General features: G+C 71.5%; 50 protein-coding genes (1 of these 50 only partly in view). 23 read left to right on the top strand and 27 right to left on the bottom strand.

Going from position 1 to position 55,990, the window contains the following annotated elements; translation table 11 throughout:
* Together U8525_RS04790 and U8525_RS04795 are read left to right on the top strand one after the other, a co-directional pair.
* Nucleotides 1-971 carry the final stretch of a sulfatase-like hydrolase/transferase gene (locus U8525_RS04790; protein ID WP_374261693.1) on the top strand. It extends 1,216 nt beyond the left edge of the window, so the window shows 971 of its 2,187 coding nt (coding positions 1,217-2,187); the start codon falls outside the window, past its left edge; the stop codon is at nucleotides 969-971.
* A complete protein-coding gene (locus tag U8525_RS04795) occupies nucleotides 961-1,329 on the top strand; it encodes a PaaI family thioesterase (RefSeq protein ID WP_374261695.1) in 369 nt (122 codons plus the stop codon). The genes U8525_RS04790 and U8525_RS04795 overlap by 11 nt, the downstream gene beginning before the upstream one ends.
* 81 nt (nucleotides 1,330-1,410) lie before the next feature.
* On the opposite strand, the gene U8525_RS04800 is transcribed toward U8525_RS04795, so the two are convergent.
* Nucleotides 1,411-1,974: an NADH-quinone oxidoreductase subunit B gene (locus tag U8525_RS04800; RefSeq protein ID WP_014398097.1), complete on the bottom strand. Its 564-nt coding sequence runs from the start codon at nucleotides 1,972-1,974 to the stop codon at nucleotides 1,411-1,413.
* Between the two features lie 9 nt (nucleotides 1,975-1,983).
* The gene (locus U8525_RS04805) at nucleotides 1,984-2,352 is read right to left on the bottom strand and encodes an NADH-quinone oxidoreductase subunit A (protein ID WP_374261697.1); all 369 of its coding nucleotides are present in this window, start codon (nucleotides 2,350-2,352) and stop codon (nucleotides 1,984-1,986) included.
* Nucleotides 2,353-2,610: 258 nt separating this feature from the next.
* Here U8525_RS04805 and U8525_RS04810 point away from each other — a divergent pair, with 258 nt between their 5' ends.
* The gene (locus U8525_RS04810) at nucleotides 2,611-4,161 is read left to right on the top strand and encodes a methyl-accepting chemotaxis protein (RefSeq protein WP_374261699.1); all 1,551 of its coding nucleotides are present in this window, start codon (nucleotides 2,611-2,613) and stop codon (nucleotides 4,159-4,161) included.
* 12 nt (nucleotides 4,162-4,173) lie between these two features.
* Here U8525_RS04810 and U8525_RS04815 read toward each other — a convergent pair whose 3' ends face one another.
* Nucleotides 4,174-5,004 (bottom strand): PHP domain-containing protein, encoded by an 831-nt coding sequence (locus U8525_RS04815; protein ID WP_374261701.1) that lies wholly within the window; start codon nucleotides 5,002-5,004, stop codon nucleotides 4,174-4,176.
* 195 nt (nucleotides 5,005-5,199) lie between these two features.
* Between U8525_RS04815 and U8525_RS04820 the strand changes: the two genes are divergently transcribed.
* The 3 genes from U8525_RS04820 to U8525_RS04830 all read left to right on the top strand — a co-directional run bounded on the left by U8525_RS04820 (nucleotide 5,200) and on the right by U8525_RS04830 (nucleotide 7,554).
* Nucleotides 5,200-6,423 (top strand): deoxyhypusine synthase family protein, encoded by a 1,224-nt coding sequence (locus U8525_RS04820; protein WP_374261703.1) that lies wholly within the window; start codon nucleotides 5,200-5,202, stop codon nucleotides 6,421-6,423.
* A 51-nt stretch (nucleotides 6,424-6,474) separates the two neighbouring features.
* Nucleotides 6,475-6,903, top strand: coding sequence for an OsmC family protein (locus tag U8525_RS04825; RefSeq protein WP_374261705.1), 429 nt, complete (start codon nucleotides 6,475-6,477; stop codon nucleotides 6,901-6,903).
* A 123-nt stretch (nucleotides 6,904-7,026) separates the two neighbouring features.
* Complete coding sequence (locus U8525_RS04830; RefSeq protein ID WP_374261707.1) at nucleotides 7,027-7,554, top strand: hypothetical protein; 528 nt, start codon at nucleotides 7,027-7,029, stop codon at nucleotides 7,552-7,554.
* A gap of 15 nt (nucleotides 7,555-7,569) precedes the next feature.
* On the opposite strand, the gene speA is transcribed toward U8525_RS04830, so the two are convergent.
* Nucleotides 7,570-9,576 carry a biosynthetic arginine decarboxylase gene (gene speA / locus U8525_RS04835; protein WP_374261709.1) on the bottom strand — a complete coding sequence of 669 codons (2,007 nt, stop codon included), beginning with the start codon at nucleotides 9,574-9,576 and terminating at the stop codon, nucleotides 7,570-7,572.
* A gap of 236 nt (nucleotides 9,577-9,812) precedes the next feature.
* On the opposite strand from speA, the gene clpX reads away from it, so the two are divergent.
* The gene (gene clpX, locus U8525_RS04840; RefSeq protein ID WP_374261711.1) at nucleotides 9,813-10,889 is read left to right on the top strand and encodes an ATP-dependent Clp protease ATP-binding subunit ClpX; all 1,077 of its coding nucleotides are present in this window, start codon (nucleotides 9,813-9,815) and stop codon (nucleotides 10,887-10,889) included.
* Here clpX and U8525_RS04845 read toward each other — a convergent pair.
* From U8525_RS04845 to dnaK, 3 genes are all read right to left on the bottom strand, one after another.
* Entirely contained in the window at nucleotides 10,879-11,643 is a 765-nt protein-coding gene (locus U8525_RS04845; RefSeq protein WP_374261713.1) for a CvpA family protein, read from the bottom strand. The two genes, clpX and U8525_RS04845, sit on opposite strands and share 11 nt — an antisense overlap.
* A gap of 21 nt (nucleotides 11,644-11,664) precedes the next feature.
* Entirely contained in the window at nucleotides 11,665-12,852 is a 1,188-nt protein-coding gene (locus tag U8525_RS04850) for a DnaJ domain-containing protein (RefSeq protein ID WP_374261715.1), read from the bottom strand.
* 1,077 nt (nucleotides 12,853-13,929) lie between these two features.
* Entirely contained in the window at nucleotides 13,930-15,534 is a 1,605-nt protein-coding gene (gene dnaK, locus U8525_RS04855) for a molecular chaperone DnaK (protein WP_374261717.1), read from the bottom strand.
* A 214-nt stretch (nucleotides 15,535-15,748) separates the two neighbouring features.
* Here dnaK and U8525_RS04860 point away from each other — a divergent pair, with 214 nt between their 5' ends.
* On the top strand, nucleotides 15,749-16,582 hold the full coding sequence (locus tag U8525_RS04860) for a class II glutamine amidotransferase (RefSeq protein ID WP_374261719.1): 834 nt from the start codon (nucleotides 15,749-15,751) through the stop codon (nucleotides 16,580-16,582).
* 7 nt (nucleotides 16,583-16,589) lie between these two features.
* Here the strand turns inward: U8525_RS04860 and mrtX are convergent, their stop codons facing one another.
* The 3 genes from mrtX to polX are packed head-to-tail and all read right to left on the bottom strand — an operon-like array spanning nucleotide 16,590 to nucleotide 19,703.
* The gene (gene mrtX / locus U8525_RS04865) at nucleotides 16,590-17,315 is read right to left on the bottom strand and encodes a myxosortase MrtX (RefSeq protein WP_374261721.1); all 726 of its coding nucleotides are present in this window, start codon (nucleotides 17,313-17,315) and stop codon (nucleotides 16,590-16,592) included.
* On the bottom strand, nucleotides 17,312-17,923 hold the full coding sequence (locus U8525_RS04870; protein ID WP_374261723.1) for a serine protease: 612 nt from the start codon (nucleotides 17,921-17,923) through the stop codon (nucleotides 17,312-17,314). The genes mrtX and U8525_RS04870 overlap by 4 nt, the downstream gene beginning before the upstream one ends.
* A gap of 19 nt (nucleotides 17,924-17,942) precedes the next feature.
* On the bottom strand, nucleotides 17,943-19,703 hold the full coding sequence (gene polX, locus U8525_RS04875) for a DNA polymerase/3'-5' exonuclease PolX (RefSeq protein WP_374261725.1): 1,761 nt from the start codon (nucleotides 19,701-19,703) through the stop codon (nucleotides 17,943-17,945).
* A 66-nt stretch (nucleotides 19,704-19,769) separates the two neighbouring features.
* On the opposite strand from polX, the gene U8525_RS04880 reads away from it, so the two are divergent.
* From U8525_RS04880 to U8525_RS04900, 5 genes are all read left to right on the top strand, one after another.
* Entirely contained in the window at nucleotides 19,770-20,084 is a 315-nt protein-coding gene (locus U8525_RS04880; protein WP_223742329.1) for a Rieske 2Fe-2S domain-containing protein, read from the top strand.
* 262 nt (nucleotides 20,085-20,346) lie between these two features.
* A complete protein-coding gene (locus tag U8525_RS04885) occupies nucleotides 20,347-20,814 on the top strand; it encodes a molybdenum cofactor biosynthesis protein B (protein WP_374262286.1) in 468 nt (155 codons plus the stop codon).
* Nucleotides 20,815-20,925: 111 nt separating this feature from the next.
* Entirely contained in the window at nucleotides 20,926-21,801 is an 876-nt protein-coding gene (locus U8525_RS04890) for a TIGR02757 family protein (protein WP_374262288.1), read from the top strand.
* Between the two features lie 139 nt (nucleotides 21,802-21,940).
* On the top strand, nucleotides 21,941-23,830 hold the full coding sequence (locus U8525_RS04895) for an ATP-binding protein (RefSeq protein ID WP_374262291.1): 1,890 nt from the start codon (nucleotides 21,941-21,943) through the stop codon (nucleotides 23,828-23,830).
* Nucleotides 23,827-24,981 carry a hypothetical protein gene (locus U8525_RS04900; protein WP_374261728.1) on the top strand — a complete coding sequence of 385 codons (1,155 nt, stop codon included), beginning with the start codon at nucleotides 23,827-23,829 and terminating at the stop codon, nucleotides 24,979-24,981. The genes U8525_RS04895 and U8525_RS04900 overlap by 4 nt, the downstream gene beginning before the upstream one ends.
* Before the next feature lie 333 nt (nucleotides 24,982-25,314).
* On the opposite strand, the gene U8525_RS04905 is transcribed toward U8525_RS04900, so the two are convergent.
* The 7 genes from U8525_RS04905 to U8525_RS04935 form a co-directional block, all read right to left on the bottom strand.
* Complete coding sequence (locus U8525_RS04905) at nucleotides 25,315-25,905, bottom strand: hypothetical protein (protein ID WP_374261730.1); 591 nt, start codon at nucleotides 25,903-25,905, stop codon at nucleotides 25,315-25,317.
* 54 nt (nucleotides 25,906-25,959) lie between these two features.
* Entirely contained in the window at nucleotides 25,960-26,808 is an 849-nt protein-coding gene (locus U8525_RS04910; protein WP_374261732.1) for a hypothetical protein, read from the bottom strand.
* A gap of 269 nt (nucleotides 26,809-27,077) precedes the next feature.
* Entirely contained in the window at nucleotides 27,078-27,626 is a 549-nt protein-coding gene (locus U8525_RS04915; protein WP_374261734.1) for a PQQ-binding-like beta-propeller repeat protein, read from the bottom strand.
* 117 nt (nucleotides 27,627-27,743) lie between these two features.
* The gene (locus U8525_RS04920; protein WP_374261736.1) at nucleotides 27,744-28,400 is read right to left on the bottom strand and encodes a metallophosphatase domain-containing protein; all 657 of its coding nucleotides are present in this window, start codon (nucleotides 28,398-28,400) and stop codon (nucleotides 27,744-27,746) included.
* A gap of 330 nt (nucleotides 28,401-28,730) precedes the next feature.
* Nucleotides 28,731-29,489, bottom strand: coding sequence for a TonB family protein (locus U8525_RS04925; protein WP_374261738.1), 759 nt, complete (start codon nucleotides 29,487-29,489; stop codon nucleotides 28,731-28,733).
* 118 nt (nucleotides 29,490-29,607) lie between these two features.
* Nucleotides 29,608-30,336: a response regulator transcription factor gene (locus U8525_RS04930; protein WP_374261740.1), complete on the bottom strand. Its 729-nt coding sequence runs from the start codon at nucleotides 30,334-30,336 to the stop codon at nucleotides 29,608-29,610.
* The gene (locus tag U8525_RS04935; protein ID WP_374261742.1) at nucleotides 30,333-32,162 is read right to left on the bottom strand and encodes a sensor histidine kinase; all 1,830 of its coding nucleotides are present in this window, start codon (nucleotides 32,160-32,162) and stop codon (nucleotides 30,333-30,335) included. The genes U8525_RS04930 and U8525_RS04935 overlap by 4 nt, the downstream gene beginning before the upstream one ends.
* 116 nt (nucleotides 32,163-32,278) lie before the next feature.
* On the opposite strand from U8525_RS04935, the gene U8525_RS04940 reads away from it, so the two are divergent.
* Nucleotides 32,279-33,541, top strand: coding sequence for a hypothetical protein (locus U8525_RS04940; protein WP_374261744.1), 1,263 nt, complete (start codon nucleotides 32,279-32,281; stop codon nucleotides 33,539-33,541).
* Between the two features lie 25 nt (nucleotides 33,542-33,566).
* Here U8525_RS04940 and U8525_RS04945 read toward each other — a convergent pair whose 3' ends face one another.
* Nucleotides 33,567-34,595, bottom strand: coding sequence for a lipoate--protein ligase (locus U8525_RS04945; RefSeq protein WP_374261746.1), 1,029 nt, complete (start codon nucleotides 34,593-34,595; stop codon nucleotides 33,567-33,569).
* Nucleotides 34,596-34,756: 161 nt separating this feature from the next.
* Here U8525_RS04945 and U8525_RS04950 point away from each other — a divergent pair, with 161 nt between their 5' ends.
* The 3 genes from U8525_RS04950 to U8525_RS04960 all read left to right on the top strand — a co-directional run bounded on the left by U8525_RS04950 (nucleotide 34,757) and on the right by U8525_RS04960 (nucleotide 38,126).
* Nucleotides 34,757-35,509 (top strand): pyridoxal-phosphate dependent enzyme, encoded by a 753-nt coding sequence (locus U8525_RS04950; protein WP_374261748.1) that lies wholly within the window; start codon nucleotides 34,757-34,759, stop codon nucleotides 35,507-35,509.
* 605 nt (nucleotides 35,510-36,114) lie between these two features.
* Entirely contained in the window at nucleotides 36,115-37,044 is a 930-nt protein-coding gene (locus U8525_RS04955) for a lipase family alpha/beta hydrolase (RefSeq protein ID WP_374261750.1), read from the top strand.
* Between the two features lie 23 nt (nucleotides 37,045-37,067).
* Nucleotides 37,068-38,126 carry a lipase secretion chaperone gene (locus U8525_RS04960; protein ID WP_374261752.1) on the top strand — a complete coding sequence of 353 codons (1,059 nt, stop codon included), beginning with the start codon at nucleotides 37,068-37,070 and terminating at the stop codon, nucleotides 38,124-38,126.
* Nucleotides 38,127-38,133: 7 nt separating this feature from the next.
* Here the strand turns inward: U8525_RS04960 and nadE are convergent, their stop codons facing one another.
* From nadE to U8525_RS05000, 8 genes are all read right to left on the bottom strand, one after another.
* Nucleotides 38,134-39,129: an NAD(+) synthase gene (nadE, locus tag U8525_RS04965; RefSeq protein WP_374262294.1), complete on the bottom strand. Its 996-nt coding sequence runs from the start codon at nucleotides 39,127-39,129 to the stop codon at nucleotides 38,134-38,136.
* Nucleotides 39,130-39,131: 2 nt separating this feature from the next.
* On the bottom strand, nucleotides 39,132-40,757 hold the full coding sequence (locus tag U8525_RS04970; RefSeq protein ID WP_374261754.1) for a class I adenylate-forming enzyme family protein: 1,626 nt from the start codon (nucleotides 40,755-40,757) through the stop codon (nucleotides 39,132-39,134).
* The gene (asnB, locus tag U8525_RS04975; RefSeq protein ID WP_374261756.1) at nucleotides 40,754-42,724 is read right to left on the bottom strand and encodes an asparagine synthase (glutamine-hydrolyzing); all 1,971 of its coding nucleotides are present in this window, start codon (nucleotides 42,722-42,724) and stop codon (nucleotides 40,754-40,756) included. Before asnB ends, U8525_RS04970 begins: the two co-directional genes overlap by 4 nt.
* A gap of 7 nt (nucleotides 42,725-42,731) precedes the next feature.
* Nucleotides 42,732-42,980: an acyl carrier protein gene (locus U8525_RS04980; protein ID WP_374261758.1), complete on the bottom strand. Its 249-nt coding sequence runs from the start codon at nucleotides 42,978-42,980 to the stop codon at nucleotides 42,732-42,734.
* 105 nt (nucleotides 42,981-43,085) lie between these two features.
* Complete coding sequence (locus tag U8525_RS04985) at nucleotides 43,086-43,682, bottom strand: acyltransferase (RefSeq protein ID WP_374261760.1); 597 nt, start codon at nucleotides 43,680-43,682, stop codon at nucleotides 43,086-43,088.
* Nucleotides 43,679-44,221, bottom strand: a complete 543-nt coding sequence (locus tag U8525_RS04990) for a DapH/DapD/GlmU-related protein (RefSeq protein ID WP_374261762.1) — start codon at nucleotides 44,219-44,221, stop codon at nucleotides 43,679-43,681. The genes U8525_RS04985 and U8525_RS04990 overlap by 4 nt, the downstream gene beginning before the upstream one ends.
* A gap of 3 nt (nucleotides 44,222-44,224) precedes the next feature.
* Nucleotides 44,225-45,094 (bottom strand): hypothetical protein, encoded by an 870-nt coding sequence (locus tag U8525_RS04995; RefSeq protein WP_374261764.1) that lies wholly within the window; start codon nucleotides 45,092-45,094, stop codon nucleotides 44,225-44,227.
* A gap of 135 nt (nucleotides 45,095-45,229) precedes the next feature.
* Entirely contained in the window at nucleotides 45,230-46,720 is a 1,491-nt protein-coding gene (locus tag U8525_RS05000) for a cyclic nucleotide-binding domain-containing protein (protein ID WP_374261766.1), read from the bottom strand.
* Nucleotides 46,721-46,803: 83 nt separating this feature from the next.
* Between U8525_RS05000 and holB the strand changes: the two genes are divergently transcribed.
* The 5 genes from holB (at nucleotide 46,804) to U8525_RS05025 (ending at nucleotide 52,909) form a co-directional block, all read left to right on the top strand.
* Nucleotides 46,804-47,838: a DNA polymerase III subunit delta' gene (gene holB / locus U8525_RS05005; RefSeq protein ID WP_374261768.1), complete on the top strand. Its 1,035-nt coding sequence runs from the start codon at nucleotides 46,804-46,806 to the stop codon at nucleotides 47,836-47,838.
* A gap of 8 nt (nucleotides 47,839-47,846) precedes the next feature.
* Nucleotides 47,847-49,151 (top strand): DNA polymerase III subunit delta, encoded by a 1,305-nt coding sequence (gene holA, locus U8525_RS05010; protein ID WP_374262296.1) that lies wholly within the window; start codon nucleotides 47,847-47,849, stop codon nucleotides 49,149-49,151.
* 24 nt (nucleotides 49,152-49,175) lie between these two features.
* A complete protein-coding gene (locus tag U8525_RS05015) occupies nucleotides 49,176-49,625 on the top strand; it encodes a hypothetical protein (RefSeq protein WP_374261770.1) in 450 nt (149 codons plus the stop codon).
* Nucleotides 49,626-49,961: 336 nt separating this feature from the next.
* On the top strand, nucleotides 49,962-51,860 hold the full coding sequence (locus tag U8525_RS05020) for a M4 family metallopeptidase (RefSeq protein WP_374261772.1): 1,899 nt from the start codon (nucleotides 49,962-49,964) through the stop codon (nucleotides 51,858-51,860).
* Nucleotides 51,861-52,018: 158 nt separating this feature from the next.
* Nucleotides 52,019-52,909, top strand: a complete 891-nt coding sequence (locus U8525_RS05025) for a patatin-like phospholipase family protein (protein ID WP_374261774.1) — start codon at nucleotides 52,019-52,021, stop codon at nucleotides 52,907-52,909.
* 17 nt (nucleotides 52,910-52,926) lie between these two features.
* Here U8525_RS05025 and U8525_RS05030 read toward each other — a convergent pair whose 3' ends face one another.
* Entirely contained in the window at nucleotides 52,927-53,721 is a 795-nt protein-coding gene (locus U8525_RS05030; protein ID WP_374261775.1) for an NRDE family protein, read from the bottom strand.
* A 110-nt stretch (nucleotides 53,722-53,831) separates the two neighbouring features.
* On the opposite strand from U8525_RS05030, the gene metG reads away from it, so the two are divergent.
* Nucleotides 53,832-55,958: a methionine--tRNA ligase gene (gene metG / locus U8525_RS05035; RefSeq protein WP_374261778.1), complete on the top strand. Its 2,127-nt coding sequence runs from the start codon at nucleotides 53,832-53,834 to the stop codon at nucleotides 55,956-55,958.
* Nucleotides 55,959-55,990 lie beyond the last annotated feature (32 nt).

The following is a 55,990-nucleotide window of genomic DNA, read 5'->3' on the forward strand; positions in this document are numbered from 1 at the left end:
CGCACTTCCCGGGCGACCCGGTGTACCCGTTCTACCGCCGCTACGTGTCCGCCTCGGAGCCGCTGGAGCGCCGGCTGCGCATGCACTTCGCCCCGGTGACGCCGGGGGCGAAGGGGGCGTGGAACCGCGAGGGCGCGGAGGGGCTCTACGACGAGCTGCTCGCGCAGGCGGACGCGCAGGTGGGGACGCTGCTGGACGCGCTCCGGGCCTCCGGGCGCTATGACGACGCGCTCATCGTGCTGATGTCCGACCACGGCGAGAGCTTCCACGCGGACCGGCCGGACCTGGCGGGCGCGACGTCCGTGCACGGCGCCCGGCTGGGGGACGAGGAGAACCGCATCCTGCTCGCGGTGAAGCTGCCCGGCAGCCGGGGCGTGAGCCCCACCCGGGTGGACGCGCTGGCGCGGCTGGTGGACGTGGGCCCCACGCTGCTGGAGCTGTCCGGGCTGGGCTCGCTGCCGGAGGCGGACGGGACGTCGCTCGGGGCGCTGCTGCGCGGCGAGGCGCGTCCGCTCGCGCCGCTGTACGCGGAGACGGGCTACACGCACGTGAGCCCGGAGGTGTTCGACCCGGGCCACTGGCCCGGCGCGCCGCGCACCTTCGACGCGTACCGCCTGCGCCCGGACGGCGTGGTGGAGATGGGCGAGGAGGCAGGCGAGGCCGTGCTGCGCGAGAAGGACACCGGCGCCTTCGACGGCCAGCGCTGGGTGGTGGACCGGCCGCAGGCGGATGGCAGCGTGCACCGCACCTGCCTGGGCGACTGTGCGGGGCCGGACGCGCGGGCGCTCGCGGACTGGCTGGACGACACGCGGGAGCGCGCGCCAGAGTCCGCCTCACGTAGAGTGGCCGGCCATGTCGACGACCGAAACGACTCGAGGCCTCCAGGAAACGTACGCCCCCCACAACGCCTGCTTCGGGTGTGGCCCGGCCAACCCGAAGGGGCTGCGCATCCGCAGCCGCGTGGAGGGTGACCTCGTCGTCGCGGACTGGACGCCCGAGGAGCACCACCAGGCGTTCCCGGGCGTGCTCAACGGCGGCATCATCGGCGCGCTGCTGGACTGCCACTGCAACTGGACGGCGGCCTACCACCTGATGAAGGCGCAGGGCGCGGCCACCCCGCCGTGCACCGTCACCGCCGACTACGCCATCGCGCTCAAGCGCCCCACGCCCATGGGCCCGGTGCACCTGTCCGCGAAGCCCGTGTCGATTGAAGGCGACCGCGTCGTCGTGGAGGGCACCCTCACCGCGGAGAACGGCAAGGTGACGGCCACCTGCCGAGGCACCTTCGTCGCGGTGAAGGAGGGCCACCCCGCGTACCACCGCTGGTAGGCCCCTGGAACGCCTCGGGCCCCGTCACCGGCCTCTTCAAGAGGCGGCGCGGGGCCCGTGCGGTGAAGCGGAGGTGGGGGACTACTTGCCGGCGGCGAGCATGCGGGCGTGGTGCTCCGCGGTCTCGTTGGGCTGGCCGGGGTCGCGCAGCCGGTGCACCTGGTTGCCGATCTTGTCCTGGAGCAGCATCAGGCCGTCCAGCACCTGCTCCGGGCGCGGCGGGCAGCCGGGGATGTAGACGTCCACCGGGATGATGCGGTCGATGCCCTGGAGCACCGCGTAGTTGTCGTAGAAGCCGCCCGAGGACGCGCACACGCCGAAGGACACGACCCACTTGGGCTCGGTCATCTGCTCGTAGACGCGCTTGAGGATGGGGGCCTGCTTCAGGTTGATGGTGCCCACCACCATCAGCAAGTCCGCCTGGCGCGGCGAGAAGCGGGGGAACTCCGCGCCGAAGCGGGAGATGTCGTGCCGGCTGGCGGCCACGGACATGTACTCCATGCCGCAGCACGCGGTGGCGTACGGATAGGTGAAGAGCGAGTACTTGCGGGCCCAGCCCAGGCCCTTGGACACCAGCTTCTGGAAGAAGCCCATGGCTTCATCCCGGCGGGTGGTCATGATGGGAGCGATGTCGGTGTCAGCCATGGCGTTGCCTCAGCTCTCCCAGTCGAGAGCGCCCTTCTTCCAGACGTAGATAAGGCCCACGATCAGGGTCGCCGCGAAGACCAGCATCTCCACGTAGCCGAACCAGCCGAGCGCCTGGAAGTTCACCGCCCAGGGGTACAGGAACACCGCCTCCACGTCGAACACGATGAAGAGCAGCGCGATGACGTAGAACTTCACGGCGAAGCGCTGGCGAGCGGGACCGCTCGACTCGGAGCCTGCTTCGAAGGGGGCCGACTTGGTGCTGCTCGGGCGCTTGGGGCCCAGCCGGGTGGTGACCTGGGGGATGATCATCCCCATGACACCGGCCAGCAGGAGCACCACCGCCAGCGGCAGGTACGGGGCGAGGGGTGTACTCATCGGGCGCGGACCCTAACGACACCGCTGGCGTCGTGTCAAAGGGAAACACCCCCGCGCCGGGAGCGCCAACCCCTTGAGATGACGGCTGAAATGCCGGGCCCTTGCCATGCCCCGGCCGCCGCCCGGACGCCTGCTCCCGGCCTCCCGGTGGATCCGCCGGCGACGCTCCGCGCCCGGGCCGGTTTGACGCTGTGGGGAGCCCACGCCTAGCGTCAGCGGGCTGTCCTTCTTGCGCTCATCGCCTGGGGAGTCGTCGACATGTGGGGCCGGCTGACCTTGCGGATGCAGGTGGGGATCGCGGTGCTGGTCCCCTGCGTCGCGGTGGTGTTCTTCACCGGGATGTACTTCCCCGCCCGGCAGAAGGCCGCGGGCCTGGAGGTCCTGGCCGGCAGGGCGGTGACGCTGGGCACGCTGGTGGTGCGCCACCCCTGGCTCGCGCTGCCGGACGCCGCGCCGGACGCCCGCGCGCGGCGCGACGACGTCTTCTCCCAGGTGGAGTCCGGCGGCTTCACGCTGACGTTCCAGGAGCTGACGCGGCGCTCGGACGGCGCGGTGCTGGCCGTGCGCGGCCAGGTGCCGGAAGGGCTGGCGAGGCCGTCCCAGCCCGCCGAGGGCCGGTGCACGGTGACGCGGCATCCGGACCTGGTGGTGGTGCGCTGCGAGAGCGACGGCCGCGAGTACCTCGCGGGCTTCGGCACCCAGGAGGTGACGGCGGCGCTGGCGGCGACGGAGGGCTACTCGCTGATGGGCTACCTGGGCGCCGCGGTGCTGGGCCTGGGGCTCGCCGTCATCATCAGCCGGGCCATCGCGGACCCCGTGTCCCGCGTCACGCAGGTGGCGCGCGAGGTGGCCCGGGGCGACGTGTTCCGGGGCGAGCTGGACGTGTCCGCCGCCGGCGAGGTGCGGCAGATGGCCACCTCCTTCAACGAGATGCTGGGCACGCTGCGCGCCACGGTGATGGAGCTCGTCACGCGCACGGAGCAGCTGTCCAGCGCGTCGCGCGGGCTGATGGGCGCCTCCGCGGATCAGGAGCACGTCATCAGCCAGCAGGCCGCGTACGCGCAGCAGATCGCCGCCACGTTCGAGGAGCTGTCCCGCACCGCCGAGCAGATCTCCTCGTCCACGGAGGTGGTGGAGTCCAGCGCGCGGCGCACCCATGACGCCGTCGCGGAGGCGATGGCGGTGGTGGCGCAGGTGGTGGGCGGCATCAACGACATCCGCACGGAGTCCAAGGGCGTGGCGGACGCCATCGTGGGGCTGAACAAGGACCTGCAGCAGGTCTCGAAGATCGCCCAGGTCATCAACCAGGTGGCCGAGCGCAGCGACCTGCTGGCGCTCAACGCGGCGCTGGAGGGCACCAAGGCGGGCGACGTGGGCCGGGGCTTCTCGCTGGTGGCCGCGGAGATGCGCAAGCTGGCGGAGAACGTGTCCGTGTCCGCGCGCGACATCGCCCGCATCGTGGAGAAGGTGCAGGACTCCGGCGAGGAGGCCGCGTCCAAGGCCCGCGTGGGCATGGCCACCAGCGACCGGGGCGTGGAGGTGGCGGAGCAGGCCTCCGCCGTCTTCCTGCGCATCGTGGAGCTGGCGCGCGGCACCAGCGAGGCGGCGCGGCAGATCACCATCGCCACCCGCCAGCAGCGTCAGTCCAGCGAGCAGGCGGTGCAGGGGGCTCGCAACGTGGCGGACCTGGTGAAGCAGGGCGTGGACGCCACCGGCCGCACCACCCGCATCGCCCAGGACCTCCAGGCCGTGGCCGAAGGGCTCACCGCGGTGACCAGCCGCTTCAAGGCCCAGCAGCCCCGGTCCTGAAGCCCCTGACGCTCACGACGCGCTGCGCGACGCCGCGCGGGCGCGCAGCTTCTGGAACAGCTCCGGGGGCATGGCCGCCACGCCCAGGCGGTGGTCCGGCGCGACCGCCTCGCCGTGGAAGTCGCTGCCGAAGGTGGGCACCAGGTCGAACTCCGCCGCCAGGGCCAGGTACTTCTGCCGCACGGCGGGGTTGTGCTCCACGCCGAGCACCTCCAGGCCCGCGAGCCCGGCCTTCGCCAGCGCCTGGATCTCCGGGCGCTCCATCTTGGAGGAGCCGGGGTGGGCGAGCGTGGCCGTGCCGCCCGCGTTCCGGATGAGCCGGATGGCCTCCGCGCCGTCCAGCTTGAAGCGCTCCACCCACGCCGCGCGGCCCGTGCCCAGGAAGCGGTCGAACGCGGCCTTCACGTCCAGGCACCAGCCCTGCTCCACCAGCACCCGCGCCAGGTGCGGCCGCCCCAGCTGGGCGTCCCCGGCCACCTTGCGCACCTGCTCCATGCGCACCGGGAAGCCCAGCTCGCGCAGGCGGGCCACCATGGCCTCCATGCGCCGGGTGCGCTCGTCCTTCAGCCGGTCCGCGAAGCGCGCCAGCTCCGGGTCCTCCGGGCGCAGGAAGTGGCCCAGGATGTGGGCCTCCTTGCCGTACACGAAGGCGGACAGCTCGATGCCCGGCACCAGCTCGACGCCATGCGCGGCGGCGGCCGCCTTCGCCTCGTGCAGGCCCGCCACCGTGTCGTGGTCCGTCACGGCCAGGACGGTGACGCCCGCGGCGGCGGCGCGCGCCACCAGCTCCGCGGGCGGGTACTGGCCGTCACTGGCGGTGGTATGCGAATGCAGGTCGATCACGGCTTGAAGACCCTCCGGAGTGCGGCGAGGCGGGCACTCTTACGCCATGTCCCCATGGGAAGGGGCCGGAAGAGCGGGCCCTGTGTGAATCCGCACGGCGGGCGTTTTGTTCCTGTCCGGTGGCGCCTCCCGGGGAGGGGCGGGGACGAAGGCGGGCCTCCCCTTGGCCGGCGGGCGGTGTTAGATCGCCGCGCCATGGCCAAGACCCCGACCCCGAAGAAGTCCTCCCTTCGCGCCGCCTACGCGAACGCGCGCAAGGCGGATCCGCGCCCCATCACCGGCAAGGAGAAGCCGGCCGAGCTGCTCGCGCACGCGTTCAGCGCCTACGTGGGCCGGCAGGAGCGCACCGCGTTCGAGCTGATGCAGCAGTCCGTGCAGCAGGACGCGTCCATCTTCCTCACGCTGTCGGGCGCCATGACGCCCGCGGGCCTGCACCAGTCCTGCCTCATCCCGCTGGTGGAGAAGGGCATCATCTCCGCCATCACCACCACGGGCGCCAACCTCTACCACGACGCCCACCGCATCATCGGCCACGGCATCCGCGAGGTGAACCCCAACGCGGGCGACCTCCAGTACCGCCTGGCGCGCATCATCCGCATCTACGACCTGGGCTTCTGGGAGGAGGCGCTGCTCGACACCGACCGCCTCTTCTCCGCCATCCTCCGGCAGCCGGAGTTCCAGCGGAAGATGACCACCCCGGAGTTCCACTACCTGCTGGGCAAGGCCATCCACGGCATCGAGAAGCAGCTGGGCGTGAAGCAGCCGTCGCTCCTGTCCACCTGCTACAAGCACGGCGTGCCCATCTGGGTGGGCGCGGTGCAGGACGGCTCCATCTTCCTCAACATCGTGAAGCTGAAGCGCCTGCTCGGCGACGCGTTCAAGTTCGAGCTCGACATCAACGACGACGTCTATTCCATGGCCGCCATGCAGCACTACTGTCGCCACCACGGCAGCGGGAAGCTGGCCATCTGGATTCTGGGCGGCGGCGTGCCCAAGAACTACACGCTCCAGGGCGAGCCGCTGCTCGACCAGATCCTGAACGTCCCCACGTCGGGCTTCGACATCGACGTGCAGTTCTGCGTGGACCCGGTGGACAACGGCGCGCTGTCCAGCTGCCCGGCCGGTGAGGGCCACACCTGGGGCAAGGTGTCCGTGGAGGCGGTGGAGACGGGCTCCATGTACGTGCACTGCGACGTGACGGCGGTGTTCCCCTGGCTCACGCACGCGCTGTTCAGCGAGCCCAGGAACAAGCGCAAGCCCATGCGCCTGATGGACAAGCTGGACGACGCGGTGAAGTTCCTGGACGCGGACGTCAAGAAGCGCAGCAAGTCCCTGATGAAGACGCTGGACTGGAGCGTCGAGGACGCCGAGCCCTCGTCCGAGGCGGACGCGAAGTCCCACGACAGCTTCGTCCGGTAGCCGAGCAGCCCTTCCCTCCACCCAAGGCCCCAAGTCCCAAAGGAGACGGTGATGAGTCAGCAGCCCGCGACCGGTGTGGTGATGTCCCTGGTGAGCGCCCCCCAGCTGAAGACGCAGGTCACGCACGGCCCGTCCGGCGCGACGCTGCCCACGGAGGCGCCGAAGGACAACGGCGGCACCGGCGGCAGCTTCTCCCCCACGGACCTGGTGGCCACGGCGCTGATGTCCTGCGCCGTGACGACCATGCACCTGGTGGCGAACAAGGAGGGCTTTACCCTGGGCGAGGTGCGCGCGTCGGTGGAGAAGCGGATGACCCCGCCGCCGCGTAAGATTGGCGAGCTGGTGCTGTCCATCCTGATGCCGGCCGGCCTCACGAGGGACAAGCGCGCCATGTTGGAGAAGATCGCCCACGAGTGCCCCGTGGCGCGCAGCCTCCACCCGGACGTGAAGGTGACCACGTCGTTCGGCTACCCGGACTGAGGCGGCCGTGAAGGGGCTCGGCGGGTCGTCCGCCCTCCGAGCCCCCGTTGACCTCGTGCGGCGAGCGTACCGCGTGCCCACCCTCCTGAAGTTCCCGGGGTGCCTCGGGGGAGGGAGCGCGGCATGAATCTGAAGCGACTGGGCATCTACCTGAACGACCACCTGCTGGGCTCCACCGTGGGCCTGGAGCTCGCGAAGCGGACGGAGCGCGAGAACCGCAGCAACCCGGTGGGCCGGTTCCTGGCCACGTTGATCCCCCTCCTGGAGCAGGACCGCGCCACGCTGCTCACGGTGATGGACGCCCTGGAGGTCCGGGTGGATCCGCTCAAGGTGGGCGGCGCGTGGCTGACGGAGAAGCTGTCGCGGCTGAAGCTCAACGGCTCCTGGCTGCGCTACTCCCCGCTGAGCCGGCTGGTGGAGCTGGAGGGCCTGTGCGTGGGCTCCCATGGACGCGTGTCCCTGTGGAGGAGCCTGGCGCGGCTGTCCGCGAAGGAGCCGCGCCTGGCGCGCTTCGACTTCGCGTCCCTCGCCGAGCGCGCCGAGGGGCAGCTGGAGATGCTCCAGACGCTCCGGCTGCGCTCGACGGACGCCGCGTTCGGCGACGCGTCCGTCGAGACCGGCGAGCAGGCCCCGGTCCCGACGGAGGCGTGAGCCGTCAGGGCCTTCTCAGGTCCCCGAGGGCGCGACCGGGTTGCGCGCCCCGTTCTCCGGCCCGGGCAGGAGGCGCAGCTGGCTGGCGGAGGTGAACGTCGCGTCCACCTCCCGCTCCAGGTACGTGTAGCCGGACAGGCCGTCCTCGTAGACGCGCAGCAGGTTGCGCGACTCGTCCAGGGTGATGCGCCCCTGGCGCAGCGCCAGCTCCGTGAACTTGCGCAGCTTCGCGACGAGGTCGTCCTTGTTGTAGCTCACGTAGTTGAGCACTTCCGTCACCGTGTCCCCGGCGACGACGTGGTCGATGAGGTAGCCGCCGCCCGGCGCCAGCGACACCTGCACCGTGTGCGTGTCCCCGAAGAGGTTGTGCAGATCGCCCAGGATCTCCTGGTACGCGCCCACCAGGAAGATGCCCAGGTAGTAGTCGTCGCTGTTGAGCGCGTGCAGCTCCAGCGCGTCCTTCACCTCGCGCTTGTCGATGAAGTGCTCGATCTTCCCGTCCGAGTCGCAGGTGATGTCCGCCAGCGTCGCGCGCCGGGTCGGCTTCTCCGCCAGGCGGTGGATGGGCATCATCGGGAAGAGCTGATCAATGGCCCACGAGTCCGGCAGCGACTGGAACACGGAGAAGTTGCAGAAGTACGTGTCCGACAGCTGCTTCTCCAGGACCTCCAGCTCCTCCGGAATCTCCCCGGCCTCGCGCGCCACGCGCAAAATCTTGTGGCAGATGGCCCAGTAGAGGTTCTCCGCCGCCACGCGCTGCTCCAGGGACAGGTGGCCCAGGGAGAACAGCTGGAGGCTCTCCTCCTTGGCGTCCTGCGCGTCGTGGAAGGCCTCGATGACGTTCTTGTTCGTCACCTCCCGGAAGGTGGACCAGAGGTTGCGCACCACCGAGGGCGCCTTCTCATCCACCTTGTCGGGCGTGTGGGACGGGTCGAACTCGCTGGTGCCCAGCACGTCCACCACCAGCACGGCGTGGTGCGCGACGACGGCGCGGCCGGACTCGGAGACGAGCGTGGGGTGCGGCACGCCCGCGCGGTCGCAGGCCTCCATCACGCCGAAGACGACGTCGTTGGCGTACTCCTCCGTCGTGTAGTTCATGGAGGAGGCGAAGTTCGTCTGGGAGCCGTCGTAGTCCACGCCCAGGCCGCCGCCCACGTCCAGGTACTTCAGCGGCGCGCCCTGGCGCGCCACCTCCACGTAGAAGCAGCCCACCTCGCGCAGCGCGTTCTTCACGTTGCGGATGTTGGAGATCTGGCTGCCCAGGTGGAAGTGGAGCAGCTCGAAGGAGGAGAGCAGGCCCGCGTCCTTCATGAAGCCGATGCAGGACATCAGCTCCGACGAGGACAGGCCGAACTTGGACCGGTCCCCCCCGGACGCCTCCCACTTGCCGGCGCCGCGCGTGGACAGCTTCACGCGCATGCCCAGCCGCGGGGTGATGCCGGTGCGGCGCGCCACCTCCGCGATGAGGGGCAGCTCGCTGGGCTTCTCCACCACCAGGATGACGTTGCGGCCCAGGCGCGAGTAGAAGAGCGCCGTCTCGATGTACTCCTCGTCCTTGTAGCCGTTGCAGATGACGAGCGCGTCCTCGCTGTCCAGGAGCGCCATCACCGCGAGCAGCTCCGGCTTGCTGCCGGCCTCCAGGCCGTAGGTGTGCTCCTTGCCCGCCTCGATGATGGTCTCCACCACGTAGCGGTGCTGGTTCACCTTGATGGGGTACACGCCCCGGTACAGGCCCTTGTAGCCCTGATCCGCGATGGCCTTCTTGAACGCGTTGTTCAGGTGCACCACGCGGTGGCGCAGCACGTCCGTGAAGCGCAGGAGCAGCGGCAGGCCGATGCCCCGGCGGCGGACCTCGTCCACCAGCTCCTTGAGGTCCATGCTCGGAGCGGCGGGCCCGTCCGGGTGGACGCACACGTGGCCCTTGTCGTTGATGCCGAAGTAGGGCGAGCCCCAGTTGCGGATGCCGTACAGCTCGTGGGCATCGGCCAGGGTCCAGCGGTGCTGAGGGGAGGGAGCGGCCATCGTTGTTTCGTGCCTCCGGTGGAGCGCGCGGCGGGGTGTGGAAACTCCCATGAACACGGGAGGGGCGCCGGACTATCGGAAACGCCTCATCCATTCAATAGCTGGCTGTCCCCAGGGCAGGCAGGCGGGCAGGGGCCCTCCACCGGCCCCTGGCCCTGGTGGGCCGGTCAGCATCCAATTCCTACCCTTCCACCTGGGCAGCGCAGGGAGGCCGAGTGGAGAGAAGGGGAGGGTACATGGAGTCGTCCGCACGCAGGGAAGAGGCAGCGCCACTGACCCCGCGGGAGATCTTCGAGAGATTGGATCGCTACGTCATCGGCCAGGACGCCGCGAAGCGGGCGGTGGCTATCGCCGCCCACAACCACCTCAAGCGCGTCCAGGCGCGGCGGATGCGCCGGCAGTCCCTCCTCAAGAAGTCCAACATCCTGCTCATCGGCCCCACGGGCAGCGGCAAGACGCACATCGCGCGCAACCTGGCGGAGATCCTCCACGTCCCGTTCACCACCGTGGACGCCACCGAGTACACGGAGGCGGGCTACTACGGGAAGGACGTGGAGGTGATGGTGTCCGACCTGCTCTTCAAGGCGAACCACTCCGTGGAGGACACCCAGCGGGGCATCATCTTCATCGACGAGGTGGACAAGATCGCCCGCCGGACGCAGGGCGCGCGCAACGGCGCGGGCAGCCGCGACATCGGCGGCGAGGGCGTGCAGCAGGCGCTGCTGAAGCTGCTGGAGGGGCGCGAGGTGCACGTGCCCATGAACGTCACGCAGGCGTGGAACAAGAGTGACTTCGTGCAGGTGGACACGCGCGACATCCTCTTCATCTGCGCGGGCACGTTCAGCGACCTGCACGACTACGGCGACGAGGGCGGCCGGGCCATGGGCTTTGGCGCGGACGCGCTGGGGGCCAAGCGCAAGGAGAAGCGCATCTCCACCAGGCAGCTGGTGGACTTCGGGATGATGGCGGAGTTCCTGGGCCGCATGCCGGTGATGGTGCAGCTGGAGCGGCTGGGCGAGTCCGACCTCTTGCGCGTGCTCACCGAGCCGCCGGACGCCATCACCCGCGAGTTCAAGGAGCTCCTGTCTCTGGATGAGATCGAGCTGGAGTTCCCGGAGGAAGGCCTGCGGGAGGTGGTGCGCTACTCCCTGTCGCGCGGGCTGGGGGCGCGGGGCCTGCGCTCCATCCTGGAGCACGTGATGTCGGACATCATGTTCGAGGCGCCGGAGCGGCGGCACCGCCAGGTGACGGTGGACGCGGAGTTCGTGAAGGCGCGGCTCGCGGCGCTGGACGACGTCGAGCTCAACGCTTGACGGGGGCGGGCTTCTCGGAGGCCCGGGCGGCGGCGCCCAGCCGTGCCGCCGCCTGCGGATCCTGGATGAGCTGGAGCACCACGTCGTTGCGCAGGAGGGCCCGCGTGTCGCCGCGCACCAGCGCGTCCTGCAGGTCCTGATGTGACAGCGCGACCTGGAAGCGCGGATCCTTGCGCAGCGCCTTGAAGGCCGGGTCGTCCTGGAGCTTCTTCGCGCGGGCGGGGTCATGCGTGGCCTGGGCCACGCGGACCAGGTCGTCCAGGGGCGCGAACTGGGTCATCTCGAAGAGGTTGAAGCGGCGGGACAGGCCGAACGCGACGGAGTCCTTGGGGGCCACGCCCATGCGCTTGCCCGCGACGATGACGTGCTGCTCCATGAAGGTGAGCGCGCTGAGGCACACCCAGAACAGGGCGGCCATCTTCCCGCCGCCGAGGACGAAGCCCAGGGTGCGGTCCATGCCGCGCTCGTCCGGGTCCTTCCCGGAGAGGAAGCGCAGGAGCAGCGCGCCCAGCGCGTAGCGCACGGTGAGCCACGTGACGACGAAGAGGAGCACCGTGCCGAAGAGCGTGCCGATGAGCAGCGGCGAGCCCAGCGCGACGGCGAGCTTGGGGCCGATGATGGGCGCGAGCTTGCGCGAGACGAAGTAGCCCGCGGCGAGCCCTACGGCGTTGGCCACCTGCCGGGCGGCGCCGGAGAGGGCGCCGAGGATGCCGAAGAACAGCACCATGCCCAGGAGGATGAGGTCGATGACCATGCGGTGGGCTCCTGGGGGCCGCTAGCGGATCTTGAACGAGGAGTCGCCCTTGGACTTGTCCGAGGTCTGCTTCTGGGCGTCCGCGAGGGCTTCCTTGTAGCGGGCGTTGGAGGGCTCGTAGGTGAGCGCCATCTTGAGGTTGCGCTCCGCGGCGGACGGGTTGCCGGCCTCCAGGTCCTTCTGGGCCTGCGCGTAGAACTGGCGGCCCTTGGGGTGGGTGCCGATCTGCTCTTCCTGTTCCTTCTTCGCGGCGGCCTTGGTCTCTGCCTCGGAGGCGTCGGTGAAGCGCAGCTTCTGCGCGCGGTCCGGCCCGGCGATGTCGGTGAGGTACTTCTTGCGCTTGGTGTCGTCGCGCAGGACGTAATAGGCCTCGGTGACGCGCTTGTAGAGCTCGTTCACCTGTTCCTTGAGGGCCTTGGACTCCAGGTGGAAGAAGCGGTCCGGGTGGTAGACGCGGCTCTCCTTGTAGAAGGCCTTCTTGATGTCGCCGGGAGAGGCGGTGCGCTCCAGGCCGAGCACCTCGAAGTAGTCCATCTGGTCGAGCTTCGCGCTGCGCGACTCCAGGTTCGCGAGCTGGTCCGGGCTGAGGGCCGGGCCCCCCGCGGTGGGCGGCGGCGGGGGCGCGCTGGCGGCGGGAGGATGGGGCGGGGCCACCGGCGGTGGCGTCAGCGGACGGGCGGAGCCGGCGGGCGCGAGCGCGGGCAGGGACGTGGTGGGGCGGTTGCCGGGGCGCGGTGGCGCCGGAGTCGCTGGCGCGATGGGCGGGACGACCTGCCCGACGGCGAGCACCGGAGGCGGCGTCGGGACGACGGCGGGTGGGCTGATCCGAGGCGCGACGGGCGGCGGGGTCACCGGGCCCACGGCGGGCGGGGTCGGGGGCCGGGCACCCGCGGGCGGACGGGCCGCGGGAATCAACGGCTGCATCGTCGGCACGGCCGAGGGGCCGCGGCCCACGGGCGGAGGCGTCGCCATGGGCGCGATGCCAGGCACCGCGGGCGCTGCGCTCGCGGTGGGAGGGACGACTGGCGCGATGCGTGGCATCGACGCGGGGGCGACGGGAGGTGTCACCGGGCCCACGGTGGGCGTCGCGATGGTGGGGCGGGCCGTGGCGGGAGTGGCCGGGGCCTGGGGCAGCGTCACCGCGCCGACGGTGGGCACCGCGGGAGCCTGGGGCAGCATCACCGCGCCGACGGCTGGAATCGCGGACATGGTCGCGCGAGCACTCGTAGCCGGGGCCTGAGGTGGAGTCACTGCACCGACGACTGGAATCGTGGGCGTCGCCGGTCCTTGCGGCGGTGGCACCGCCGGCATCACGGGAACGGTGGGGCGGGTCTGCGCGGTCGTCGCAGGAGCGGGCGACGCGACACCCATGGACGGGATTCCTTGGGCCGAGGGCCGTGCTGCGGCGGAGCCACCCACGGGCGAGATGCCCGGCGGTGTGCCACGCGGCGCGGCCCCCACGGGTGTGAGTCCCGCCGGCGTCGGACGCGGTGGAGCCCCGCTCGCGGGAGCGACGGAAGGCACTCCGCTGGCCGACGCGGGCCGTGCCGTCGCTGGGGCCACGGGAGGAACACCGCCTGCCGACACCGCCGGCGGAGTCACTGAAGGCACCTGCCCTGAAGCGGGCCGAGCCGTCGCCGGAGTCTGTGCCACCGAAGGAACCTGGCCTGAAACAGGTCGCGTCGTTGCCGGAGCCACGGGCGGAATGCCGCCAGCCGCCGGAGCCACAGAGAGGACCTGGCCTGACGCAACCTGCGCCACCGAAGGAACCGGGCCCGAAGCGGGCCGAGCCATCGCCGGAGCCGCGAGCGGAACGCCGCTCGCCACCGGAGCCTGCGTGGTCGCCGGAGCCACCGAAGGAACCTGACCCGAAGCAGGTCGAGCCGTCGCCGGAGCCGCGGGCGGAATGCCACCCGCAACTGGAGCCTGCGTGGTTGCCGGAGCCACCGAAGGAACCTGACCCGAAGCAGGCCGAGCCGTCGCTTGCGCCACCGCAGGGACCTGACCCGACGCGGGCCGTGCGGTCGCCACCGAAGGAACCTGACCCGACGGAGGCCGCGCCGTCGGCGGAGCCATGGGCGGCGGGGTGGGGTGGGCGGCGGGGGCCGCTCCCGGCGCCTTGGGCGGAGCCGCAGGCGGCCGGGGCGCCGCGGGCGCGACGACCGAGGGCACGGAGGCCGTCACCCGGGGCAGGGCGGGCGTCGCCGGACGCGCGGGGGCCGCGGGCGCGGCGGGCCCCGGCGGCGAGCCAGAGTTCGGATCGGAAGGCTCGGACATCGGCGGTGCCTAGCTGGCCACGGCGGGCAGGTCGCTGTGGTGGCCCGCCAGCCGCGTGTTGCGGTTCGACTGGATCGACTGCTGGATGTCCGCCTCCGTCATGCCGGACGACAGCGTGATCGTCGTGGACGTCTTCTGGCCCGTCTCCACGTCGCACGCGGACACGTTCACCAGGCCGTCCGTGTTGATCTCGAACGTCACTTCGATCTTCACCTCGCCGCGATACCCGATGCGGAAGCCCGAGAACTCGAACTCGCCCAGCATCTCGCACTCCTCGGCGCGGTTGGACTCACCCTGGTACACGCGGATCTTCACCTTCTCCTGCCCGTCGCGGCTGGTGGTGAAGGTCTTCGACCGGTCGATGGGCACCGGCGTGTTCTTGTCGATGATCTTCTCCGTGTACCCGCCCACGGTGCCAATCCGCAGCGTCAGCGGCGTGACGTCCACCAGGAACGTCTCCGTCTTGCTGTCCAGGAGCGCGTGCGACTGGAGCGCCGCGCCCATGGCCACGACCTGGTCCGGGTTGATGCCCTCCATCGGCTCCTTCTGGAAGTAGTGCTTCACGGAGTTGCGGATGATGGGCAGCCGCGTGGGCCCGCCCACCAGGATGACCGCGTCGATGTCCGCCGCCGTCAGCCGAGCGCTCTGGAGCGCCTCGTCGCAGACCTTGAACGTGCGCTGCACCAGGTCCATCACCATCCGGTTGAACTGGTCCTGGGTGAGCGTGTTGCGCAGGTCCATCACGTTGCCGTTGGCGTCCTGGCAGATGCCCTGGCAGAGGATCTCCGCGGTCCCGTACTGGCCCACGTCGATCTTCGCCTTCTCCGCCGCGTCCTTCAGCATCTGAAGGCAGAACTTGTTCTGCCGCAGGTCCAGCCGCGTGCGGTTGAGGAAGTCGTCCGCCATCCACGTCATGATGCGGTCGTCGAAGTCGTCGCCGCCCAGGTACGTGTCACCGGCCGTGGCCAGCACCTCGAAGACGTCCTTGCCGATCTCCAGGATGGACACGTCGAACGTGCCGCCGCCCAGGTCGTACACCACCACGCGCTGGTTGACGTCCCGGCCGAAGCCGTAGGCCAGCGCCGCCGCGGTGGGCTCGTTGAGGATGCGCAGCACCTCCAGGCCCGCGATGCGGCCCGCGTCCTTCGTCGCCTGGCGCTGGTTGTCGTTGAAGTACGCGGGGACGGTGATGACCGCCTTCGTCACCTCGCGGCCCAGGTACGTCTCCGCGACGGCCTTCATCTCCTTGAGCACCAGCGCGGAGATCTCCGGCAGCGAATAGCTGCGCTCCCGCACGCCGATGCGCACCGAGTTGTTGTCACCCTCGATGATGCGGTACGGCATCACCGCCTGGGCCTTCTTCACCTCGTCGGAGAAATAGTACCGGCCGATGAGCCGCTTGGCCGAGTAGACCGTCGTCTCCGGGGTGGTGATGATGTTCTTCTTCGCCGCGTTGCCCACCAGCACGGACCCTTCCTCCAGGAAGGACACGCACGAGGCATGCGTCGTCTCGCCCCACTCGTTGGGGATGACCGTGGGCTGGCCCTCATGGACGACGGACACACACGAATACGACGTGCCCAGGTCGATGCCGATTGCGATGTCGTCCGCCATTCCGTCTCCGGTGAAGGCCTGCACCCCGGCTCCTCTAGGGGAGGGCTGTCGGGAAGCGCCCGGAGGTTAGGTGCCACGCCCCGGGGTGTCAATTCAATGACTGATCAAATGCCAGCCATTTCAAGGGCTTAGCGCCAGAGCAGGGGAGCGGGTTCGGACCGCTGAACCCGGGTCCCCGGGGCCTTATCCCTTGAGGAGAAGGGGGGAATCCACCATGTCCGCCATCCTCGCCGCCCTGTCCTCCGACCCCAACCTGCTGCGCTGTGAGCTGCACCGGCTGGCCGGGCAGGTGGTCCTCCGCCCGGACGCGCGGGCCAACGCCCTGGGTGTGGGCAGCTATGCGCAGGAGGAGGTCCTCCTGCGCCGCCTGGCTCCGGACCAGGCGCTCACGCTGGACGACCTGGGGCCTCCGCACGAATCGGAGGCCGTGCTCTTCCACGCGGGGCGGCTGCCGCTGGGCCTGTCGCCCGAGGAGAACACCCAGCCGTTCCGGGCGCGCCACTGGCTGTTCGCCCACCAGGGGCCGCTCCAGGACTTCGAGCCCCTGCGCGCGCCGCTGCTGTCGCGCGTGCCGGAGCACCTCCAGCGGCAGGTCCGCGGCTCCACCGACAGCGAGGTCCTCTTCGCCCTCTTCCTCACGAACCTGCGCAAGCTGGGCCGCACGGATGATCCGCGCCTGGAGCCGACCGTCGCGGGCCGCGTGCTGCGCGACACGGTGCGCGAGGTGGAGGCCGCGCTCGTCCAGGCGGGGCAGGTGCGTATGCCGTCGCTCAACCTGGTGGCCACCAACGGCGCCGTGCTGCTCGCCACCCGCCGCGGCGAGGCCCCGCTGTACTACACGCGCCTGGAGGGCACCGCGGAGTGCGCGCACTGCGGCGTGGACGAGGCCACGCCGGAGACGCACCCGGAGGTGAGCGCGCACCGCCGCCGCCGCACGGTGGTGGTGGCCAGCCACGTCGCGCGCGCGCACGGCTGGGTGGAGCTGCCGCAGGGCAGGACGCTGACCGTGGGCGCGGACCTCCAGGTCGAGCACCTGCCGCCGGACTGAGCGGGCGCTACGGGCCGCCGAAGAAGGAGACCTCCAGGAAGCGCACGTAGAGGTTGCAGGCGGCGTGGAAGAGGGAGCAGCCGACGAGGGTGCCGGTGCGCTCGCGCATCCAGCCGAAGAGGAGCGCGGGGAAGAACACCGCCAGCCGCCACGTCTGGAAGATGGCCAGGTGGCCCAGCGCGAAGAGGAGCGCCGTCACCCAGAAGGCGCGGCCCAGCCTCGCGCCCAGCACCACGCGCCCCTGGGGCCACGCGTCGCGCAGGCGGGCCTGGAGGTAGCCCCGGTAGAAGAACTCCTCCGGCAGGGCCACGACGAAGAGCTGATCAATCACCCACTCGCCGAAGCGCGGGGGCAGGCGCGGCTGGAAGTGGCCCTCGCCGATGATGGGCGTCAGGTGGCGCGCGAGCGCGGGCGGCAGGTGCGGCACCACCTGCACGAAGGCGGCGAAGCCCGCGAAGAACAGCGGCCCCACGATGGCGCACATCACCAGGAACAGGCGCACGTCCTGCTTCCACGCGCGCAGGGTGAGGCCGTAGTCGCGGTAGTCCTCGTCGCGCCAGCGCATGGGAATGAGCGGCAGGTAGAGGAAGCCCACCGTGGCCACCAGCTTGGGCACGCTGGTGCCCCCGGCGATGAGGAACGCGGCGATGATGCCCAGGAAGCCCAGCGCCCAGAGGCCCACCGCCTCCTGCACCGCGCTCAGCTTGAACGGCGGCCCCGCGGGACGGCTCATGGCGCGTCCGCCGAGGCGAGCTCCGCCTTCACCGCGGACAGGGGCAGGGCGCGGGCGCCTCGGCCGCGGCGCTCGACGACGACGCCCACGAGCCGCCCGTCGCCGTCGTACAGCGGGCTGCCGGGCACCAGCGTGAGGTCCACGTCGAAGAACGGCGCGGGGGCGGCCTTGGCCACGGTGGCCTTGGGCGTGTCCCGCTGGCCCTTCCTGCGCGCGGGCAGGACGCCCACCACCCAGCGGCCCGCGAGCCCCTCCGGCACCAGCCGCACCGGCGCCGCCGGCCACGTGCCCTGGGGCCCCGCCACCACCGCGACCTGGAGCGCCGTGCTGGAGAGGACCACGCGCGCCGCCAGGGCGCTGCCCGCGTGCACCACCTGGACGGAGTCCGGGCCCACGAGCGACACGGCGGTGAGCACCTGGCCGTCCGCGCCCACGATGATGCCGGGGCCCGCGTGCTGGGGGCCGCGCACGCGCACCGACGAGCGGGCGTGCAGCTCCAGCACGCGCTGGAGGTCCGCGCGCGACGGACGGGGCTCCGCGCCGGCCGGGGGGGGCCAGGCCAGGAGGAGGCAGAGGAGGGTGGGGATGAGGACGGGCGGGCGGAACATCTTCGCGCCCGCGAGCCTATCAGCGCTCCCGCAGGGCGGCGAGGAAGCTCTCCGCGGGCCGGGTGTTGAGGATGTCCTTCCTTCGCGCCCAGCCGCGGCGCGCCGTGGCCACCGCGAAGGCCAGGTTCTTCAGGTCCTCCTGCCGGTGCGCGTCGCAGCTCACCACCAGCTTCACCCCGCGCCCCACGGCCTGCCGCACGTACTCGGCCTTGATGTCCAGGCGCGCCGGCTTGCCGTTGATCTCCACCGCCACCCCGCGCTCCCGGGCGCGCTCCAGCACCTCCTCCATGCGGAGGGCGTAGGGCTCGCGGCTCTGGATGAGGCGCCCGGTGGGGTGTCCCAGGATGTGGAGGTGCGGGTTGTCCAGCGCGGCCAGCACCCGGCGCGTCATCTGGTCCTCGTCCATGGAGTGGCGCACGTGGATGGAGGCGATGACGACCTCCAACTGCTCCAGCACGCTGTCCGCGTAGTCCAGCGCCCCCGACTCCAGGATGTCCACCTCGATGCCCTTGAGCAGCCGCATGCCGGGCACCGCCGCGTTCACGCGGTCGATCTCCTCCCACTGCCGCTTGAGGTCGTCCACCTTGAGGCCGCCCGCGTGGATGGCCGCCTCGCTGTGCTCGGTGACGGTGAGGTACTTGAGCCCCAGCGCCTGCGCCGCGCGCGCCATCTCCTCCAGCGTGTTGCGGCCGTCGGACCAGGTGCTGTGCGCGTGCACCGCGCCCTGCACGTCCTCCAACGTCACCAGGTCCTCGGGCAGCTTCCCGGCCCGCGCGGCCTCCACCTCGCCGGAGTCCTCGCGAAGCTCCGGCGGCACCTCCTGCATGCCCAGGAGCCGGTACAGCGTCGCCTCGTCGGGGACGGGGACCTTGGTGCCGTCCTCGCGGTGCACGCCCCACTCGGAGATCTTGAGGCCCTGCTCATGGCCCAGGTTGCGCAGCCGGAGGTGGTGCGCCTTGGAGCCGGTGAAGTGGTGCAGCGCGGTGGCGAAGTCCTCATCCGGCAGCACGCGCAGGTCCACCTGGAGGTCGCCCTGCACCATGCGCACGGAGCACTTGCTGTCGCCCTTGCCGAGCACCGTGGCCACGCCGGGCGCGCTCGCGAGCGCGTCCAGCACGGGCCCGGCCTCCTTCGCGGATGCGATGAGGTCCACGTCGGACACGGTCTCCGCGCGCCGGCGCACGCTGCCGCCCAGGCTCGCGCGCACCACGCCCGGGGCCTGGCGGATCCGCTCCAGCAGCCCCTCCGCGATGGGGAGCGCGTCGCCCAGCAGCTTCCGCTCGCCCCGAGCGCGCCGGTACACCGCGATGCCGTCCAGGAGCTTCGCCTCGCTCCTGGCGCCAAAGCCCTTGAGCTCCCGCACGCGGCCGTCGCGGCAGGCGCGCTCCAGGTCCTCGACGCTGCCCACCTGGAGCTCGCTCCACAGGACCGCCACCTTCTTCGGGCCCACGTCCGGCAGCTTCATCAGCTCCAGCAGGCCGGCGGGGAACCGGGCCTTCAGATCCTCGAAGGCCGTCATGCGGCCGGTCGTCACCAGCTCGGTGAGCTTGTCGGCGAGCCCCGGGCCGATGCCCTGGAGCTCCTGCAGGCGGCCCTCGGAGACGACGGCGCCCAGGTCCTGCGGCAGGTTCGCGATGCGGTCCGCGGCGATGTCGTAGGCGCGGACGCGGAAGCCGCTCTGCCCCTGGAGCTGGAGCAGCAGGGACATGTCCCGGAGGACCTGGGCGACGGCGGCCTTGTCGGTGAGCACGGCGGCGGAGGGTGTCACGTCGGGAGTCACGGTCGGGAAATTAATGCCGGGGGAACAGGGGTGCAGGCCCCCATGGGTTGTGGGAAAAGGAACGCAATGACGAAGATCAAGCTGGGACCCGCGGACTTCGCCGAGAGGGAGATGCGGGGCTACGAAATCGGCAAGCGCAACGTCTGCATCGCGAAGATCCACGGCCGCTACAAGGGCCTCGACGACTGGTGCAACCACGCCGGGTGCCTGCTGTCGGGCGGACGGCTCGAGGACAACATGGTCGTGTGCCCCTGCCACGAGGTCGGCTTCGACATGGACACGGGCCAGAACGCGACCTCGCCCGGCGTCTGTGATGACCAGCCGACGGTGCAGCTCACGGTCGAGGACGGCACGCTCGTCGTAGACCTGCCCGACGTCTGAGCCTCCTCGCGTCGCCCACCTTCTTCCTTCAGGAGCGTCCACCATGGGACACGACGGACACGATCACGACCATGACCCCGGTCACGGCCATCACCACCATCACCACGGCCACTCGCATGACCATGGGCACGGCCACTCGCACGACCACGACCATGGGCACTCGCATGACCACGACCATGGGCACGGGCATTCGCACGACCACGCGCACGGGCACTCGCACGAGGGCTCGGCGGTGGCGGCGGAGCACAAGGCGCGCGCGCCGGTGCACGTGAGCGCGTTCGTGGTCACGTGCTCGGACAGCCGGGACGAGGCGCATGACCGCGGCGGGAAGGACCTGCGTGAAGGCCTGTCCGCCGCGGGGCACACCGTCGCCGGGTACGCGGTGGTGAGGGATGAGCCGGAGGCCATCCGGGGCGCGCTCGCGCAGGCGCAGGAGGCGGGGGCCCGCGCGGTGCTCTTCACGGGCGGCACGGGCATTGGCCGGCGCGACCGCACGGTGGAGACGCTGCGCGCGCTCTTCGAGAAGGAGCTGCCCGGCTTCGGCGAGCTGTTCCGGATGCTGTCGTACCAGCGCATCGGCAGCGCCGCGATGATGTCGCGCGCCACGGCGGGCACGTACCAGGGGATGATCCTCTTCGCGCTGCCGGGCTCGCCGCAGGCGGTGAAGCTGGCGCTGGACGCGCTCATCCTCCCGGAGCTGGGCCATGCGGTGCGCGAGCTCACGCGCTAGGACTGGAAGGGCGCGGCCCTCCGCCGCGTTCCCACCGACGCCTTGAAAGCCCGTGAGACGAAGAAGCGCCGGGTCGCGCACACCGGCCTGAGCCCCCAGGCGGCCGACCGCCTGCGCCCCCGCCTGGACGCCTTCCTGGCGGCAACGGATCAAACGGCGCGCATCGGGTTCGACCCGGTGGAGTTCCCCCACCGCTACACGGCCCCCCGCGACGTGGAGGTCAGCGCGCTGCTCGCGGCGGCGCTGGCCTACGGGCGCGCGGACCTCTTCCGCCCGAAGGTCGACGCGCTCCTCCAGCAGATGGGCCGGTCTCCGGCGGCCTTCGTGCGCGCGCTGGATGTGGCGGGGGCGAAGGCGCTGCTCACGGGCTTCGTGTACCGCTTCAACGTGGGCACCGACCTGGCCGTGCTGCTCCTGGGCATGGGCCGGGCGCTGCGCGAACACGGCAGCCTGGAGGCGCTGTTCGTCCGGGGCTGGAGGGCGAGCGGCACGCTCCATGCGGCGCTCGCGGCCTTCACCGCCGCGCTGCGCGACGTGCCCATGGACGCGCTCCGCGAGGCGATGGGGCCGGAGCGGGGGCTGCACCACCTGCTGCCCTCGCCCCTGGGGCCGGGCGCGGCGAAGCGCCTCAACCTGTACCTGCGCTGGATGGTGCGCGGGCCGGACGCGGTGGACTTCGGCATCTGGAAGCAGGTGCCGCCGTCAGTGCTGCTGGTGCCGCTGGACACGCACATTGGCCGCATGGCGCTCCACCTGGGGCTCACGAAGCGCACGGACCTCACCTGGCGCACCGCGGAGGAGGTGACGGCGTCACTGCGGGCGCTCGATCCCGAGGACCCCGTCCGCTACGACTTTGCTTTGTGCCACTACGGAATGAGCGGCGCCTGCCCGGCGAAGACGCTGCCCGCCCACTGCGCGCGCTGTTCACTCCTACCTTCCTGCAAGGTAGGGCCCCGCGTCGTCGCGCGCGGCGCACTGCAATTCTGAGTCCCACCGGACCCGGAAATGAGCTACGGGCAGTCCGCGCGGCCCCGCGTTGACGGGTTGGCGCGGTCAAGGCTGCAATGCGGACGAGCGGCGCGGGTCGTCATGCCCGCGGGGCGCGAGGAGCGACGCGGTGCATGCAATGCTGGTGGCGGTCCCAGCCCCGGTGGCCCAGGACGTGGAGCGCGACCTGTGCGCCACGTCCGAAGGGCGTGCGTGCCGCGTCATCCGCGTGGAGTCCCCGCCGGAGCCGCTGCCGGAAGGGCTCATCGTCCTGTGGGACCACGGCGGCCCGCTGGAGGCCGTGAAGGCGCGCTGCCAGTGGGCGCACGCGCGGCGCCTGCCCACCCGGACCTGGCTGGTGGTGTTGACGACGCGCGAGGGCGTGGAGGCGGAGGCCCTGGTGGACGCGGGCGCGGACGAGTGCGTCGCGCCGCCCGGAACGCGCTGGGGCGCGAGGCTCGTGGCGCTCCGGCGCCGTGCCGCGGACGGGGACGCGCAGGCGCTCCGGCGGGCCCGCGACATGTTCCAGGGCGCGCTGGACGCGGTGCCGGAGCCGCTGTTCATCAAGGACCGCGAGCACCGGCTGGTGGCGGTCAACCACGCCTACTGCCGCCTGTTGGATCAGCCCGCCGAAGCGCTGCGGGGCAAGCCCACCTCGTCGCACGTGCCGTCCCACGAGGCGGAGGCCTCGTGGCGCCAGGACGAGCGCGCCTTCACCACCGGGCAGACGGTGGAGGACGAGGGCACCTTCACCGACGCGAAGGGGCGCTCGCGCGAGGTGCTCACGCAGCGGGCCGCGTACATGCTGCCCGACGGCGAGCGCTTCCTCGTGGGGCTCGTGCGCGACGTCACCGAGCGCACCCGGCTGGAGGCGCAGCGGCGGCTGGCGGAGCGGATGACGTCCGTGGGCACGCTGGCCGCGGGCGTCGCGCATGAGATCAACAACCCGCTCTCCTATGTGACGTCCAACCTGGCCTACCTCTGGGAGCGGGTGGCGCAGCCGGTGGTGCCGGCCGAGCAGCTGGAGGAGCTGCGGCAGGTGGTGGCGGAGGCGCTGGAGGGGGCGGGCCGGGTGCGCTCCATCGTGCGCGACCTGCGGACGTTCTCGCGCACGGAGGAGGAGCAGCACGGGCCGGTGGACGTGCTGCGCGCGGTGGAGGGCGCGGTCAAGCGGATGCGCGACGAGCTCCAGCACCGCGCGCGCCTGACGTGCGACCTGGAGCCGGTGGCCGCGGTGCACGGCAACGAGGGCCGGCTGGCGCAGGTCGTCACGCACCTGCTGCTGAACGGGCTCCAGGCCTTCGGCGAGCGGCCCGCGGAGGAGAACCTGCTCACGCTGCGCGTGCGTCCGGGCCGCGAGGGCCACGTGCTGATTGAAGTGGAGGACAACGGGCACGGCATGTCCGCGGAGGTGCGCCAGCGCATCTTCGACCCGTTCTTCACCACGCGCTCGCCCAAGGACGGCACGGGGCTGGGCCTGTCCATCTGCCTCACGCTCGTGCACGCGATGGGCGGCCACATCGAGGTCGCCAGCGAGCAGGGGCAGGGCAGCCTCTTCCGCGTGGAGCTGCCGGTGCTCGCGCTGCCGCCCGAAGCGGCGCGGCCCGCGCAGCCCGCCGCGGCCGTGACGGAGGAGCCCGCCCAGACGACGATGCGCGCGACGCGGAGCCTGCGCAGGCTGCTGCTCATCGACGACGAGCCGGCGGTGGGCAGCGCGGTGAGCCGGCTCTTGCGCAACCTCTACGAGGTGCACGTCATCCAGGACGCGCGCGAGGCGCTGAAGCGGCTGTCGCACGGCGAGAAGTACGACGCCATCCTCTGCGACCTGATGATGCCGGGCATGAGCGGCATGGACTTCCTGGTGGAGCTGGAGCGGCTGGCGCCGGAGCTGGCGCCGCGCACCGGCCTGATGACGGGCGGGGTGAACCCGCAGGCCCGTGAGTTCGTGGGCCGCCGCGCGCGCGAGCTGCTGGAGAAGCCCTTCGAGCGCGACCAGCTGTGCACCTTCGTCGAGACCCTGATGCAATGAAGCACCGGCCGCGCTGGACAGCGGGGGCCGCGCTGGCGGCGTTGCTGCTGGCGGGGGTGTTCGTGCTGCCGCCCGAGCTGCGAGGCCTGTCCTTCGTGCTGCGCGCGGCGGGCGTCCACGGCACCCCGGCGGATGCCCTGGCCCGCCATGGCACCGGGGCCTTCACCGTCACGGACTTGAGCGTGCCCACGCACCACGGGCCGGTGCGCGCGCGGCTCTACTCGCCAGACCGGCGCAGGGGCCGGCTCATCGTGCTCACGTCGGGCGTGCACGCGGCGGGCATCGACGAGCCCCGCCTGGTGAACCTGGCGGAGGACCTGGCCATGGGCGGGCAGCCGGTGCTCACGCCCGAGCCGCCGGACCTGCTGCGCTACGAAATCACCCCGGGCCTGCCGGACATCATCGAGGAGACGGCCCTGTGGGCCCTGGGGCCGGGAGCGCTGGCGCCGGAAGGAAAGGTGGACCTCTTCGGCATCAGCTTCTCCGGAGGACTGTCCGTCGTCGCGGCCGGTCGGCCCGCGCTGCGCGACAAGGTGGCCGCGGTGCTGTCCTTTGGAGGGCATGGTGACCTGTCGCGCGTGTTGTCCTTCCTGTGCACGGGCGTCCAGGCGGACGGGATGCACCGCAGGCCGCACGACTACGGCGTGGTGGTCATCCTGCTGAATGTCGCGGACCGGCTGGTCCCGCCGGAGCAGGTGGAGGCCCTGCGCAGAGGCGTCCTGATGTTCATGCACGCGTCGCACCTGACGCTCGTGGACGCCAGGCAGGCGGAGGCCGCGTTCGCGGAGGCGCGGGCGATGGAGGCCACCTTGCCGGAGCCCGCCGCCACGCTGCTGCACCAGGTGAACACGCGCGACGTGGCCGCGCTGGGGCCCCGGTTGCTGCCCTTCGTGAAGGACTTCGCCGGGGATCCCTCGCTGTCGCCGGAGCGCTCCCCCGCGCCCAGCGCGCCGGTCTACCTGCTGCACGGGACGGACGATTCGGTCATCCCCGCCATCGAGTCCACGCTGCTGGCGCGCGAGTTGGCGCGGCACACGCGCGTGCACCTGCTGCCCACGCCGTTGATCACCCACGCGGAGATGGACCGGCGGGCCAGCGTGATGGATTCGCTGAAGATGGTGCGCTTCTGGTCCGCCCTCCTCGACGAGTAGCGCGTCACCGCGCGACTTGACGTCCGCTGCCGGGCGCGGCTGCCATGACGGCATGTCCGTGCCCCTCATCGCGTCATTCGGGCTGGGTTGGCTGTTGGCGGCCGCGCCTTCGCAGGCGGGGCGCATCGCCCCGTGCACGCCGGATTCCGCCGATTGGAAGGCGGCGCAGGAGGAGCTGTCCGCGTTCGACACTCGGATGGAGGCGCTTCCAGAGGATGGCGAGGTGGAGGAGGCGCGGACGGGAATCCAACTGCTGGTGAGCCACCGCTGCTTCGGGATCGCTCGCGCGGAGGAGCGCCGGGAGCCGCCAGCGAATCCGGAGCCGACCTGGGACTACTTCGCTTCGGCCAGCCCCGCCGGGCAGGAGAAGGTCGCGGGCATGGACCACAGCTGGAAGGAGTTCGTGTCGTCGGCGGCGCGGAAGTAGATGCGGTTGCCCAGGCGGGTGAACCCGTCGGGGTTGGACGAGCCCGCACCGGGGCGGATCTCCGCGAGCTGGCCGGTGGTCGCCACGCTCCCCTGGGTGAACCAGGGCTCGATGCCCGAGCCGCTCTTCGATGCGACGAAGAGGATGGGGCCGGTGCCCGTGGGGAACAGCGGGGAGGCGTACTCGTCGCTCGTGCTCAGCGTCCGGGAGAGCTGGACGGTCCCCGCCGCCGAGCCATTCGATGCCCACAGCGACACCTCCCGTGGCGCGGGGCCCGAGCTGCCAATGGCCACGGAGAAGTAGAGCTTGCCTCCGCAGGTCGCGGTCCGCTGCACGCTGGGGTAGGCGTCCGCCTGGTCCGCATAGGGATTGGGGAGGGTCGTGACGGAGGTCTTGCCTCCGCCACCCAGGGAGACACTCTCGATGCGCAGCCTCTTGGTGCTCGGGTCCATCGAATACAGATAGACAGACGTGTTCAGCGAGCCGAGCAGCTGCACGAACTTGCCGAACGCCTCCAGGCGGACGGTGCCTCCTGTCGTGCCATCCGTCTTCTACACCTCGGTGTTGGGGCCGTCTCTCAACAGGAACAGCCCCAGGCTCCCTGCGGAGCCCGTCTGCGTGATGGGAACCGCCTGCGCATCCAGCTTCTTGACCCAGGCGGTACCGGCCGGGGTGCCGTCGGTGCGCCACAGCTCGGTGCCGTGGCCGGGCGTGACCACGAAGAAGAGCAGGGCGTTGCCCACCGTGAGCGACGTGTACCCGTCGGTCGAGAGGGAACCGAAGTCCCCCAGGTGCACCGTGCCCGCAGGGGTCCCATCCGAGCGCCACAGCGAGGTGCCGGTGCCGGGCGTGTCCAGGAAGAAGAGCAGGGTGTTGCCCAGCATCGTCGGGGCGACGAGCCTCCCGACCGTGCCGAAGTTCGCCACCTGCACCGTGCCCGCCGAGGTCCCGTCCGAGCGCCACACCTCCACCTGGGGATTGCCGGGCGCGAACGCCCACTCGCGAATGAAGATCAGCCGCCCGTTCTGCGCGGCGGTGAACGCGAACCGGGTGCCGGTGGGGCCGGGCGTCACGTCCTTGACGAGGTGGGTCCCGGCACTGGTGCCATTGCTGATCCACAGCTCCTGCCCGGTGCCCGGATCATCGAACTGGAAGAAGACCTTGTTCCCCACCGGAACCAGGCTGGTCATCCGGGGGGCGCCCACGGAGGCGGGGGGAAACGACTTCACCTGGAGGGTGCCGGCCTCCGTGCCATCGCTGCGCCACAAGGTCGCGCTTCCGTCAAAGAGGTTGGTGGCGAAGTAGAGCTGCCCCTGCACATCGGCCAGGGACTCCGGGTAGGGCCCGTTGACCGAAGCGCCAGACCCCGGAGGAATGACGACCTTGACCCGCGAGGCCACCCCTGGGGGACATGCCTGCGCGGCGACCTCGCCAGTCTCGACAGTTTCGCCAGGGAGGACCCCACACCCGGCCAATCCCAGCCACACCAGGGCAAATCCACTCCTTGCGCGCATGTCCTCTCCTCTCCGGCCCGAAGCCTGGGACAGTGGAACGCGCGTCGGAATGCGCCAAGAGGACCCGGATGGCGTGGGTCCGCTGCGGGATAGATGCGCCCCAACCCCTTTCCGCTCAGCAGCAGGCGGGGCGCCGCCGATGGGGCGAACACGCGCTAGTCACGCTGGCGCGCGATCTCGCAGTTCCAATACTCCGCCCCCACTGGGTCGAAAGCTCCCCTCAGTGAGCTGAAGAAGCCACCGTCCTCGGAACGAGTGGGCTGGGGGGCGGGTGCAACCGAGGTGCTCCACAGTTGTTGGCCGCTCGCCGCGTCGAACGCAGTCACCGCCGAAAGGCCCATCAGCACCTGGCCTTGCTGTATTCGCAAGCAAGGCGCCATGGCGGAGATGTTCGGCCTTCGCCCCCATCCCTGTACGTCTTCTGCGAACGTCCAAAGCACACTGCCGCTGGCGTAGTCACAGCACGAGACGCGCATGTACCACGAGGCAACCGTGCCCGTGTGCGAGCGCATCTCCTCCCAAGTCAGCGAGAGCATCGCGACAAAGGGGGGCTCAACCGCGAGCGTCACGGTCGTTCGCACGCCTCGGAGCTTGGGGGCCACGCGTGCATCGTGGACATCGTGCCGCCACACGACGCGACCACTGGCGCGGTCGATCGCGGCGACGTAGCCCTGCACGGTTGCGATCAGCAAGGGGGCATTCATCGCCGGGACGTAACACGCCCCGTGACGAACCGTCCACTCGGACACAACGCAGTGCCTGCATGAAATGGCTGTCAAGACATCCGCCCGAAGCGCGCCGTTGGGCTGAAAGCGCGCGCGTCAGCGCCGGGCGGGAGGGATGCTCACCGCCGTCGCTCCCCGAGCATCGAGCTGGATGACGGTGGGGGCGCGCTCACACTCCCACGTGGTCACGTTGGCGAAGCACGTGTCCTCTTCGCGCCACATCCCGCCGTCCTCGTGGATGTGGCCGAACAGATGCAGCCGGGGACGCACGGCGAGCACGCGCTCGCGCAGGTCCCTGCATCCGCCTCGACCTCCTACCGAGGAGCGGTCCCCCCAGCCCGCCGGAGGCCCATGGGTGATGAGCACGTCGAGGCCCTCGGGGATGGCCGCCCACTTGCTGGCGAGCGCGGTGCCCCGAGGCAGGTTGAAGGCCCAGTTGTTGTAGGCCGGCTGCCAGGGGCTTCCCCAGAAGCGCAGGCCCGCCACGGTGGCCTCGCTGTCCTGAAGGTAGACGATGTCCTCACCCAGCAGCGCCCGGGCCGCGCCGGGCGAGTCGGCGAAGGCCCCGTCGTGATTGCCCGCGACGATGACCTTGTGACGGTAGGGGAGGCCGCGAATCCATGATGCCGCCCGGGCGAGCTCTTCCAGGTCCCCCGCGCGGCACATGTCGCCCGCGTGGACGAAGATGTCGCCCGGAGGCATCACGAGCTCGTCGTGGAAGAGGTGAGTGTCCGAGACGGCGACGATGCGCATCCCCGCAGTATGCCTCGCCGCCGCCTGTTCATCCGAGCATGAAGCGGAGGGGGCCCTGCTGTGCGGGGGCGCATGGGGACGGTGTTGTCCATCCACTCCGGAAGCAGCGCGCCCAGGTCCTCCCTCATCGGCGCATGACGCTCGGGAAAAGGGACCGGCACCGGAAGCGGGCCGGGGGAGACCCGCTCCTTCCGGTGCCGGTATCGCGCACATGGCCAGGCGCGATGGGATTCTCCTAACGGCCCCCCACTCCCGCCGCGATGCTTTTCCCCTCCCGAGGGGGGAAGCAGGCGTCCGGGCGCTTTCACTGGCGGACACCTGCCTCCGCGGCTACGGCAGCTTCAGCTTGATGTTGAACGTGTACGACACGTTCACCGGGCGGCCCTGGAAGGTCAGCGGCTGATACCTGCGCGAGGAGAGCGTCTCCAGCACCGCGTCATCCATGAAGGGCAGGCCCTTGATGATGCGGCAGTCGCGCACCCGGCCCTCCGTGGTGATGACGCACTTCGCGATGATCATCCCCTCCACGCCCGCGCGCCGCGCCTCGAGCGTGTAGCTGAACTGCGAACCGCTGAGCAGCCTGGGCGGCGTCATCCCACCCTGGAAGGGCAGCACGTCCGTGCCCGTGGGCACGTTCGCCACGAGGTCCGCCACGCCAATGGCACCGATGGGGCTGGTGCTGTTCGGGTCTCCGTTCGGATCTCCCACCGGCCCGGATTCGCCCGTGCCCGTCGCGTCGGTGGTGGCCGCCGCGTCCGCGATCGTCGTGGGCTCCGGCTCAGGCTTCGCCTCCGGTGGATCCACGGGCAGCGGCTTCGGGTTCAGCGGGACGCGGTCCGTGCGCGGCTTGGGCTTCGGCTTCGTCGCGGTCGTGGCCGGCTTCGGCTGCGCGGGCTGCTTCGTTCCCCGCTGGATGGCGGGCACGTGGTGGACGATGTCAACCCAGGGCGCCTCGACGGTCTCGGGCGGGCGACCGGAGATGAAGAACACCAGGCCCAGGAGCCCCGCGTGCACGCTGATGGACACCCACGCGCCCGTGCCGAACCGTCCCGAGCGCACTCCCCGCCGTTCGATGACCGACTCAAACATCTGACCCGCCTCCTGGATTGGGGGGGACGCTCCAGGCGTCCCGTCCCCACGAGAAGCAAGGTACGAAGTCGCGTCAGCGGAAAGGCCGACGCGGCTCCATCTGTCGGTCATGATTTCGTCATGAGGGGCCGCCGCTCAAGACCTCCATGCGGTAGCCCACGCCGCGCAGCGTGTGGATGGTGAAGCCGGAGGTGCTCGTCCACCCGAGCTTCTTCTTCAGGTTCGACACGAAGTTGTCCACCGTGCGCGGATCCACCACGACGTCGCGGCCCCACACCGCGTCCAGGATTTCGCCCCGGGGCAGGGCGCGGTCGCGGTGGCGCAGGAGGAACGCCAGCAGGTCGAACTCCGTGCGCGTCAGGTCCACCTCGCTGCCGTCCGCCCGCAGCACCGCGCGGCGGCCCAGGTCCAGCGTGAAGGCGCCAAAGGTCATCACCTGCGGCGGCGCCGTGCCCGCCCGGCGCACCAGCGCCTGCACGCGCGCGAGCAGCTCCCGCAGCCGGTAGGGCTTGGTGAGGTAGTCCTGCGCGCCGGCCTCGAAGCCGCGCACCAGGTCGTCCTCCAGCGAGCGCGCGGTGAGCATCAGCACCATGCTCTTCACCCCTTCCGCGCGCAGGCGGCGGCAGAAGCTGTAGCCGTCCTCGCCGGGCAACATCACGTCCAGGATGAGCAGGTCGAACGCGCGCGCCTGGAGGTGCGGCGCCGCGTCCTTCGCGGAGGGCGCGTCCGTCACGTCGTAGCCCTCGTCGCGCAGGTTGTCGCGCAGGCCCAGGCGCAGGTTGGCGTCGTCCTCGACGATGAGGATGGAAGGGCGGGTGGAGGAGGGGGGCTGCGTCTGCGTCGTCATCGGCGCGTCTCGGGAAAGGTCAGGGCGAAGGTCGTGCCTTCGGGGCTGGAGGAGGCCACCTGGATGCTGCCCTGGTGCAGGCCCATGATTCTGCGGCACAGCGCCAGCCCCAGGCCACTTCCATGCACCTCCGGCCCGGGCGTTGTCAGCCGGTAGAAGTCCTGGAACACGCGCTCCCACTCCTCCGGGGGGATGCCCACCCCGTTGTCGCTGAAGAGCACCGTGGCCCCGAAGCCCGGCTGCGGGTAGGCGCGCACGGTGAGGACCACCGGGCTGCGCTGGTTGTAGAGGCAGGCGTTGCGGCCCAGGTTGGCGAAGAGCATCCGGACGAGCGACGCGTCCGCGTCCAGCTCCACGTCCTCCACCTCCGAGCGCAGCTCCACCGGCACGGTGACGGCGTCCAGCAGGTCCTCGCGCAGGTTGCCCACCGCCTCCTCCAGCCGCACCCGCGCGGGCCGCAGCGCCCAGCGGCCCTTGTCGATGCGGTTGAAGGACAGGATGTTCTCCACCAGGAAGTGCAGCCCCTCCGCCGCGCGCACGATGCGGGTGGGGTAGTCCCCGGCCTCCGGGCTCTGGCCCAGCCGCCGCTCCAGCGTCTCCCCCAGCAGGCGGATGGACGCGAGCGGCGTGCGCAGCTCATGCGACACGGTGGAGACGAAGTCGCTCTTGAGCTCCACGAAGCGGTACTTGCGCTGCTGCGCCACCACCGCGAGCGCCGCGATGGCCGACGCGAGCGCGCCGCACGCCGCGACGAGCAGCGTCTTCAGGCCGTAGCGCGCCTCGATGTCCGCCTCCGCAGCGGCCCAGCCGGGCGTGGCCACCTCCAGCCCCGGGTGCTTCAGGGGCCGCGCCACGCCGCCAGGGCCCAGGCGCACCTGGCCGTCCCGGGGGATGAGGTTGCGCCCGCGCAGCTCCTGCGTCAGCTCCGCGAGCAGCGCGGACATGTCCACGGCGAGGCCGTGCACCTGCTCGGCCGCGGGCTCCACGTACCACTGCTCGGCGAGCAGCGTGGGGCCGTCCAGCGGCTCCGGCAGCACCAGCGCGCCCGCGCCGACCTCCTGCACGCGCGCCACGAAGGCGTCCGAGGGCTCCTTGAGCGCCTGGCTCACCGCCACGATGCGCGCCTGGAGGAAGTTGAAGTCCGGCTGCGTGAGCTGGGACCTCGCGCGCAGCAGGTTCCGTTGCAGGCCCGCGTCCCGCGCCATGCCGCCCAGCTCCTCCGGAAGGCCCTCGCGCACCAGCGCCCGGATGAGCGGAGGCGTGTCCTCGCCGCGGTGGAGGTACTCGACCGCGAGCAGGGTGAAGGGCAGCTCCTGGTCCGGCGGCAGCGGGTGCGCCGCGTGGTAGCGCAGCAGCGCCTCCACCGCCGCGTCCTTGCGCGCCTCGGTGCCGGAGGCCAGGGCGGCCCCCGCCGCGCGCAGCCGGCCGAGGCGCTCCTGGTAGGGTGAGGGGGCCTGGCCGTCCTCCAGCGCGTGCGCCAGCATCGTGTAGTTGGCCTGGGCGGGGACGTCCGCGCCCTCCCGGGGCCAGTCCACGCGCGGCAGGAACTGGTGGCCGCGGAAGAGCAGGTAGTAGCCCTCCGCCGGCAGCAGCGGGTCGCCCACCGCCGCGTTGAGGTTGGGCAGGCGGGTCTTCATCCGCTGCGCGAGCGCGGTGCGCAGGGACTCCGCCGCCAGCTGCTCCAGGGCCACCCGCCGCGAGCGCACCTGGGCGCGGGCGTCCTCACGCTCCTGGGTGAAGATGCGCTGGAGGCTGACCAGCCCCCAGCCGAGGGCCAGCAGCCCACAACCCAGGGCGATCAATGTGGGGAGGAGTCGGCGCAGCATTCGCGTCCCGCCGGACTGTAGCAGTGTCGACAGGTTTTCGGGCCCGGGGCCTCCAGGGTGAATAAAGTGGAGGAGACCCGCGTCCCCTCGGGTGCCTGGAGATTGGAGACGAAGTCATGGGTTCTCGATGGTGGGTTGGATTGATTGTCGGCCTGGCCACCCAGGGGGCGTTCGCGCAGACCTCGCCGGTCGCCGCGGATGACTGGGGGGATGACGCGTACGCGCAGTCCAACGTGGCGGATGACTCCGGGCCCATCGCGCCCTCTCCGCCCCCCGACCTGCCCGCCGAGTCGCCGACCCCCCGGCCCTACGCCGGCGCGGTCTGGACCTCTGGCCACTGGTACTGGGATGGGGACAGCTGGCAGTTCAAGTCCGGCGGCTGGGTGGAGCGCATGCCCGGCTACCAGTACGTCAACGGCTACTGGGCGCAGGACGGCAACATCTGGCGCTGGGTGTCCGGCGGCTGGGCCCCGGAGGGCTCCACCGAGGTGGAGATCCCCGTGGAGGTCGCCAGCGAGGACGTGACGGCGACCCAGGCGCCTCCGGCCCTGCGCGTGGAGGCGCCGCCCCCCGCGCCGGCGTCCGACTACGTCTGGGCCCCGGGCTACTGGTACTGGGGCGCCAACGGCTACGAGTGGGTCGCGGGCTCCTGGATGGAGCCGCCGCGTCCGGGCCTGGTGTTCGTGTCGCCGCACTGGGTGCGCCGCGGCCTGTCCTGGGTCTTCGTGGGCGGCGGCTGGGGGTGGAACGGCTCGGTGCGCGTCGTCGTCCCGGTCTACCGCCACGCGCACATCGCGCTGTCCTTCGGCCGCCCGAACCTGTTCCTGCGCTCGTGGTACCGCTACCCGGGCGTGTCGTGGCGCTACTACGACTACGGGCACACCCGTTACCGCCCGGGTTACCACTCCTCCTACTCGCGCCCGGGGCCGTACCGGTACGGCCCGCGCGTGCATGACGCGTCGCCCGTGCGCCCCGGTGGCCGGGGCGACAGCCGTCCCGGTCCCTACCGCCCGCAGGGGAACGGCGCCCACCCGTCCAACAGCGGCAACAGCGGTCACGGCAGCAGTTGGGGGGGGACGCGCAGCCCGCCTCCAGGGGGACGCGGGACGAGCGGCGGCGTGCACCAGGCCGGCGGCAGCTCCAGCCCCGCACGTCCGCCGTCGGGGGGCGGGGGACGCTCCTCGTCTGGCAGCGGCGGCTGGGGTGGAGGCTCCTCCTCGGGCCGCGTGCACCAGACCGGCGGCGGTTCGTCCAGCAGCCACGGCGGCGGCGGGCGCTGGGGCGGTGGCTCGGGCGGCGGCTCCTCCCACGGCGCCTCCAGCCGCGGCGGTGGGAACGGCGGCTGGGGTGGTGGCCACGGCGGGGGTGGCCACCGCTGAATGAAGTGACGGCGGGTGGGCCGGGTCAGACCTCGACCTGGCCCATCAGCCACGTCTCCAGCTCCGCCAGCTCGCGCTCCTGCGCGGGGTGGCGGGCGCGGACCTCGGCGACGGCCTGCTGCATCCCGTTGCGGCTGTGCGGCTTGTCCTGGAGCGCCGTCTGGAGGTCCTGCACGAGGTCCGGGTAGAGCGCATCCGAGAAGACCTGCGCGCGGGTGACGTGTCCGTTCTCCGTGTCGACGTGGACCTCGAAGAAGCCCCACGACAGGTACTCCACCATCTGGTGGCTGAAGCGGGGCGCGTTGCCGAAGCGCCACTCCCACGACGCGTAGTGCTCGAAGGTGCGCTTGAGCGACGGCTGTCCCTCCAGGAACGAGTGCTCCAGCAGCTCCGGCTCCGCGGTGGCGCCGTGGAAGTCGCAGAAGGCGCCGATCATCGCCTTCACCAGCGACGCATGGGAGACGTCCGGCTGGAGGTCGCGGAGGTTCATCACCCGCGAGCGCACCGACGCGCTGCCCTTGGACTCCAGCTTCTTCGGGTGCGGCGTGAGGTAGTTGGCCAGCCGCGACAGGTTGGCGTGGAGGAGGAACGTGCCGTGGTGGAAGGCGCGGTCCTTCGTCTCGCGGTACGCGCTGCCGCTGATCTTCCGGGGGCCGTCCTCCAGCGGAATCACCAGGTCGTTGCGCCCGGACGCCTGCGCCGTCACGCCCAGCCGCGACAGCGCGTCCAGCAGGATGGTGACGTTCGCCGTCTTGTTGTAGCCCTCCTTCGCGGACAGGAACGTGAAGCAGGTGTTGCCCAGGTCGTGGAACACCGCGCCGCCGCCGCTGGTGCGCCGCGCGAGGAAGACCTCGTCCTGCTCCATGCGCGTGAGGTTGCACTCGGACCAGGGGTTCTGGTTGCGGCCGATGACAACCGTGTTGTCGTTGCGCCAGAGGAACAGCGTCTGGGTGGACGGATCCAGCTCGCGGAAGATCCAGTCCTCGGTCGCGAGGTTGAACCAGGGGTTGTACGTCTCCGACAGCAGGATGCGGACGCGCGGGGCTTGAGACATGGCGGGGAGCATAACCGCCCGCTGCGTCCGTGCAGGGACTTGCGCCGTCCGGCGCGGGACATCCGGCCCGCCCCGGGGACGATGGCGGCCCGGGGCCCGGTTTCGGAAGACTCCTGCGCGTGTCGGGCGCGGCGAAGCGGGACCCGCGCCAGGGGGCGGCCATGCGTGGAGTGTTTTCGCTGTCGCGTCCGAGGGCGGAGGGGCCGGTGGTGCTGTGGGGCGGGGAGCAGCCGTCCGGCAGCCTCAAGTACCTCACCTTCGCGCGCTACCTGGCCGCGATGCCGCCGGGCTCGCGCGGGCTGGTGGAGACGTCCGGGGCGTCGAGCGCGCTGGCGCTGGACGTCCTCGGCCGCGAGCGGGGCCTGCCCACGGTGGCCCTGACGGACGCGGCGGGAGGCGTCTACCTGCGCGCCCACGGCTTCCAGGGCCAGGTGCGGATGGCGGGCTCGGCGGCGGACCTGTTCGAGCAGGCGCGGGCCCTGGAGCGCGACGGCTGGTGCTGGCCCCGACAGCTCACCAACCGGGCCCTGGTGGCGTGCGTGGAGTCCTGGGCGTCGGGCTTGCGCGCGCAGGTGCGCGAGCGCTTCCCCTCGGTGAAGCACGTGGTGTGCGGCTTCGGCACGGGCGCGACGCTGGTGGGCCTGACGCGCGTCTTCACGGCCGGCGGCTTCACCGTCACCGGCCTCCAGCCCGCGCCCGGCAAGCCGCTGCCCGGCTGGCGCACCTGGGAGACCCAGAACCTGGGCGCGGAGGACCTGTTCTTCGAGCACCAGCCGCGCATGCCGCTGACCACGGCCGCGCCCGCGCCGGACCCCTTCACCGCGCTCCAGGAGTGGGCCTGCCGGCAGCCCCATCCGGAGCAGGTGCTCATCGTCGCGCACAATGCCCGGGAGCGCGCCGCCGCCCGGGCCTGAAGGACCGCGACTCCCGGCGCCGTGCCTGGAGTCGCGCCCTCACGGCGGCCACGCCGTCGCGCGGCCAGGCGGGCGCGTGGGGCCGCTCGCGCTCAGCGCGCCGCGGGAGCGTGCGCGCCAGGTCTGGCGTGTCGCCCTGCTCCTGTCTCAATGTTTCAGCGTGACCCGGCCAGGTGATGACGAAGAGGTCGTGGTCGCTGAAGCCATCCGGCGCAGGATCGCGCGCCGCCATCGGGCCCAGCTCCACGCGCCCCGGAAACGGCCGTCCGCGTCAGCCGCGCGCGTCAACTCCAGGGGGGAGGCCTGATGCGGCGGCGGTCTCCAGGGGGGGCTCCCCTGGTAGGGCCCGCGGGCGGGCGCTCCGACGCAGGGTGTTGAATTCGTGATGCGTTGCGTTGAATTGCGATTGCGCAGTGCGTCTATATTGTGTGTCGCAATGCGTCGCAGAGGGAAAGACAACAAACGCATGCGTCTGTCCTGACCCGGAGCTGACATGCTTTTCAGTTAATCCTGAGGTTGGCTTGATTTTTATCAGTGTCTCGCTTTATGGGCTGATTCGCGGGTCAATCCCTTCGATGATCCGCTCTCCCCCACCAGGAGCCTGTATGCGAAACGCCGTCCGGACCCTCGTTCTGACTGTCGCGGTTCTTGCCCTCTGGGCGCAGCCCGCGCGCGCCGCGGATACGTACACGCAGACGAAGTACCCCATCGTGCTGGCGCACGGCATGGCGGGCTTTGATTCGCTGTTCGGGGTGCTCGACTACTTCTATGGCATCGAGTCGACGCTGAAGTCGGGCGGCGCGAAGGTCTACATCACGCACGTTCCGCAGTTCAACACGAGCGAGGCGCGCGGCGAGGCGCTGCTGGCGCAGGTGCAGGACGTGCTCGCGCGCTCGGGCGCGAAGAAGGTGAACCTGATTGGCCACAGCCACGGCGGCCTGGACGTGCGCTACGTGGCGGCGGTGCGGCCGGACCTGGTGGCGTCCGTGACGACGGTGGGCACGCCGCACAAGGGCGCGGACCTGGCGGACTACCTGCGCTCCAACCTCAAGGGCGGCTCGTTCACGGAGAGCGTGCTGTCGTACTTCGCCAGCAGCCTGGGCACGGTGCTGGGCCTGCTGTCCGGCCACACGCAGCCGCAGGACGCGATTGGCGCGCTGGCGGCGCTGACCAGGACGGGCACCTCCGCGTTCACCGCGAAGTTCCCCGCGGGCGTCCCCACCTCGTCCTGCGGCAGCGGCGCGGCGACGGGCACGCAGGGCCAGCGCTACTACTCCTGGTCCGGCACTGATCCCTTCACCAACCTGTTCGACGTGTCTGACTACGCCATGAAGCTGTCGTCCTTCTTCTACAGCGAGTCCAACGACGGCCTCGTGGGGCGCTGCAGCTCGCACTTCGGCACCGTCATCCGCGACAACTACGACATGAACCACCTGGACGAGGTGAACCAGGTGCTGGGGCTCACCGCGTTCTTCACCGACCCGACGTCCGTGTTCCGCACCCAGGCGAACCGCCTGAAGACCGCGGGCCTGTAGTCCCCGGCAAGGAGCGCCCCGCCATGAAGAGCCGCGCCGTCATTCTCGTGGTCGCGCTGTGCGCCCTCCTGGGTGCCGGCGTCTTCTCGTGGTGGAAGGTCCGGGCGGAGGACGCGCCCGGACCCGCTGTCCCGCCGTCCGCCGTCCCCGCCGCGGCGGGGGCACGGCCGCTCGCCGCGTCCCCCTCCGTGCACGGTGCCGCCGTGCCGGCGAGCCCGGCCCCCCAGGGCGGCTCGCCGCTGCCGCCGCTGCCCGGGTCGCTCCAGGACACGGAGGAGGACGGCGCGGTGCTGGTGGACGCGTCCGGGCACCTGGTGCCGAACGCGGACCTGCGCCGGTTCTTCAACTACTACCTGTCCGCCACCGGCGAGGAGCCCGCGTCGCTCATCCGCGAGCGCATCCTCGCGGCGCTGCGGGCGAAGAAGCTGCCCGCCGCCGCCATGGACGAGGCGGTGCAGGTGCTGGACGACTACCTGTCCTATCTCGACGCGGCCCGGGGCTTCGCGTCGAAGGGCTCCGCGGCCGCCATGGACACCGCCGAGCGCCTGCAGTCCCTGCGCAAGCTGCGCCGTGAGCACCTGGGCCCGGGCGTGGCCGACGGCCTCTTCGGCCAGGAGGAGGCGGTGGACGCCGTCGCCGTGGAGCGGCTGAAGCTGCTGAAGGACGCCTCGCTGACGAAGGAGGAGCGCGAGCAGCGCATGGCGGCGCTGGAGGAGCGGCTGCCCCCGGACGTGCGCGCCAGCCGCGAGGAGGCCGTGCGCCCGCTGCGGCAGCAGGCCGTGGAGCAGGAGCTGCTGGCGTCGGGCGCGACGGCCGAGGACCTGCATCAGCACCGGCTGTCCACCGTGGGGCCGGAGGCCACCGAGCGGCTGGAGGCGCTGGACGCGGAGCGCGCGCAGTGGAAGCAGCGGCTGGCGGACTTCCGCGCGAAGCGCGAGGCGCTGGGCCGCAGCGAACCGGACCCCGTCGCGCGTCAGGCCGCGGTGCAGCGGCTGCTGTTCGACTCGTTCTCGCCGGAGGAGCGCCTCCGGGTGGAGGCCGCGGACACCATCGACGCGGCCTCCGGCGCCGGGGGCGGGTGAAGCGGCTTCAGGAGATCTTGAAGGGCTTCAGCTCGTCCACGCTTTCGAGCAGCAGCGGCGCCGCGTGGAGGTACGCGGTGGTGCGGCGCTTCTGGTCGATGTCGTCGTACACGCGCTGGAGCTGCTGCGGCGTGAGGCCCATCTCGGGGGCGACCTCCTCGGGCGGGATGCCGTGGTTCTTCGCCCAGAGGATGAGGTCCAGCTGTGAGTAGTGCACGGAGAAGTAGAAGTCCTCCTGCGACTGCTCCAGGCTGAAGGTGTCCGTGGTGGGCTCGCGGTTGAGGATGCCGTCGATGACGCCCAGGTGCCGCGCGAGCTTGTACGTCTGCGTCTTGTAGAGGCTGGCGATGGGCTTCACGTCCGCGGAGCCGTCGCCCAGCTTCACGAAGAAGCCCTGGTCGTACTCCAGGCGGTTGGGCGTGCCGGACGCGGCGAAGTTCAGCCGGTCCGCGTGGAAGTACTCCATCATCTTGCGCACGCGCTGCTTGAAGTTGGTGGCGGCGACAATCTGCACGTAGGCCTGGGGCGTGAGGCGGAAGCGCTGCTCCTGCCCGTCCACCTGCACCACCACGTAGAAGACGTTGAGGGCGTCCGTGTTGAGCCGGTCGCCGTGCATGACGATCTTCCACTTCATGTCCGGCTGGAACGCGGGGAACACGGAGCGCACCGCCGCGTCGCGCTGCGAATAGCACCCGGCGGCCTCCAGCACGGGCGCGATGTCGTGCAGCGTGTACTGGATGCCCAGCTTCTCGCAGAGCTCGCGGCCCAGCTTGGAGGACAGGCCGCTGGAGTCGCGCTCCGGCAGCAGCAGGCCGAAGACGCGGTCCGGCCCCAGCGCGCGCACCGCCAGGGCGGCGACGCACGCGGAGTCGATGCCGCCGGAGATGGCCACCACCAGGCCGCGCTTGCGCAGCTTCTTGAGGACGGCCTCCTTGAGCCCCGCGGACAGCGACGCGGCCTTGGCCTCCCAGTCCAGCTCCAGCACCTGCTTGGAGAACTTCATCGTCACGGCGACCTCGATTCAGGGGAAGAAAGTGAAGACAGCACGCGCGTGCGCAGGTCGGCCTTGAGCACCTTGCCGGTGGGCCCGCGGGGGAGCGACTCCAGGAACAGCACGTGGCGCGGCACCTTGTGGGCCGGGAGCGCCTCGCGGCAGAAGCGGCGCAGGTCGTCCTCCTGCGCGCTGGCGCCCGATTGAAGGACCACGGCGGCGCACGCGGCCTCCCCGCCCAGGTCGTCCGGCACGCCCACCACGGCGACCTCCTGCACGGCCGGGTGGCGCGCGAGGACGTGCTCCAGCTCCGCGGGGCTCACCCGGTGGCCACCGACCTTGAGGATCTCCTTCGCGCGGCCCACGAGGAAGAAGAAGCCGTCCGCGTCGCGCCACGCGAGGTCGCCCGTCCACAGCCAGCCGTCGTGGAGGATGGCGGCGGTGTCGTCGGGCGCGTTGAGGTAGCCGGGCGTGACGTTGGCGCCCCTGGCCACCAGCTGGCCCACCTCGCCGTCGGGCAGGGGCGTGCCGTCGTCCGCGACCACGGCCAGCGTGACGCCGGGGATGCCCTGCCCGATGGAGCCCGCCTTGTCGGTGGCTCGCGACGGCGGCAGGTAGGAGAGCCGCGCGGTGGCCTCCGTCTGGCCGTACATGACGAACAGCTCCGCCGGGTGGAAGGCCTCGCGCGTCCAGCGCACGGTGTCCGGGGACATGCCGCCGCCAGCCTGGGTGACGTAGCGCAGCGTCAGCTTCGCGAGCGAGTCCGGGGCGGCCTGCCGCCGCAGCAGCTCGAAGGTGAGGGGCACGCCCGCGAAGCCGGTGCAGGCCTCGGTGGCCATGGCCTCCAGGACGACCTGCGGGTACATGAAGCGCGGATCCAGGAACACGGAGCCGCCCGCGAGCAGGTGCGTCTGGAGCACGCTCTTCCCGTAGCAGTAGTGCAGGGGCAGGATGAGCATGGCGCGGTCGCGCGGCGTGAGGCCCAGGTACTCCACGATGGAGCGCGTGTTCGCGGCGATGTTGGCGAACGTCTGCACGACGCCCCGGGGCGTGCCCGTGCTGCCGGACGTGTAGACGATGGACGCGGGCGCATCCGGCGGCGACGGGGGCAGGGCGATCCGAGGCGTGACGCCGGCCTCTGGATCCACCGCGCCGTCCTCCTGCAACCACGTGCACGCGGCGGGCTTCAGCAGCCCGAGCATCCGCTCCGGAGGGCGGGAGCCGTGCACGACGAAGAAGTGGGTGAGCGGCGAGCGCCCCGTCCAGCGCCGCGCGTCCTGACCGAAGATGACCGCATGGCGCGCACCCGTCTGCTCGAGGATGCTGGCCAGTGAATCCGCGCCCGTCTCCCGGTCCAGCTCCACGGCACAGGCGCCCAGGGCCTGCACCGCGAGCCCCGCGACCGCCGCCGCGCAGCCCAGGGGCAGGGCGATGAGGACGCGAGCCCGGGGCTCCACGCCAGCGGCGCGCAGCCGTCCCGCGAGCGCGAGCATCCGCGCTTCGAGTTGGACGTAGGTGAGTCGTGCCCACGGCGAGTCCACCGCTGGCGCTTCCGGCGTCGCCCGCGCATGTGCGCGAACCCATGAAGGCGCGGTGTCCGCGTGCGCGCTCGCCACCGCGGTGCTCACAGGCGAGCTCACGCGGCCTCCAACCGCACGGCATCCACATCCGCCTGTGGCACCGGCCTGGGCTTCAAGAAGTGGTGCGCCAGCAGCTGCGTGGACGCCACGGCGAACAGGGCCATGGTGTCCGCCTCGCTCTCCGCCGAGTTCGGCGCCCGCAGCTTCGCGACCAGCCGCTCCACCTTGCGCGCGTCGAAGACGCCCGTGGCCGATACCGCCTCCGGGGCCAGCAGCTCACGCGCCCACGCGGGGGCATCCGGCCCCACCAGCGCTCCGGCGATGGGCGCACGGTACGGGAACTTGTCGCGCTCCAGGATGGAGGCGGGCACCCGGCCCTTCGAGAAGCGCTTGAGCAGGTGCTTCTCGTCCAGTCCCCGCAGCCGCAGGCGCTCCGGCACTCGCGCGGCGAACTCCATCACGCCCGTGTCCAGGAACGGGAAGCGCCCCTCCACGGCGTTGCCCAGCAGCATGCGGTCGCCCTGCGCGGACAAGAGGTAGCCCGACAGCAGCGTGCGCGCCTCCAGGTACTGCGCCCGCGCCAGGGGGCGCCACTTCGCCACCGCGTCCGGCACCGTCGCGAGCACCGACGCCACCGGATCCTCGTCCGCCACCTTCGCGGCGAACTCCGGCGCGAGGAAGCGCAGGATGCGGCCGCTGTTGCCCCACCGCACCAGGTGCGAGAACCCCAGCGCGTCCGGTGTCTCCAGCCCCGTGCCGAAGAACTCGCGCAGCAGCTCCACGCCCTGTTGGCTCACCGACAGCGTCGGGTACAGCCGGCGCAGGAGCAGCGGCCGGTACTTCGAGCCCGGCTGGCGCGCCCAGAACTGGCGCACCTGCGTCTCCTTGAAGAGGTCATAGCCGAGGAACATCTCGTCCGCCCCTTCACCCGTCAGCACCACCTTGATGCCCTGGTCGCGCACCCAGCCGGACAGCCGCAGGAACGGCGCGGGCGCGGAGCGCAGCATCGCCTGCTCCGCGTGGAAGATGACGCCCGGCACCAGCGCGCCGATGTCCCCGTCGCGCAGCTCCACCACGCGGTGCTCGGTATGCAGTGCCTCCGCCACCGTCGCTTGGTGCGTGCGTTCGTCGAACCGCGCGTGCGCGAAGCCCACGGAGAAGGTCCGCAGCGTGCCGCCCAGCTGCTCCTGCGCCAGCGAGCACAGCAGGCTGGAATCCAGGCCGCCCGACAGGTACGCCGCCACCGGCACGTCCGCGCGCAGCCGCAGCCGCACCGCCCGGTCCAGCACCACGCCCAGCTCCTCCAGGAGCCGGGGCGCGTCCGCCGCGTCCGGCGTCACCCCGAAGTCCAGGTCCCAGTAGCGCTGGAGCGTCAGCGTGCCGTCGCGCCACTTCGCCACGTGCGCGGGCGGCAGCAGCGACACGCCCTCGAAGGACGTGCGCGGCGCCACCGGTGCCCAGAGCTGGAAGGTCTGCTTGAGCCCCCGCGCGTCCAGCGCGGGCGCCACCAGCCCCCCGGCGAAGAGCGCCTTCGCCTCCGACGCGAACGCCAGGTGTCCTCCCGGCAGGGACGCGTAGAACAGCGGGCAGATGCCCACGCGGTCCCGCGACAGCCACAGGGCGCGGTCGCGCGGCTCCCACAGCGCGAAGGCCCACTGGCCCTCGAAGCGGCGCACGCAGTCGATGCCCCACGCGAGGAACGCCGCGAGGATGACCTCCGTGTCCGAGCGCGTGCGGAAGGCATACGCGCCCGACAGCTGCTCGCGCAGCTCCACGTGGTTGAAGATCTCCCCATTGAACACGACGGTGAGGCCGGTGGCCTCGTCGCGCATGGGCTGGTGGCCGGAGGCCAGGTCGACGATGGACAGCCGCGCGTGCCCCAGCGCGGCGCCGTCCAGGAGCAGGGCGCGCTGCGCGTCCGGCCCCCGGTGCTTGATGCTGGCGGTCATGCGGCGCAGGCGGTCGGCGTGCTGCGCCGTGCCCGATGCGTCACCCGCCGGGAAGGTGAACCCCGCGATGCCGCACATGGACGGCTCAGCTCGCCTTCGCCATCGACTGCTTGCGGTCCACGAAGGCCACCACGCGCGACAGCGAGTCCAGGTTCTCCGGCACCAGCTCCTTGTCGTCCAGCTTGATGTGGAACTCCGTCTCGATGAAGGCCACCAGCTCCATCATGCCCGTGGAGTCGATGAGGCCCTTGCGCAGGAACGAGTCGTCGTCCGCGAAGTCGTCCACGAAGAAGGTGTCGACGATGAAGGTGCGAAGCGTGTCACGCGTGCTCATGAGGTGGATCCTGTCCTTGAAGCGAGATGGGGGTCGGGGAGGCGATGCGAAGGAGACGCGCCCGGCGCGTCCTGCTGCACACCGGGCGAACGGGGCGGGGCCTCGTCAGGTGCCCGTGGCGTCGCGGGCCACCAGGTCCAGGCTCATGCTGCGCGCCGGGTTCCCCATGGCGAGCGAGTCCGGGGGCACGTCCTGGGAGACGATGCTGCCGGCGGACACCACCGACCGCGCGCCGATGCGCACGCCCGGCAGCAGGATGGCGCCGTGGGCCACCCAGACGTCGTCCTCGATGATGATGGGCGCGATGCGCTGGCCGTCCCGGTCGCTCACGCGCACGTACGACGCGAACATGCACCGGTCGCCGATCTGCACCGACTCCCAGGCCTCCACCGACACGCCGTAGTTGAACTGGGTCTCGTTGCCCACCAGGAGCCGCGCGTGCTCGTAGCAGACGACCGACGTGGGCAGCATGCCGCCCAGGAACGTCAGCTTGTCGCCCAGCTCCGCGTGGCCGTCGTTGCGCGCGGCCACCGGGCCATATGCCGCCACGTCCCGGCCCGTGCGGAAGGTGCGGAAGAGCCAGCGCGCCCGCGCCACGGCCACCACGCGCTGGGCGCGAGGGAACACCTGCGTGCGCACCAGCTCGACGCCCGCGCGCGCCAGTTGGAAGGCTTCGTCCCGGGAGGGGAGGGGAGGTTTCATCGCGCCACCTCGCGCCGCAGCACCCGGGCCGGTGAGCCGCCCACCGTCACGCCCGGAGGGATCCTGCGGGAGATGATCGTGCCCGAGGCCACGCTCGAACCCTTCTGCAGGTGCGTGCCCGGCAGCAGGATGGAGCGGCTGCCCACCGTGACGCCTTCCTCCACCACCAGCGGCACCGACTGCGGCCGCTCGTGCCGGTTGCCCCGGACCGGGTGATACATGTTGTCCATCAGCTTGCACCACATGCCCAGGCGGCTGCGCGCGCCCACCGCCACGTATGACTGCGCTTCGATGGAGCTGCCTCCCTCGATGGTCACGTCGTCCTCGATCACGATGCGGCCCCCCCGCTGCGCGTGCAGTTCGATGGGCGCCATCCGCGCGTCGAACACCACGCGGTCGCCCACCTGGATCTCACCCTCGCCGTGAATCCAGACACGCCCCCAGACGGTCGGGGTGGCGCCCACGGCCTTGCAGCGGCGCAGCTTCAAACGCGCGACGGTCGGCCCCAGGCCGAGCATCATCATCAATGGAACGCGCATGGCTCAGGGACCGGCCTTCGCGGCGGCGGGCGCCTCGCGCCGGGTGTCCGGCAGGGCCGCCAGGAAGGCGACGAGCGCGGAGGCCACGCGCGCCTGCCCGCGCGCGTTGAGGTGGCCCCCGTCATCCGAATAGTCAGGCACCATGGCCGGATATGCGCGGCCGTTCACCTCGTAGGTCTCACGGGTGCCGTCCGCCCGCGTCGACTCCAGCGCCGCCAGGTCGAACAGCGGCTCCTTGCCGCCGTAGGTCTGCCGCATCAGCGCGTTGAACGCCTCGCGCGACACGTTCTCCCCCACGCCGAACACCGGGCGCCCGCGCAGCTCGTTGAACCACGCCTTCGCCCCGCGCTGCACCGTCGTCAGCGGCGCGGTGACGTGCACGAAGGTGACGCCCGGGTGGCGCGACTTCAGCCCCGCGAGCGTGGCGCGGTACTTCTCGAACAGCGCCTTCGCGTCCGTGGTGGAGGTGAAGTCGATGTAGCAGAACTTCATCAGCGCCACGTCCACCTGCTTCGCGACGCCGCCGTCCAGCAGCCGCTCGAAGTGCGCGAGCTTCGTCTCCGGCTGCTCGTTCTGTCCCACGAAGGCATGCGCCAGCGTGCCTTGCGCGAGCTCCGCGCTCGCGTCCTTCACCTCCACGATGGCGGGCGCCTTCGCGCTCGGTGACAGGTCGCGCACGCCGTCCAGGATGTTGCCGCCGACCGACTGGTGGCCGAAGAAGACCCGCCGGTGCGTCAGCCGCTCCAGGCTCGCGAGCGCCACGTCTGGCTTCACCGGCGCCGAGGCCGCCGCGCTCTGGGGCAGCGCCATCAGCAGCGCACCCGGAAGGAGCAGCGCGCCGAATCGCGCGGGGAAGCCACGAATGACTTGCATGTGTGAACCTTTAGACCTTTCCAGCGGCGAGCGTCAAAGCCCCTGGCGGCGCGGCCGGGTGCATGCCGTCCAGGCCGCCACGCATGCGTGAAAAGGGGTCGTGATTGCCCCGGAGCTGGGTGGAGGAAATCCCCCCTACTCGTGCTTGAGGCCGAAGAGGGCCCGCAGCCTTCCGAGGATGCGGCCCGCCTCGGGCGAGTGGTCCGGTCCGCCGCCGGCGGCCTGGGCCACGGCGCGCAGCTGGGTGCGGCGCTGCGCGAGGAGCGCGGAGAGTTGCCGGGCGAGGCCTGGGTAGTCTGCGAACAGTCGCGCGAAGGTGGGCCGGTCCAGCTCCAGCAGCACGGCGTCCTGGATGGCCACCACGGACGCGGCGCGGGGCTCGCCGGTGAGCAGCGACATCTCCCCGATGTACTGGCCCGGCCCCAGCCGCGTGATCTCGGCCTGGAGCGGGCCGGCGCGCACGCTGACCTCGCCGGAGGCCACGACGTAGAAGGTCCCGCCCTCGTCGCCCTCCTGGATGATGCGCTCGCTGCGGCCGAAGCGGCGCACCACCACCTCGCACCGCAGGCGCTCCAGCTCCTCGGGACCCAGGGGCGCGAAGAGGTCCACCTGGCGCAGCAGGTCGCGCACGGTGTCGTCCGCCAGCTCGCGGCGGCGGTGCTTCGCCTCGCGGCGCAGCGTCACGGTGCGCTGGGCGTGGGGCAGCTCCAGGCCCTCGCGGCGCAGCCGGTACCACAGCCGCGTGTGCAGCTCCTCCCGCACGCTGTCCGACAGCGCGAAGTCGTTGAGGAACACGCGCACCATGTACTGCGTGCTGGAGTCCGTGAAGCCCACCGTGCGCGCCATGGGCGGCGGCTGCACCAGGATCTGCGGAATCTCCCGGGCCACGTCCAGCAGCACCTGCTTCACCTGGTTGGGCGGCGCCTCCAGCGACACGCCCACCTGCACCTCGATGCCCACGGGCTCGCGGTGCTGGGTGAAGTTCTTCACGTGCTCCTTGCCCACCATGCTGTTGGGCAGGGTGATGACCTCGCGCCGGAAGTTGGCGATGCGGATGGAGCGCCACCCGATGTGCACCACCCGCCCCGTGTGCTCGCCGATGCGGATGAAGTCACCCACCTCGAAGGGCCGGTCCAACTGCAAGGACAGGCCCGCGAAGAGGTTGCCCAGCGTCTCCTGGAGCGCCAGACCGATGACCACCGTCAGCACCGCGGTGGACGCGACCAGCCCCGCCAGGTCCAGGTTCAGCTGGCTCTGGAGGATGGGGACGGTGGCGAGCGCGTAGAGCGTGAAGTCGATGACGTCGCGCAGGATCTTGGGCGTCGTCACCGGCGAGCGCATCCGCACCAGCTTCAGCGTGAACGCCACCCCGGCGCGGATGACGCCGTAGGCGAACGTGAGCATCCAGCCCACGCCCACGAGCTTGCGCAGGCCCTCTGGCGTGGAGGCCTCCGGCAGCAGCCGCGACGTGAGCCGCAGCACCAGGAAGGCGACCAGCATCCGCACCGCGCCCCGCAGGTCGTCGCGCAGGTCCGTGTCTCGGGTGGTCCGCTGGATGCCCAGCAGGAGCACCGTCAGGATGGAGCCCGCCAGCAGGGGGAGGTGGCCTTCGAGGAAGTTCAGCACGCCCGTTGAATCAGACCGGCGGCGCGCGCACGGGTCAAGGTGGCGGTTGACGGGTGCCCGCCGAGCGGAGATACACGCCCCCCATGACGCTTGCCTCGGTGCAGGGACAGCCCCGCGCGATGGACGCGCTCCAATCCGCCCTGCGGTCTGGCTCGGTGCATCACGCCTACCTGTTCGCCGGGCCGGAGGGGGTGGGAAAGGAGCTGGCCGCGGTGGGGCTGGCCCAGGCCCTCACGTGCCAGGAGGCCCCGGAGGTGGGCTGCGGCCAGTGCGCCAGCTGCGTGCGCGTCGCCAGGGGGCTGCACCCGGACGTGACCTGGGTGATGCCGGACGATGAGCGCGTGTCGCGAGGCCTCGCGGGTCGCTCCGACTTCACCGGCACGCCCAGCCGCGAGCTGCGCGTGGAGCAGGTCCGCCAGCTCCAGGAGCGCCTGGCGCTGCGCGGCCTGGAGTCCAAGCGCAAGGTCGCCATCCTGGTCAGCGCGGAGCAGATGAACGTGCAGGCGCAGAACGCCTTCCTCAAGACGCTGGAGGAGCCGCCCGCGGAGACCACCCTCATCCTGGTGGCCAGCGCCATGGACCGGCTCCTGCCCACCATCCGCAGCCGGTGCAGCAAGGTGTACTTCGGCCCGCTGCCGGTGGACCTGGTCGCACGGCGCGTGCAGCAGGAGCGCAAGCTGGACGCGGACACCGCCGCCCTGGCCGCGGTGATGTCCGGTGGCAGCCTGGGCCGCGCGCTCGCGCTGGACGTGGACGCGCTGAAGGAGCGCAAGGACGTGCTCACCGCCTTTGAGTCCCTGAGCGGCAGCGACATCCCGGCCCTGCTGCGCTTCGCGGAGGCCCACGGCGGCTCGCGCGAGGACGCGGACACGGCGCTGGAGCTGCTCATCCTGTGGACGCGCGACGTGTCGCTGGCGAAGGCCGGGGCGCTGGACGCGATGGCGAACCGGGACCTGCGGGAGCTGGCGGAGGCCGCCGCGAGGCGCACGTCGGAGGCCGCGCTGCACCGGCGCCATGCGCTGCTGGAGTCGGCGCGCGCGGCCATCGGCACGCGCAACGGCGCGCCCCGGTTGCAGCTGGAGCGGCTGCTCATCGAACTGTGCGTGGAGGGCCGGTGAGCGCGGACATGGACGAGGTGCTGGCGGAGGTGAAGGGCGGCAAGGTGTGGCCGCTGTACCTCCTGTGGGGCGAGGAGTTCCTGGTCCGCAAGGGCGCCGACGAGCTGGTGAAGACGCTGGTGCCGGACGCCGCCATGGGGCTGAACCTGGCGGTGCTGGACGCGGCCTCCCCGCGCGAGGTGGCGCAGGAGCTGGCCACGCTGCCGCTGTTCCCCGGGCGCAAGGTGGTGCTGGTGCGCGACCCGGAGTTCCTCGCGCCCAAGAAGGGCAAGGGCGACGCGCTGGCCAAGGCGCGCGACGCGTGGAAGGCGGGCAAGCGCAAGGAGGGCGCCCGGCGGCTGCTGGCGCTGGCGGGCCGCGCGGGCTGGGGCGTGGAGCAGCTGGACCCCCGCGTGCCCGGCGCGCCCACGGTGGAGCAGTGGAAGGACGAGCTCAACGTGGAGCTGGCGGAGGCCGACCTCGCCTTCCTTCAAGAGGCCGCGACCTTCTGCCGCGAGGAGCGCATCAGCGCCCCGGAGGGGGACGCGTCCGCGCTCCTGGAGCTCCTGCAGAAGGGCGTGCCGCCGGGGCACGCGCTGGTGCTCGCGGCCACGGACGTGGACTCGCGCAGCCCGCTGCTCAAGTTCGCGCAGGACAAGGGCCGCCTCTTCGAGCGCAAGGTGGCCGCGCGCCACAAGGACCTGGACCTCAGCGAGATCTCCAGGGAGTTCCTCGCCCCCTTCAAGAAGAAGCTGGGGCCGGGCGCGCTGGAGGGGCTGAAGGAGCGCATCGGCGGCAACATCCGCCTGCTCCAGTCGGAGCTGGAGAAGCTGGCCGTCTACGCGGAGGGCCCCACCATCGAGGCCCAGCACGTGGCGCTGCTGGTGCACCACGCGCGCGAGGAGGAGTTCTTCGAGCTGACGGAGGCGCTCCAGAAGCGCGAGCTGCGCGACGCGCTCGCCTACGCCGAGGACGCGATGGGGCAGGGCACGCACGCGCTGCAGCTGCTGGGCGCGGTGGCCTCCATCGTCCGCTCGCTCCTGGAGAACCACGCCTGGCTGGAGAAGTACGCCGGCGGCCAGCCGCCGCGCACCGGCCGCGACGTGGAGGCGCGCATCCTCCCCAGGCTGGAGGCCGAGCTGAAGGCCACCAAGCGCAAGACGCCCAACGCGTGGGCGCTCGCGTTCGGCATGCAGGCCGCCGCCCGCTACGAGCGCCGCGAGCTGCTCGACGCCCTGGTGGCGTGCGCGGACGCGGACCTGGCCCTGAAGTCCTCCGCCAGCGGGAAGCTCGTCATCGAGCGGCTGTTGTGGACGGTGTGCACCCGCGCCTGAAGGGGCCGGGTGGAAGGAGCCGCCATGGCGGACAAGCGACGCTTCGACCTCTTCGCGGACCTGCTCGTCACGCGCTTCCCCCAGGCCCTGCGCGTCTATGACGTCGCCGGCGGCATGGGGAAGCTGAACGAGTCCCTCACCCAGCGCGGGCGCGCCGTCACCACCTTCGACCTGCGCCACAAGCACCTGCCCGTGAAGTACGCGCAGCGGCCCTTCACCCTGGATGAGCCCTGCGAGGCGGAGCTCGTCGTGGGCATGCACCCGGACGGCGCCACGCGGATCATCATCGAGTACGCCGCGCGCCACGGCCTGGGCTTCGCCGTCGTCCCTTGCTGCTCCGACAATGGGATGCCCTACAAGCCGTGGATGCGGCACCTGGCCGACGTGGCCCGGCAGGCCGGCTTCGCCACGGTGGATGAGGCCGAGCTCCCCATGGATGGCCGCGCGCGGGTGTTGCTCGGCGTGTGGCGCTGACGCGCGGCACGCGAATTCAGGGCCATGGTTTGCGTAGCAAGAATAAGCCGCTATCCTTGGATTGTCTGAATAGAGGACATGCCGGGCGGCGACTGTCACGGTTCAGGACAGGGGCCCGCGGGCGGTGGAATCCCCAGCAAATCCGCGTGCTTGTGCCAGGGTTGTAACGATTGCTTCCACATTACAGAAGATTTTCTGGGCGCCGATGTGCCAGCCGTTTTTTCAGCGCCTTCGGTGCTGCGAGGCAATTCGCGGACTTAAGGGGTTGGCCTGACAAATGCTGAAGGGAGCGCTGCCCGGCGACCACCCCCTTTGCGCCGGGCAGGAGGCAGTCCCTTGGTTCGCACCCGTTTCGTTTCAGCCTTGCTGGCGTTCCCCCTCGTTGCTTGCGGCGTCGGAGACACGGACGCCAACACGCAGCATGAGCAGCAGAAGCCGGATGAGGTCGCGGAGGTCCAGAACGCGCTGAGCGTGATTCCGGGCGCCCAGATTGTCGGCACCAACGCGGATGGGACGCCGCACACCATCCAGGGCCGCCTGGGGCAGGCGGACCGCCCGCTGACGGGCTTCGCCGCCGCGGACGTGCACACGGCCATCGCCGGGTCGCTGCCGTCCATCGCGTCGCTGTTCCGCCTGAGCGCGTCCGACCTGGAGGTCCGCCGGATCTCCGTGGACGACCAGGGCGTCTCGCACATCCGCTACGCGCAGACGATGAACGGCCTGCCGGTGGTGGGCGAGGAGCTGGTGGTGCACGTGGACAGCTCGGGCGCCATCTTCGGCGCGAACGGCTCCGCGCGCTCCGGCGGCACCCTGTCCGCGCGTCCGCTGGTCGCCGCCGAGGCGGCCAGGACGGCGGCGCTGCGCGACACCGAGGGCACGGGCCTGGCCGCGGAGAGCGCGCGCCTGGTGTACGTGAAGGCGGAGCAGGACGGCCGTCTGCACCTGGCCTATGAGGTGAAGGTCACCGGCGAGACGGCCCAGATGCCGCTGCGCGACCGCGTCTATGTGGACGCGCTCAACGGCGCCACGCTGCTGCGCGTGCCGGAGATCCACACCGCGCTCAACCGCAAGGTCTACAGCGCGAACAACGGCACCAGCACCCCGGGCACGCTCAAGCGCAGCGAGGGCCAGGCGGCCACCGGTGACTCGCACGTCGACATGAACTACGACATGCTGGGCTACACCTACAACTGCTACAAGACGAACTTCAACCGCGACTCGCTCAACAACGCGGGCCAGACGCTCATCAGCACGGTGCACTACAGCCGCAACTACGTGAACGCCTACTGGGACGGCACCCAGATGGTGTACGGCGACGGCGACGGCGTGAACTCCATCGAGCTGGGCAAGGACGCGGACGTCACGGTCCACGAGCTGACCCACGCGGTGACGGAGAACGAGTCCAACCTCACGTACTCCGGCCAGTCCGGCGGCCTCAACGAGGCGATGTCCGACACCTTCGGCGCCATCTGCGAGAGCTGGAACTCCGGCTCGTGGAGCACCGCCGCGGACATCTGGAAGGTCGGCGAGGACGTGTGGACCCCCGGCACCGCCGGTGACGCGCTCCGGTACATGGACGACCCGGCGAAGGACGGCGTGTCGCTCGACTGGGCGCCGAACTTCACCAACCAGGACGTGCACTACAGCTCCGGCATCCCGAACCTGGCGTTCGCGCTGCTCGCCAAGGGCGGCACGCACCCGCGCGGCCGCAGCAGCGTCGTCGTGACGGGCATCGGCGTCCAGAAGGCGGGCCAGATCTGGTACTACGCCAACGCCAACCTCTACACGGCCAGCACGACGTTCGAGCAGGCCAAGACTTGGACCATCCAGGCCGCCGCGGCCCTGGGCTATGACGCCGCCACGCAGGCTTCCGTGAAGGCGGCCTGGGAGGCGGTGGGCGTGGGCGTGACGGTGCCGCCCCCGACCTGCACCCCGCTGACCAACGGCGTCGCGAAGACGGGCCTGTCCGGCGCGTCCGGTTCGGCGACCTACTACTGCATCGACCTGCCGGCCTCCAAGGCGTCCACCTACGTCCTGAGCGGCGGCTCGGGTGACGCGGACCTGTACATCAAGTTCGGCTCCGCCCCGACGACGACGTCCTACGACTGCCGTCCGTACCTGTCCGGCAACAACGAGACGTGCAGCGCGGCGGCGAAGTCCTCGGCGGGCAAGATGTACATCATGCTGCGCGGCTACTCGTCGTACAGCGGCGCGTCGCTCAAGGCCTCGTACTGAGCCCTCGCACGGGGCCGGCGTGAGCCCACGCCGGGCCTCGTGAAGGTCACCCTCCGCCTCCGGGGCTCTCGGTCCCGGGGGCGGTCGTGTTCCGGGGGCCTGGCGCCTGTCGCGCGGAAGCGAGGTAGGGTGTCGGGACCTCGCGAGCGGGAGGAGTCATGGGGCGGCGGTTGGGCCGGATGTTGCTGACGGCGGTGGTGGCCTTTGGGGCCGTGTCGTGCCACCGGGACACGCGGGCCCCGCGCACCTGCGTGGTGCTGTCGGTGGGCGGCACCAAGGGGCTCGCGCACGTGGGCGCGCTGGAGGCGCTGGAGGCGCGGGGCGTCCCCATCGACTGCGTGGTGGGCAACAGCATGGGCGCGGTGGTGGGCAGCCTCTACGCGGCCGCGCCCGGCGCCAACCTGCGCCAGCGCTACCGGGCCTTCTTCACCGCCTACGAGGACGAGACGCGCAAGGTCGCCGCGACGCGCGGCGCGGTGGGGGCCGCGGTGGGCCTGCTGGCGGTGCTGATCTCCGGAGGCACCCTGGGGCCGGCCGTGGCGGCGGGCGCGCTGGGCGCGGCGGGGGGCGCGGCCACGGTGCCCCCCTTGAGCCATGAGCGCTTCACCCAGGTGCTGGATTCCTTCTACGCGGGCGCGCGCGTGGAGGAGCTCCCCGTGCCCTTCGCCACCTTCCACCAGGAGCCCTTCGCGGGCGGCATCCGCCTGGTCACCGTGACGCGCGGCCCGCTGGCCGAGGCCGTCTCCGCCAGCGCCTCCAACCCGCTCCTGTTCAAGGACGCGACGCTGGAGCACCTCGACCCGGGCGCGGACCGCGTGTCCGCGACGCCCGTCCACGACGCGTGTCAGCTGTTCCCGGGCGCGCGGCTCATCGCCATCAACGTCACCGGAGAGCCGGCCTTCTACCGCCCGGACCTGGGCTGTGACGTGCGGGAGGTCCGCGTGGACGTGGCCATGCCCCCGGTGGAGGCCTTCACCGGCCGGGGCCCCGCCTTCGAGGCCACCTACGACGCGGGGCGCGACGCGGTGATGCGGGCGCGGCTGGACTGAAACCCCCGGCGGGGCCCTCACCCCGCGGTGAGCAGCCCCGTCACGTCCCGCCAGCCGCCCTGGCAGGGCGCGGTGTCCGTGGCCAGGTAGTGCCCCACGCGGCCGGGCGCGAGCGCGACGATGGCGGACGAGCGCGTCCCGTAGCCCTCCGTGTGGATGCACAGGGCCTGGAGCCGCTGGAGGAAGTCCGCGGGCAGGTCGTTCTCCGCGAGCGGCCCCGTCGCGGCCTCCCGGGGCGGCAGGACGTGATCCGCCAGGACCGCCTGGAGCCCCGTCACCAGCTCCGGCCAGGGGCGCTGCGCCACGGCTCCGGCCAGGGAGAGCGCCCGCCGCACCTTGGGGAACGCCAGGTTGTCCAGGGTGTCGTTGGGGAGCACGTGCACGCCGGCCGGGACGTCCTCGTGCGACAGGCGCGCGCGGTCCGGCCGCGCGTAGGCCACGCGCAGGGTGCGTGCGTCCCCATAGAGCAGGTTGAAGGGGAGGAACTCCGGGGCGGGCAGGGTGCCGAGATAGCGCTCGATGGCCTCCACCGACCCGGCTTGCAGGGCGCGCAGCACCACCTCGCCCCGGGAGCGGGGGGCCAGGCCCTGGATGCGGGCCCCGCGCTGGTTCGTCAGGGCCACGAGGACGCCCGCGTGGGTCACCCCCATCCACGTGCCCCCCCGCTCCACGTCCTGGCCGCCCACCGCGCGCGGGGACTCGGAGAGGACCTTCGGCCCGTGGGCCGGACGCGCGTAGAACTCATCCCGGTTGGCGGCCACGACCAGCGGCCATTCGGGGTGGGCGTTACGGAGGATGAGGACGGTGCACATGGCGTCCGGTCGATAACACCCCGCTTCGCGCCATGCAGCCCCGGGCCTGCATGTTGGCGATGCCCTCGTTTCCCCAAAGCGGCTATGGTCCGCCGCCCTCAGGAGAGTCCATGGCGGAGAGAACCCTCGTCACCAGCGCCCTTCCGTACGCGAACGGCGCCATCCACCTCGGCCACGCCGTCGAGTACATCCAGACGGACATCTACGTCCGCTTCCTGCGCTCGTGTGGCCAGGACGTCGTCTACTTCTGCGCGGACGACACCCACGGCACGCCCATCGAAATCAACGCCGCGAAGCAGGGCATCCCGCCCGAGCAGTTCGTCGCGCGCTTCCACGAGGAGCACCAGCGCGACTTCCAGGGCCTGGACGTCCGCTTCGACTGCTTCCACTCCACCAACTCGCCGGAGAACCGCCACTACGCGGAGCTCATCTACGGGCGCTTGAAGGACGCGGGCGACATCGACCGCCGCGACATCGAGCAGACCTACTGCGAGAAGGACAAGCGCTTCCTGCCGGACCGCTTCATCCGGGGCACCTGTCCCAACTGCAAGTCGGCGGACCAGTACGGCGACGCCTGCGAGAAGTGCGGCAAGACGTACAACCCCACGGACCTCATCGACCCGCGCTGCGCCCTGTGCGGCACGCCGCCGGTGCGCCGCAACTCCGAGCACCTGTTCTTCAAGCTGTCGCGGCACGCGGACTTCCTCCAGGAGGTGCTCAAGCGCCCCGGCTTCATCCACCCGGGCCTCGCCGCGCAGCTCCAGGGCTTCTTCGAGAAGGGCCTGTCGGACTGGGACATCAGCCGCGACGGGCCGTACTTCGGCTTCGCGATTCCGGGGGAGACGGACAAGTTCTTCTACGTCTGGCTGGACGCGCCCATCGGGTACATCGCCACGACGGAGAGGTGGGCGAAGGCGTCCGGCCGCTTCCCGGACGCGCTCGCGTACTGGGGCAAGGACGCGCCCAGCCGCATCGTCCACTTCATCGGCAAGGACATCGTCTACTTCCACGCGCTGTTCTGGCCCGCGGTGCTGAAGGTCGCGGGGCTGCACATCCCCAATGAGATCAAGGTGCACGGGCACCTGACCGTGAACGGGGAGAAGATGAGCAAGAGCCGCGGCACCATGGTGGCCGCGCGCGACTACCTGGACCTGCTGGACCCCAGCTACCTGCGCTACTTCTACGCGGCCAACCTGGGCGCGGGCGTGGAGGACCTGGACCTCAACCTCAAGGACTTCCGCCTGCGGGTGAACGGCGAGCTCGTCAACAACGTGGGCAACCTGGCCAACCGCGCGCTGTCGCTGCTGGCCGGGCCGCTGGAGAAGAGGCTCGCGCCGGGCCGCGCGGACGGGGCGGGGCGCAAGCTGGTGGAGGACGCGCTGGCGCGCGTGCCGGAGGTGCGCGAGGCGTTCGAGAAGCTGGAGTACCGCGTCGCCATCAAGGTCATCACCGAGATCGCCTCCGCCGCGAACGCGTTCCTCCAGGCGGCGGCGCCGTGGGCGCTGGTGAAGAAGGACGCGGAGGCCGCGCGGGCGGACCTGTCGGACGCGGCGGACGTGGCGTATCTCCTGGGCGCGCTGCTGGCGCCGGTGACGCCGCGCGTGTCGGAGAAGCTGTTCGCGCAGCTCGGCGCGGAGCCGCTGACGTTCCAGGCCCTGGCCGCCGCGAAGTACCCGCTGCTGGACCGGAGCCGCCCGGTGGGCACGCCGGAGCCGCTGCTCCCCCGGCTGGAGGAGGAGCGCGTCAACGCCATCATCAAGGTCCCCGAGGGGACGCCGGCCGCCGAGCCCGCGAAGGCAGGCGGCAAGGACAAGAAGACGGAGAAGAAGCCCGTGGAAGCGAAGCCTCAGGAAGCGGTGCCCACCTCGCAGGCGTCCCCGGGAGCGGGGGCGGCGGAGGGCGCGCCCGCGGCCGACATCGAGTACGCGGACTTCGCCAAGGTGGTGCTGAAGGCGGGGCGCATCGTGGCCGCGGAGAAGGTGAAGGGCGCGGACAAGCTGCTCAAGCTGGACGTGGACCTGGGGGAGGGCGCGCCGCGCACCATCGTGTCCGGCATCGCGGAGGCGTACACGCCGGAGGCGGTGGCGGGCCGGCGCGTGGTGGTGGTCGCGAACCTCAAGCCGCGCAAGCTCAAGGGCATCGAGTCGCGCGGCATGCTGTTGACGGCGGGCTCGGGCGGCAAGGACCTGTCCCTGCTGGACCCGGGCGACGTGGCGCCCGGCGCGGACGTGAAGTAGCGCGGGTGTGGGCATCCCGGGCGGCCGCTCCG

It is taken from the genome of Corallococcus sp. RDP092CA (assembly GCF_041903675.1).
Classification (GTDB): Bacteria; Myxococcota; Myxococcia; order Myxococcales; family Myxococcaceae; genus Corallococcus.

Bases quoted from the DNA above. Each gene is read 5' to 3' on its own strand.
- U8525_RS04955 (WP_374261750.1), top strand. From the start codon at position 36,115: ATGCGAAACGCCGTCCGGACCCTCGTTCTGACTGTCGCGGTTCTTGCC.
- U8525_RS04935 (WP_374261742.1), bottom strand. From the start codon at position 32,162: ATGCTGCGCCGACTCCTCCCCACATTGATCGCCCTGGGTTGTGGGCTG.
- U8525_RS04915 (WP_374261734.1), bottom strand. From the start codon at position 27,626: ATGAATGCCCCCTTGCTGATCGCAACCGTGCAGGGCTACGTCGCCGCG.
- U8525_RS04800 (WP_014398097.1), bottom strand. From the start codon at position 1,974: ATGGCTGACACCGACATCGCTCCCATCATGACCACCCGCCGGGATGAA.
- dnaK (WP_374261717.1), bottom strand. From the start codon at position 15,534: ATGGCGGACGACATCGCAATCGGCATCGACCTGGGCACGTCGTATTCG.
- U8525_RS04985 (WP_374261760.1), bottom strand. From the start codon at position 43,682: ATGAAACCTCCCCTCCCCTCCCGGGACGAAGCCTTCCAACTGGCGCGC.
- U8525_RS04995 (WP_374261764.1), bottom strand. From the start codon at position 45,094: ATGCAAGTCATTCGTGGCTTCCCCGCGCGATTCGGCGCGCTGCTCCTT.
- asnB (WP_374261756.1), bottom strand. From the start codon at position 42,724: ATGTGCGGCATCGCGGGGTTCACCTTCCCGGCGGGTGACGCATCGGGC.
- U8525_RS04950 (WP_374261748.1), top strand. From the start codon at position 34,757: ATGCGTGGAGTGTTTTCGCTGTCGCGTCCGAGGGCGGAGGGGCCGGTG.
- U8525_RS04945 (WP_374261746.1), bottom strand. From the start codon at position 34,595: ATGTCTCAAGCCCCGCGCGTCCGCATCCTGCTGTCGGAGACGTACAAC.
- U8525_RS04880 (WP_223742329.1), top strand. From the start codon at position 19,770: ATGACGAAGATCAAGCTGGGACCCGCGGACTTCGCCGAGAGGGAGATG.
- metG (WP_374261778.1), top strand. From the start codon at position 53,832: ATGGCGGAGAGAACCCTCGTCACCAGCGCCCTTCCGTACGCGAACGGC.
- U8525_RS04805 (WP_374261697.1), bottom strand. From the start codon at position 2,352: ATGAGTACACCCCTCGCCCCGTACCTGCCGCTGGCGGTGGTGCTCCTG.
- clpX (WP_374261711.1), top strand. From the start codon at position 9,813: ATGGAGTCGTCCGCACGCAGGGAAGAGGCAGCGCCACTGACCCCGCGG.
- holA (WP_374262296.1), top strand. From the start codon at position 47,847: ATGGACGAGGTGCTGGCGGAGGTGAAGGGCGGCAAGGTGTGGCCGCTG.
- U8525_RS04825 (WP_374261705.1), top strand. From the start codon at position 6,475: ATGAGTCAGCAGCCCGCGACCGGTGTGGTGATGTCCCTGGTGAGCGCC.
- U8525_RS04925 (WP_374261738.1), bottom strand. From the start codon at position 29,489: ATGTTTGAGTCGGTCATCGAACGGCGGGGAGTGCGCTCGGGACGGTTC.
- U8525_RS04990 (WP_374261762.1), bottom strand. From the start codon at position 44,221: ATGCGCGTTCCATTGATGATGATGCTCGGCCTGGGGCCGACCGTCGCG.
- U8525_RS04920 (WP_374261736.1), bottom strand. From the start codon at position 28,400: ATGCGCATCGTCGCCGTCTCGGACACTCACCTCTTCCACGACGAGCTC.
- U8525_RS04830 (WP_374261707.1), top strand. From the start codon at position 7,027: ATGAATCTGAAGCGACTGGGCATCTACCTGAACGACCACCTGCTGGGC.
- U8525_RS04860 (WP_374261719.1), top strand. From the start codon at position 15,749: ATGTCCGCCATCCTCGCCGCCCTGTCCTCCGACCCCAACCTGCTGCGC.
- nadE (WP_374262294.1), bottom strand. From the start codon at position 39,129: ATGAAGTTCTCCAAGCAGGTGCTGGAGCTGGACTGGGAGGCCAAGGCC.
- U8525_RS04850 (WP_374261715.1), bottom strand. From the start codon at position 12,852: ATGTCCGCGATTCCAGCCGTCGGCGCGGTGATGCTGCCCCAGGCTCCC.
- U8525_RS04870 (WP_374261723.1), bottom strand. From the start codon at position 17,923: ATGTTCCGCCCGCCCGTCCTCATCCCCACCCTCCTCTGCCTCCTCCTG.
- U8525_RS04820 (WP_374261703.1), top strand. From the start codon at position 5,200: ATGGCCAAGACCCCGACCCCGAAGAAGTCCTCCCTTCGCGCCGCCTAC.
- holB (WP_374261768.1), top strand. From the start codon at position 46,804: ATGACGCTTGCCTCGGTGCAGGGACAGCCCCGCGCGATGGACGCGCTC.
- U8525_RS04845 (WP_374261713.1), bottom strand. From the start codon at position 11,643: ATGGTCATCGACCTCATCCTCCTGGGCATGGTGCTGTTCTTCGGCATC.
- U8525_RS05015 (WP_374261770.1), top strand. From the start codon at position 49,176: ATGGCGGACAAGCGACGCTTCGACCTCTTCGCGGACCTGCTCGTCACG.
- U8525_RS04980 (WP_374261758.1), bottom strand. From the start codon at position 42,980: ATGAGCACGCGTGACACGCTTCGCACCTTCATCGTCGACACCTTCTTC.
- U8525_RS04895 (WP_374262291.1), top strand. From the start codon at position 21,941: ATGCTGGTGGCGGTCCCAGCCCCGGTGGCCCAGGACGTGGAGCGCGAC.
- U8525_RS04810 (WP_374261699.1), top strand. From the start codon at position 2,611: ATGTGGGGCCGGCTGACCTTGCGGATGCAGGTGGGGATCGCGGTGCTG.
- U8525_RS04940 (WP_374261744.1), top strand. From the start codon at position 32,279: ATGGGTTCTCGATGGTGGGTTGGATTGATTGTCGGCCTGGCCACCCAG.
- U8525_RS04900 (WP_374261728.1), top strand. From the start codon at position 23,827: ATGAAGCACCGGCCGCGCTGGACAGCGGGGGCCGCGCTGGCGGCGTTG.
- speA (WP_374261709.1), bottom strand. From the start codon at position 9,576: ATGGCCGCTCCCTCCCCTCAGCACCGCTGGACCCTGGCCGATGCCCAC.
- U8525_RS04930 (WP_374261740.1), bottom strand. From the start codon at position 30,336: ATGACGACGCAGACGCAGCCCCCCTCCTCCACCCGCCCTTCCATCCTC.
- mrtX (WP_374261721.1), bottom strand. From the start codon at position 17,315: ATGAGCCGTCCCGCGGGGCCGCCGTTCAAGCTGAGCGCGGTGCAGGAG.
- U8525_RS04960 (WP_374261752.1), top strand. From the start codon at position 37,068: ATGAAGAGCCGCGCCGTCATTCTCGTGGTCGCGCTGTGCGCCCTCCTG.
- U8525_RS05030 (WP_374261775.1), bottom strand. From the start codon at position 53,721: ATGTGCACCGTCCTCATCCTCCGTAACGCCCACCCCGAATGGCCGCTG.
- U8525_RS05025 (WP_374261774.1), top strand. From the start codon at position 52,019: ATGGGGCGGCGGTTGGGCCGGATGTTGCTGACGGCGGTGGTGGCCTTT.